Source organism: Paraburkholderia sp. SEWSISQ10-3 4, assembly GCF_030464785.1.
Classification (GTDB): domain Bacteria; phylum Pseudomonadota; class Gammaproteobacteria; order Burkholderiales; family Burkholderiaceae; genus Paraburkholderia; species Paraburkholderia aspalathi.
Map to the genome: position 1 here is coordinate 517381 of NZ_JALPRI010000001.1, position 56970 is coordinate 574350.

At 60.7% G+C, this 56970-nt stretch carries 54 protein-coding genes (2 of these 54 cut by a window edge); 34 read left to right on the plus strand and 20 right to left on the minus strand.

All coding sequences use genetic code 11. The annotated features are described in order from the left end of the window. Positions 1–112: the final stretch of a LysR substrate-binding domain-containing protein gene (locus tag M0D68_RS02325; RefSeq protein ID WP_266223670.1), read on the plus strand. The gene continues 806 nt to the left of window position 1, outside the view; only the last 112 of its 918 coding nucleotides appear in the window; its start codon lies off the left edge, out of view; its stop codon occupies positions 110–112. A 56-nt stretch (positions 113–168) separates the two neighbouring features. Here M0D68_RS02325 and M0D68_RS02330 read toward each other — a convergent pair whose 3' ends face one another. From M0D68_RS02330 to M0D68_RS02345, 4 genes are all read right to left on the minus strand, one after another. Further along, complete coding sequence (locus M0D68_RS02330; protein ID WP_143131731.1) at positions 169–522, minus strand: hypothetical protein; 354 nt, start codon at positions 520–522, stop codon at positions 169–171. 33 nt (positions 523–555) lie between these two features. After that, complete coding sequence (locus tag M0D68_RS02335; protein ID WP_200651775.1) at positions 556–2271, minus strand: methyl-accepting chemotaxis protein; 1716 nt, start codon at positions 2269–2271, stop codon at positions 556–558. Positions 2272–2485: 214 nt separating this feature from the next. Then, on the minus strand, positions 2486–3652 hold the full coding sequence (locus M0D68_RS02340) for a helix-turn-helix transcriptional regulator (protein WP_234487675.1): 1167 nt from the start codon (positions 3650–3652) through the stop codon (positions 2486–2488). A 139-nt stretch (positions 3653–3791) separates the two neighbouring features. Beyond that, positions 3792–4094 carry a flagellar transcriptional regulator FlhD gene (locus tag M0D68_RS02345; protein WP_200651776.1) on the minus strand — a complete coding sequence of 101 codons (303 nt, stop codon included), beginning with the start codon at positions 4092–4094 and terminating at the stop codon, positions 3792–3794. Positions 4095–4559: 465 nt separating this feature from the next. On the opposite strand from M0D68_RS02345, the gene M0D68_RS02350 reads away from it, so the two are divergent. The 17 genes from M0D68_RS02350 (at position 4560) to M0D68_RS02430 (ending at position 23559) form a co-directional block, all read left to right on the plus strand. Further along, positions 4560–5510: a nucleoside-specific channel-forming protein Tsx gene (locus M0D68_RS02350; RefSeq protein ID WP_244869535.1), complete on the plus strand. Its 951-nt coding sequence runs from the start codon at positions 4560–4562 to the stop codon at positions 5508–5510. A gap of 57 nt (positions 5511–5567) precedes the next feature. Beyond that, on the plus strand, positions 5568–6614 hold the full coding sequence (locus M0D68_RS02355; protein ID WP_266223671.1) for a purine nucleoside permease: 1047 nt from the start codon (positions 5568–5570) through the stop codon (positions 6612–6614). A 108-nt stretch (positions 6615–6722) separates the two neighbouring features. Continuing rightward, entirely contained in the window at positions 6723–7997 is a 1275-nt protein-coding gene (locus M0D68_RS02360) for a NupC/NupG family nucleoside CNT transporter (RefSeq protein WP_211708099.1), read from the plus strand. Between the two features lie 16 nt (positions 7998–8013). Continuing rightward, positions 8014–9333, plus strand: coding sequence for a thymidine phosphorylase (gene deoA, locus M0D68_RS02365; RefSeq protein ID WP_266223672.1), 1320 nt, complete (start codon positions 8014–8016; stop codon positions 9331–9333). A 196-nt stretch (positions 9334–9529) separates the two neighbouring features. Beyond that, positions 9530–10408: a DMT family transporter gene (locus M0D68_RS02370; protein ID WP_266223673.1), complete on the plus strand. Its 879-nt coding sequence runs from the start codon at positions 9530–9532 to the stop codon at positions 10406–10408. A gap of 81 nt (positions 10409–10489) precedes the next feature. After that, the gene (locus tag M0D68_RS02375) at positions 10490–12862 is read left to right on the plus strand and encodes a bifunctional salicylyl-CoA 5-hydroxylase/oxidoreductase (RefSeq protein WP_200651779.1); all 2373 of its coding nucleotides are present in this window, start codon (positions 10490–10492) and stop codon (positions 12860–12862) included. Then, the gene (locus tag M0D68_RS02380) at positions 12859–13632 is read left to right on the plus strand and encodes an SDR family NAD(P)-dependent oxidoreductase (RefSeq protein WP_200651780.1); all 774 of its coding nucleotides are present in this window, start codon (positions 12859–12861) and stop codon (positions 13630–13632) included. The genes M0D68_RS02375 and M0D68_RS02380 overlap by 4 nt, the downstream gene beginning before the upstream one ends. Beyond that, positions 13629–14186 carry a MarR family winged helix-turn-helix transcriptional regulator gene (locus tag M0D68_RS02385; RefSeq protein WP_054033708.1) on the plus strand — a complete coding sequence of 186 codons (558 nt, stop codon included), beginning with the start codon at positions 13629–13631 and terminating at the stop codon, positions 14184–14186. The genes M0D68_RS02380 and M0D68_RS02385 overlap by 4 nt, the downstream gene beginning before the upstream one ends. A 35-nt stretch (positions 14187–14221) precedes the next feature. After that, positions 14222–15073, plus strand: coding sequence for an enoyl-CoA hydratase family protein (locus M0D68_RS02390; protein ID WP_266223674.1), 852 nt, complete (start codon positions 14222–14224; stop codon positions 15071–15073). Between the two features lies 1 nt (position 15074). Beyond that, positions 15075–16283, plus strand: coding sequence for an acyl-CoA dehydrogenase family protein (locus M0D68_RS02395; protein WP_266223675.1), 1209 nt, complete (start codon positions 15075–15077; stop codon positions 16281–16283). Beyond that, entirely contained in the window at positions 16280–16723 is a 444-nt protein-coding gene (locus tag M0D68_RS02400) for a thioesterase family protein (protein ID WP_093636898.1), read from the plus strand. Before M0D68_RS02395 ends, M0D68_RS02400 begins: the two co-directional genes overlap by 4 nt. After that, the gene (locus M0D68_RS02405; protein WP_266223676.1) at positions 16720–17115 is read left to right on the plus strand and encodes a RidA family protein; all 396 of its coding nucleotides are present in this window, start codon (positions 16720–16722) and stop codon (positions 17113–17115) included. The genes M0D68_RS02400 and M0D68_RS02405 overlap by 4 nt, the downstream gene beginning before the upstream one ends. Positions 17116–17200: 85 nt before the next feature. Continuing rightward, on the plus strand, positions 17201–18841 hold the full coding sequence (locus M0D68_RS02410) for an AMP-binding protein (RefSeq protein ID WP_200619036.1): 1641 nt from the start codon (positions 17201–17203) through the stop codon (positions 18839–18841). A gap of 40 nt (positions 18842–18881) precedes the next feature. Then, a complete protein-coding gene (locus tag M0D68_RS02415) occupies positions 18882–20105 on the plus strand; it encodes a dienelactone hydrolase family protein (protein ID WP_266223677.1) in 1224 nt (407 codons plus the stop codon). A 112-nt stretch (positions 20106–20217) separates the two neighbouring features. Next, positions 20218–20895 carry a glutathione S-transferase family protein gene (locus M0D68_RS02420; RefSeq protein WP_093636887.1) on the plus strand — a complete coding sequence of 226 codons (678 nt, stop codon included), beginning with the start codon at positions 20218–20220 and terminating at the stop codon, positions 20893–20895. A 199-nt stretch (positions 20896–21094) separates the two neighbouring features. Beyond that, complete coding sequence (locus tag M0D68_RS02425) at positions 21095–22603, plus strand: DHA2 family efflux MFS transporter permease subunit (RefSeq protein WP_266223678.1); 1509 nt, start codon at positions 21095–21097, stop codon at positions 22601–22603. Between the two features lie 122 nt (positions 22604–22725). Next, complete coding sequence (locus M0D68_RS02430) at positions 22726–23559, plus strand: AraC family transcriptional regulator (protein ID WP_266208887.1); 834 nt, start codon at positions 22726–22728, stop codon at positions 23557–23559. A 29-nt stretch (positions 23560–23588) separates the two neighbouring features. Here the strand turns inward: M0D68_RS02430 and msrA are convergent, their stop codons facing one another. Continuing rightward, a complete protein-coding gene (msrA, locus tag M0D68_RS02435; RefSeq protein ID WP_266223679.1) occupies positions 23589–24326 on the minus strand; it encodes a peptide-methionine (S)-S-oxide reductase MsrA in 738 nt (245 codons plus the stop codon). Positions 24327–24373: 47 nt separating this feature from the next. After that, positions 24374–26236, minus strand: a complete 1863-nt coding sequence (locus M0D68_RS02440; RefSeq protein ID WP_266223680.1) for a cytochrome c biogenesis protein DipZ — start codon at positions 26234–26236, stop codon at positions 24374–24376. A gap of 253 nt (positions 26237–26489) precedes the next feature. On the opposite strand from M0D68_RS02440, the gene M0D68_RS02445 reads away from it, so the two are divergent. After that, positions 26490–27245: a response regulator transcription factor gene (locus M0D68_RS02445; RefSeq protein WP_093636872.1), complete on the plus strand. Its 756-nt coding sequence runs from the start codon at positions 26490–26492 to the stop codon at positions 27243–27245. Then, positions 27242–28735 carry a HAMP domain-containing sensor histidine kinase gene (locus M0D68_RS02450; protein ID WP_266223681.1) on the plus strand — a complete coding sequence of 498 codons (1494 nt, stop codon included), beginning with the start codon at positions 27242–27244 and terminating at the stop codon, positions 28733–28735. The genes M0D68_RS02445 and M0D68_RS02450 overlap by 4 nt, the downstream gene beginning before the upstream one ends. A gap of 34 nt (positions 28736–28769) precedes the next feature. On the opposite strand, the gene M0D68_RS02455 is transcribed toward M0D68_RS02450, so the two are convergent. Then, the gene (locus tag M0D68_RS02455) at positions 28770–29429 is read right to left on the minus strand and encodes a M24 family metallopeptidase (protein WP_266223682.1); all 660 of its coding nucleotides are present in this window, start codon (positions 29427–29429) and stop codon (positions 28770–28772) included. Positions 29430–29638: 209 nt separating this feature from the next. Between M0D68_RS02455 and M0D68_RS02460 the strand changes: the two genes are divergently transcribed. The 5 genes from M0D68_RS02460 to M0D68_RS02480 all read left to right on the plus strand — a co-directional run bounded on the left by M0D68_RS02460 (position 29639) and on the right by M0D68_RS02480 (position 34730). Continuing rightward, a complete protein-coding gene (locus tag M0D68_RS02460; protein ID WP_093636863.1) occupies positions 29639–30568 on the plus strand; it encodes a LysR family transcriptional regulator in 930 nt (309 codons plus the stop codon). Between the two features lie 157 nt (positions 30569–30725). Then, complete coding sequence (locus M0D68_RS02465) at positions 30726–31928, plus strand: NAD-dependent formate dehydrogenase (RefSeq protein WP_093636860.1); 1203 nt, start codon at positions 30726–30728, stop codon at positions 31926–31928. A 69-nt stretch (positions 31929–31997) separates the two neighbouring features. Further along, positions 31998–32501, plus strand: coding sequence for an HPP family protein (locus M0D68_RS02470; RefSeq protein ID WP_266223683.1), 504 nt, complete (start codon positions 31998–32000; stop codon positions 32499–32501). 306 nt (positions 32502–32807) lie between these two features. After that, positions 32808–33464 (plus strand): peroxiredoxin, encoded by a 657-nt coding sequence (locus tag M0D68_RS02475; protein ID WP_200619035.1) that lies wholly within the window; start codon positions 32808–32810, stop codon positions 33462–33464. Positions 33465–33659: 195 nt separating this feature from the next. Further along, entirely contained in the window at positions 33660–34730 is a 1071-nt protein-coding gene (locus tag M0D68_RS02480) for a rhodanese-like domain-containing protein (protein ID WP_211707929.1), read from the plus strand. A gap of 61 nt (positions 34731–34791) precedes the next feature. On the opposite strand, the gene M0D68_RS02485 is transcribed toward M0D68_RS02480, so the two are convergent. Then, entirely contained in the window at positions 34792–36027 is a 1236-nt protein-coding gene (locus tag M0D68_RS02485) for an NADH:flavin oxidoreductase/NADH oxidase family protein (protein WP_256457048.1), read from the minus strand. Positions 36028–36098: 71 nt separating this feature from the next. Between M0D68_RS02485 and M0D68_RS02490 the strand changes: the two genes are divergently transcribed. Further along, on the plus strand, positions 36099–36536 hold the full coding sequence (locus tag M0D68_RS02490) for a MerR family transcriptional regulator (protein WP_093636851.1): 438 nt from the start codon (positions 36099–36101) through the stop codon (positions 36534–36536). Between the two features lie 30 nt (positions 36537–36566). On the opposite strand, the gene M0D68_RS02495 is transcribed toward M0D68_RS02490, so the two are convergent. After that, the gene (locus M0D68_RS02495; RefSeq protein ID WP_200618985.1) at positions 36567–36806 is read right to left on the minus strand and encodes a hypothetical protein; all 240 of its coding nucleotides are present in this window, start codon (positions 36804–36806) and stop codon (positions 36567–36569) included. Positions 36807–37283: 477 nt separating this feature from the next. Between M0D68_RS02495 and M0D68_RS02500 the strand changes: the two genes are divergently transcribed. Further along, the gene (locus tag M0D68_RS02500) at positions 37284–38951 is read left to right on the plus strand and encodes an alkaline phosphatase family protein (RefSeq protein ID WP_266223684.1); all 1668 of its coding nucleotides are present in this window, start codon (positions 37284–37286) and stop codon (positions 38949–38951) included. A 327-nt stretch (positions 38952–39278) separates the two neighbouring features. Here the strand turns inward: M0D68_RS02500 and M0D68_RS02505 are convergent, their stop codons facing one another. After that, complete coding sequence (locus tag M0D68_RS02505) at positions 39279–39611, minus strand: hypothetical protein (RefSeq protein ID WP_093636838.1); 333 nt, start codon at positions 39609–39611, stop codon at positions 39279–39281. 362 nt (positions 39612–39973) lie between these two features. After that, positions 39974–40738, minus strand: coding sequence for an SDR family oxidoreductase (locus M0D68_RS02510; protein ID WP_200565100.1), 765 nt, complete (start codon positions 40736–40738; stop codon positions 39974–39976). A gap of 139 nt (positions 40739–40877) precedes the next feature. Between M0D68_RS02510 and M0D68_RS02515 the strand changes: the two genes are divergently transcribed. Next, a complete protein-coding gene (locus tag M0D68_RS02515) occupies positions 40878–41795 on the plus strand; it encodes a LysR family transcriptional regulator (protein WP_266223685.1) in 918 nt (305 codons plus the stop codon). 118 nt (positions 41796–41913) lie between these two features. Here the strand turns inward: M0D68_RS02515 and M0D68_RS02520 are convergent, their stop codons facing one another. After that, the gene (locus M0D68_RS02520; protein WP_211700102.1) at positions 41914–42669 is read right to left on the minus strand and encodes an SDR family oxidoreductase; all 756 of its coding nucleotides are present in this window, start codon (positions 42667–42669) and stop codon (positions 41914–41916) included. A 48-nt stretch (positions 42670–42717) separates the two neighbouring features. Beyond that, positions 42718–43119 (minus strand): nuclear transport factor 2 family protein, encoded by a 402-nt coding sequence (locus M0D68_RS02525; RefSeq protein WP_266223686.1) that lies wholly within the window; start codon positions 43117–43119, stop codon positions 42718–42720. A 227-nt stretch (positions 43120–43346) separates the two neighbouring features. On the opposite strand from M0D68_RS02525, the gene M0D68_RS02530 reads away from it, so the two are divergent. Beyond that, on the plus strand, positions 43347–43985 hold the full coding sequence (locus tag M0D68_RS02530) for a TetR/AcrR family transcriptional regulator (protein ID WP_266223687.1): 639 nt from the start codon (positions 43347–43349) through the stop codon (positions 43983–43985). A gap of 26 nt (positions 43986–44011) precedes the next feature. Here M0D68_RS02530 and M0D68_RS02535 read toward each other — a convergent pair whose 3' ends face one another. Next, a complete protein-coding gene (locus tag M0D68_RS02535; RefSeq protein ID WP_093636822.1) occupies positions 44012–44488 on the minus strand; it encodes an Lrp/AsnC family transcriptional regulator in 477 nt (158 codons plus the stop codon). Positions 44489–44658: 170 nt separating this feature from the next. Here M0D68_RS02535 and M0D68_RS02540 point away from each other — a divergent pair, with 170 nt between their 5' ends. Together M0D68_RS02540 and M0D68_RS02545 are read left to right on the plus strand one after the other, a co-directional pair. Beyond that, positions 44659–45888: a diaminopropionate ammonia-lyase gene (locus M0D68_RS02540; protein ID WP_266223688.1), complete on the plus strand. Its 1230-nt coding sequence runs from the start codon at positions 44659–44661 to the stop codon at positions 45886–45888. Between the two features lie 37 nt (positions 45889–45925). Continuing rightward, positions 45926–47089, plus strand: coding sequence for a M20 aminoacylase family protein (locus M0D68_RS02545; protein ID WP_266223689.1), 1164 nt, complete (start codon positions 45926–45928; stop codon positions 47087–47089). 60 nt (positions 47090–47149) lie between these two features. Here M0D68_RS02545 and M0D68_RS02550 read toward each other — a convergent pair whose 3' ends face one another. Beyond that, entirely contained in the window at positions 47150–47809 is a 660-nt protein-coding gene (locus tag M0D68_RS02550; protein ID WP_093636816.1) for an FMN-binding negative transcriptional regulator, read from the minus strand. A 140-nt stretch (positions 47810–47949) separates the two neighbouring features. Between M0D68_RS02550 and M0D68_RS02555 the strand changes: the two genes are divergently transcribed. Beyond that, a complete protein-coding gene (locus M0D68_RS02555) occupies positions 47950–49473 on the plus strand; it encodes a PLP-dependent aminotransferase family protein (protein ID WP_266223690.1) in 1524 nt (507 codons plus the stop codon). Positions 49474–49481: 8 nt separating this feature from the next. Here the strand turns inward: M0D68_RS02555 and M0D68_RS02560 are convergent, their stop codons facing one another. From M0D68_RS02560 to M0D68_RS02570, 3 genes are read right to left on the minus strand one after another with little or no spacing between them, the layout of a single operon-like run. Further along, entirely contained in the window at positions 49482–50936 is a 1455-nt protein-coding gene (locus M0D68_RS02560) for an efflux transporter outer membrane subunit (RefSeq protein ID WP_093637180.1), read from the minus strand. A 17-nt stretch (positions 50937–50953) separates the two neighbouring features. Continuing rightward, positions 50954–52552 (minus strand): MDR family MFS transporter, encoded by a 1599-nt coding sequence (locus M0D68_RS02565; RefSeq protein ID WP_266223691.1) that lies wholly within the window; start codon positions 52550–52552, stop codon positions 50954–50956. After that, positions 52545–53687 carry an HlyD family secretion protein gene (locus M0D68_RS02570; protein ID WP_266223692.1) on the minus strand — a complete coding sequence of 381 codons (1143 nt, stop codon included), beginning with the start codon at positions 53685–53687 and terminating at the stop codon, positions 52545–52547. The genes M0D68_RS02565 and M0D68_RS02570 overlap by 8 nt, the downstream gene beginning before the upstream one ends. A gap of 109 nt (positions 53688–53796) precedes the next feature. Between M0D68_RS02570 and M0D68_RS02575 the strand changes: the two genes are divergently transcribed. Together M0D68_RS02575 and M0D68_RS02580 are read left to right on the plus strand one after the other, a co-directional pair. Next, on the plus strand, positions 53797–54576 hold the full coding sequence (locus M0D68_RS02575; protein WP_266223693.1) for a CerR family C-terminal domain-containing protein: 780 nt from the start codon (positions 53797–53799) through the stop codon (positions 54574–54576). Between the two features lie 93 nt (positions 54577–54669). Beyond that, entirely contained in the window at positions 54670–55071 is a 402-nt protein-coding gene (locus M0D68_RS02580) for a hypothetical protein (RefSeq protein ID WP_266223694.1), read from the plus strand. A gap of 94 nt (positions 55072–55165) precedes the next feature. Here the strand turns inward: M0D68_RS02580 and M0D68_RS02585 are convergent, their stop codons facing one another. Both M0D68_RS02585 and dctA read right to left on the minus strand, forming a co-directional pair. Continuing rightward, positions 55166–55537 carry a hypothetical protein gene (locus M0D68_RS02585; RefSeq protein ID WP_054033757.1) on the minus strand — a complete coding sequence of 124 codons (372 nt, stop codon included), beginning with the start codon at positions 55535–55537 and terminating at the stop codon, positions 55166–55168. A 471-nt stretch (positions 55538–56008) separates the two neighbouring features. Continuing rightward, positions 56009–56970 carry the 3' portion of a C4-dicarboxylate transporter DctA gene (gene dctA / locus M0D68_RS02590; RefSeq protein ID WP_093636799.1) on the minus strand. 394 nt of this gene lie beyond the right edge of the window, so 962 of the gene's 1356 nt are visible here — the last part of the coding sequence; its start codon lies off the right edge, out of view; its stop codon occupies positions 56009–56011.

Consider the following 56970-nt stretch of genomic DNA (forward strand, 5'->3'; position numbering starts at 1 on the left):
CTCGCGGGAGGGACGATTGGCCGTGCTGTTTCCGACGCGCCGCGGCATGATGCCTGCGGTACGCGCCTTCGTCGATTTCCTGAAGGACGAATTGCCGCCGCTCCTGGGTTAGTACCAGCGTGGCTCCTTCACCCTCGAAGGCGAAGGCGTGGTCCACGGCCTCTCCTTCTATCGGAGTGCATTCAGATACCGATTGACCTCGGTTAAGAGCGACGAGTGATATTTTTCCGGTAAGCACCGGTCGTCGCTGAGGCTCATCAAATCTTCAATCCTGCCGCGGAACGAGGCGGCAATGTCGGACCGCATGGCGTTGGGCAAGTGCGTCAGCAAGGAAACCAGCAATTCGCCGATGACTGCAAGGCGCGCATCATGCTGAACAACAGTAAGGCCATTTACTTTCGATAGCGCAGTGAGGGCGTTGAGTAACGCGTGGTCACTCTCCTTGCGGATTTGAACTGCCAGGGCAAGTGGCGATTGTTCTGCCGACGCGGCGTCGGCTTGTTGTGCATCGTCGCTCTGCATTTTGGAGTCGTTATACATAGGTTTGGGTTCTGGTCAGAAGGTTTGCCAGTCCGAGCCGGCCGTATCCACGGCGACCATTGCCGGTTTGTCGGCAATAGTGACGGGCGCAATCCTCGGCTTCGTGGGCTGTGCGCGACGCGTCGTTTGAGCATTCGACGCAGGCAGTCGAGGCCTGCTCTGCGGCAGAACCACTCGCGGCTCAATGTGAGCTGCGCCGCCGGCCACCTCAAACACCGAGACTGCATCCTTCAATCTGCTTGCCTGTTCCTCAAGTGATTTTGCGCCGGCCGCTGCCTGCTCGACGAGCGCCGCGTTCTGTTGTGTGACTTCGTCCATCTGGCCGACCGCCTGATTCACCTGTTCAATGCCACGGCTTTGCTCTTCGGACGCTGCAGCGATCTCGCCGACAATATCGGAAACCTGCTTGATCGCCTGCTTGACCTGTCCCATGGTCGAACTGACTTCCACGGCTTGCATGGAGCCGTCCTGAATCGTTGCCACCGAGGAGCCGATCAATTCCTTGATTTCTTTCGCAGCGGCGGCAGAGCGCTGAGCCAGACTGCGAACTTCACTGGCGACGACAGCGAAACCACGTCCCTGTTCACCCGCACGCGCAGCCTCCACCGCTGCATTCAGCGCCAGAATGTTGGTCTGGAACGCGATGCCTTCAATGACACCGGTAATCTCCGAGATCTTGCTCGAACTCGCACTGATTTTCTCGATCGTTCCTACCATGCCTTGTACGGTTTCATTACCAGCGTCAGCTATGTCGGTAGCGCGCGTTGCCAGCGCATTAGCCTGGCGGGCATTGTCGGCATTCTGTTTTACCGTCTCGGTCAACTGCGTCATGCTCGCTGCCGTTTCCTCCAGCGATGCGGCCTGTTGCCCGGTACGGGCCGCCAAATCGGTGTTACCGCTAGCGATTTCCCGCGACGCCACCGTGACCGATTCTGCGGATGTCTTGATCCCGTGAATCGTATCGCTCAGCTGCTGATCCATTTTCTTGAGGGACGAGAGAAGTTGCCCGAACTCGTCTTGCGATTGGTTCGGGATGTCGTTCCCGAGCTTCCCAGTTGCGATCCGCTCGGCAATGCTAACTGACGTGTTCAACGGTATCAGGATTGCACGCAGCAAATAGATCAAGGCGCCAACAGCGAAAAGCACGGCACAGGCGATCACGCCAAAAGAAATGTAGCGAGTAGTCACAATAGCAACTTGCTGTGCAGCGAAACGCGCCTGAGCCGTCGTGCGCAAATCCTGTTTCATTTTGGCAAGAATGCCGAAAACGTGGTTCGCGTTATCCTTGACTTCCAGCCTGTTCACTTCGGCACCGCCTTTCACATCCCCGGCCTCAATACGCTCCACCTGATGCTTCATCCCAGCCTGCATTTTCTGGTAGGCGTCCTGTAGCCCCTTGACCACCTCCAGTTTTTCTCCATCGCGATGGCTTGCCAGTTCGCTTATCACTTTGTCGACCTGGCTAAACCGCTCTGTATTTTCCTGCTTCCATCCGGCAATAGAGGCAGGGTCCCCAATCGCGATCATCCGGAGAATGTTGATGTCGCTCCGAGTGAGTAGTCCATCGATCTCGCTAACGGACGCCGCATCAGAAAAATCCGCCCTGTACATCGATTCCAATTCATTTCCAGCGGCACTGAGACGCATGAGAAAGAAGGTGCTCAAGGCGAGCGTGATAAGCACGAGGCTCGTGACAATGGCGATGAGCCGGTTTCGAATGCTTAAGTTCACTGATTGTTCCTATCCGTGGTACGCGTAGCGCGAGTTGATGGCATTCCCGGCGCCAGCGGGAGCACATTGATCTCCACCAGGGCTTGCCGAATACCGCAACAAGACCTTCCGCTTGCTGACGCGAGTTGTATAGGAAGTAACGGCAACGTATACGGGGTCTGAATAGCTAATCCTAGCCATGCGGGACGTGTTTTATCGCATCGGGGTAACCGCCTTAGGACGGAAACACAATGGATGACGTGTCCGGTAGATACGCTTTGTCGGCCCTGGTGTTGTGGCTCGCCTTGAGCACGGCAAGCCCGATGCCGGCGCGAGAATCGATCGCCAGTTTTTCAAGTATTCGGCCGACATGAATGCGCACAGTCCAGTAGCTGATCTTCAGGATGGCTGCTATCTGTTTGTCGGCCAAACCCTTGAGTAGCAAGGGGCAAATTTCGCCTTCACGAAGAGTGAGGTCAAAGTGTTGCTGAAACCAGGACCCCGAACCGACCGTACGCGCCAACAGATAAACCATGTACGCACGTCCCTTCTTGCGTTCATCGGCAGCGTACTCGACGCAAAGGTCAAAACCGTTCCATTGCGCAGTCGCAGATGGGTCATACGGTATCCGGGATATCAGACGGCACAACGCCTCCCGTTCAGCCGGTTGCAAACCAGCCAGAAGCTTATGAGCCTTTTGATTGGGTTTCGGTTTTTCTGATTCCTGAACCAGGAAGCTCGCGTAATTTTCTATGGCTGTATCCGTCTGGTTGTTGGTGCGCGCTACGTGGCGTAATTGGTATTCGTTGATCAGGTAAGGACGCAGCATATTGAGCAAAGCAACTTCGCGCTCTCCGAAGCGCTTTTTCTGATTGCTAGTCCAAAACCGATAGTTAAACTGAACGTGCCCGACTTCGTGCGGGTACAGGTCGACGCCGGAATACACCCGGTAACGTGAAAGAAAGTCACTGAAATATTCTGTGTTACGGAAAGTTCGTCGATCGATCAAACTGTCGCTTAGAACCGCGTCCTCGCGCCCAATTAGCAAGGGGGAAATTGGATCAAGAAACTGAAAGTGCTGTTCGTATTCCACAGCCATGTGAGCGTCGCGGCCCCAGTGAGTGGCCTGTTCGAATTGACCATTGTCGCGACTCCAAATGGCGTGTCCGATAAAGTCTGCGTGGAATAGAGACGCAAGTTTCTGAATTACGTCTGGGCGATCGATAAGATTCTCGGGCGAGGGCCTGCCGAGTAGTTCGACCAGCTCCAGCACGAGACGAAGATCTTCGGCAGTAAAGTGCATCGTATGCAGAACGAGTGATTGATAACTCACCGATGGGACCGTACCCATGTGGTCCCAGACAGGAGAACGATCGGCGCTCACCGGCTTGAGCCAAGCCATCCGGCTCAAGGACCAAGACGGCTTCATGTAACAAGCGCGATTGATGTTCAACACTCTGGGCCGCTGCGGCACTTTCCTCCACCAATGCGGCGTTTTGCTGTGCGGTGGGGCGCGAAGACCGGGGAGAAATGGTTTCGGCTTAAGCGCGTTGCCCGACCGGCTGGCACACCGGCGAACGCGCCATGACAGCAACCTCAACCTGACTGTGTGTCAGCGCGGACAGCACGGTGTGGTCATGAAAGCGGAACGAGCAAAGTATCTGCGAAGTAGAGGCGAGCCTCTCGATCTCTTCAGGCGAAAGCGCCATCAGAACATCGGCCACCTCCGGCAGCACACCGAGACTGCTCATGCCCGAAGCTTTGTCTTCCACGAGTAGGCGCCGGGTCAGGAGAAGATAGGAAAGATTTATCTCGTGTATCAGACGGTGCGCGTCGTGTTCCATTTCAACTCCCCCCGCAATACCGACCGGATCGTCCCTGCTGCGAAGGCCCCGCGCAGCGCACAGACGCAACAAACGTCACCGTATGTAGATGGTAGATCCGCGGCGGGTGCCGCGCAGTCAGGACTCGCGGAAACTTCGCTAGGTTGATACGGAAATTTCCGTAGGGAACTCCCTACATGCACTGCGCCGCCCTGGCGCGAATCCAAATCCTGACCGATCAGACAACTTTGGCATGGTTCCTGCATTTACTCGCGGCCTGCGTGGGTATTGGCGTTTAAAGCTGACTGACCGGTCAACATTGGGGCATCAGTGCACGCAGAACATGCGGTCTGCAGTTTAGCGGTGCTCCTGCCAAGGTTTGGAGAGATTCACACAGCAGTGGCTCATCGAAAATATTAACGACAGTAAGGATTCGATCCGATGACTAACATTAGGTATCCAAAAGAAATGGACGGAAAGAAATGGATGGCTCGCGCAAGGCGCTGTGGCGCGCTTGCGACCTGGATCGGTGTGGCGATGTCGGTCAGCCTGCTGGTCGCGCAAACGGCCTGGGCCGACGGTTCCACTGACTCGACGCTTGCGGAAAGCGGCGCCGTCGTGACTAATCCGACGCCGCAAACGGCGGCTTCTCCTTATGTGTCGAGCTGGTTTCACCAGAGTCTGGGCGTGATTGGCTCGAAAGACATTCGCTTCGGTCCGTACAAGACCAACGACGTGTACCTGGAGTACGAATACTTCGGCCGCAAGGGTCCGTTCGACCTGTACGGTTACGTGGATGCGCCGAAGGTCTTCGGCGTGGGCAGTACGCATGACTCCGGCGTGTGGGATAGAGGGTCGCCTGTCTTCAGCGAGCAGGAGCCGCGCGTATCGATCGACGACCTCGTTGGCAAGCACCTTGGCTTTGGCCCATTCAAGGAATGGTATCTGGCGTTCGACTGGATCTACGACCAGGGCTATAACATCGGTGGCCGCCAGAACACCCTGTACAGCGGCATCGGCACGGATATCGACACACACACCCCACTGATTCTGTCCGCTAATTTGTATGTGAAGCGCCAATGGGAAAACTACGGCGCGGCGAACGAGAACTCGTGGGACGGCTATCGCGCCCAGATGAAATACATCTATCCGCTTGGCACATTCCACGGTGGCAATCTGACCTACGTCGGCTTCTTCAACTATGACTTCGGCTCCCGGCTGCGCGAAAAGACGGGTGACGACACCCGGACCGATACGGCCTTCGTCGCAACAAACGTGCTGATCTACTCGTTTACGCATTGGCGCTTCTGGACCGCTGCCCGCTACTTCCACAACGGCGGTCAATGGGCTGGCGGAGACCTCAACTTTGGCGATGGTCCGTTTGCAAACCGTTCGACCGGTTGGGGCTATTACGCCAGCGTCGGTTACCAGTTCTGATCGCATAGACAACACAAACCAGATCAAACCTCACAAACGATCAGGGACACCGATTTCATGTTAAAGCAAAAATTTTGGCGAATGCTTGCGGGATTGGGACTCGCGGTTTCGCTGGTGACCAGCGCCCATTCCGCGGGTGACGCCACACAACGTCCGCGGCCTGTGAAGGTCCTCATCATCAGCATGTTCGGGCCGGAAGGCAAAGTGTGGCTGGACCACCTGGGTCCGATGGAACACGTCAAGGTACCGGGTCTGTCCGCGGACTATCCCGACGTCCAGTGCAACCACGACAGCGTGTGTGTCCTGACGACCGGCATGGGCCACACGAACGCGGCGGCCTCGATGTCCGCTCTGGTGTATTCGAGAAAATTTGATTTACGCAAGACTTACTTCCTCGTATCGGGCATCGCCGGCATCGACCCCGCGCAGGGAACGCTTGGCTCAGCCGCCTGGGCGCGCTATCTGGTGGATTTCGGCATCCAGTGGGAACTGGATGCGCGTGAGATGCCGGCGGGATGGAAGTCCGGCTATCTCGGCATCAACACAAAGAGCGAAAACGAAAAACCGCCGCTGGATTACCGCACCGAAGTGTTTCAACTGAACGAGGCGCTGCTGCAAAAGGCCTACGGTCTTTCGCGCGACGTGACGCTGACCGACAGCCCGCAGGCAGTCGCCTATCGCGCGAAATATCAGAGCGCGCCGGCCAATCAGCGTCCGACCGTCATTCAGTGCGACACCCTCGCGGGCGATACGTGGTTCTCGGGCAATGCCTTAGGGCAGCGCGCCCGCGACTGGACCCGGCTTCTGACCGACGGCAAGGGCGTGTACTGCACGACGCAGCAGGAAGACAACGCGACTTTCGAGGTCATCAAGCGTGCGCAGGCGGCGGGCCTCGCCGATACGCAGCGCGTAGCGGTGTTGCGTGCCGGTTCGGACTTCGATCGCCCGCCACAAGGTGTCTCGAACGTCGACAACCTGCTCGATTACCAGAATCAAGGTGGCTTTGTCCCGGCGCTCAACAACCTCTATCTGACCGGCTCGCCGCTCGTGGCTGCGATCGTCAAAGACTGGAAGCACTGGAAAGACCGCGTACCGGCCAATTAAACACACCGTGTTGATTCTCACGACCGGTGGAAAAGATGTCCGCCTCCGGTCGTGCCGTCCGCCTCAATCCGGGGCGTTCTCATTTCCCTAACTTCGAAGGGGAACTACGTGGATATCGTGCGCAGCCTTTGCGGCATGTTGATACTGCTGTTGATTGCCTATTTGCTATCGAACAACCGTGGCGCGGTACGGCCACGAACCCTTTTCGCCGCGCTTGCGACGCAGTTGGCAATCGGCGCGCTCGTGCTGTTCGTCCCGTTCGGACGTAGCGCGCTCGCGGTCGTTGCCTCCGCTGTCAACCGTGTGCTCGAAATGGGCAACCACGGTGTGTCGTTTATCTTCGGCGGGCTCGTCGACAGCAAGATGTTCGAGCTTTTCGGTGCGGGCGGTTTTGTGTTCGGCCTGCGTGTGCTGCCTATGATCATCTTCGTGACCGCGCTGATCGCGGTACTCTATTACGTCGGCATCATGAAGTGGATCGTCACCATCGTCGGTATGGCGCTGGAAAAATTGCTGGCAGTAAGCCGCATTGAAGCGTGCTCGGCAGTCGCAACCATCTTCCTCGGTCAAAGCGAAATGCCGGCCCTCGTGAAACCGTTCGTGCGGCAAATGACCAGCGCGGAGATCTTTGCCGTGATGTCAAGCGGGATGGCTTCGGTAGCAGGGTCCGTGCTTGCTGCCTATGCCGGCCTTGGCGTGAAAATGGAGTATCTGCTGGCTGCATCGTTCATGGCCGTGCCGGGCGGCCTGCTGTTCGGCAAGCTGCTGTATCCGACTGTTGAGCCAACCCAGATGAATATCGACGGGCTGGATTTCGACGAGAAGGGTTCAGCCAATGTCATCGAGGCGGCCGCCTCGGGCGCGATGATCGGACTGAAGATCGCCATCAACGTCGGTGCGATGCTGATTGCCTTCATCGGTCTCATTGCGCTCGTCAATACGGGCGTGGGTGGCATTGCCGCATTGTTCGGCTTTGCGAACGTCACGCTGCAGGGGCTGCTGGGCGGCCTGTTGGCACCGCTTGCCTGGATGATAGGCGTGCCGTGGCACGATGCGTCGCTAGCCGGCAACTTCATCGGCGAGAAGCTGATTCTCAACGAGTTCGTCGCCTATGGAGACCTGTCGCCATACCTGAAGGACACCGCGCAGGTCGCCGCGGCGGGACTGCAGGTTCTTGATCCCAAGACGATTGCGATCGTATCGTTTGCGTTGTGCGGTTTCGCGAATTTTTCGTCGATCGCGATTCTGGCCGGCGGATTCAGTGCTGTAGCGCCGGAGCGTCGCTCGGAAGTGGCGCGCCACGGTCTGCGCGCGCTGACGGCCAGCACGCTGTCGAATCTGATGAGCGCGGCGATTGCCGGTCTCTTCTTTTCCTTGCATTGATATTGAAGGAGTCGTCATGTTCCTGCCCCAGGAATTCATTCGCAAGAAACGTGACCGGCAGCCACTCGACCGGGACGAAATTGCAGCGTTCGTTCGCGGCGTGGTGGATGGCAGCGTCACCGAGGGGCAGGTATCAGCATTCGCGATGGCAGTCTATTTCAACGACCTGAGCGTCGACGAACGCGTCGCGCTCACGCTTGCGCAACGCGACTCGGGGCAGGTGCTCGACTGGCATGCGTTGAACCTGAATGGACCGATCGTCGACAAACACTCGACCGGTGGCGTCGGCGATCTGACCTCGTTGTTGATCGGTCCGATGGTTGCCGCTTGCGGGGCTTATGTGCCGATGATTTCCGGACGCGGGCTCGGACATACGGGCGGCACGCTCGACAAGCTGAATTCGATCCCGGGCTACAACGTGACGCCCGATACGAACGAATTTCAGCGCGCAGTACGCGACGTCGGCGTGGCGATCATCGGCCAGACTGCGCAGCTCGTGCCCGCCGACAGGCGCATCTATGCGATCCGGGGCAACACCGCGACGATCGAATCCGTCGCGATGATCACTGCGTCGATCCTGTCGAAGAAGCTTGCAGCAGGGCTTGAAGGTCTGGTGATGGACGTTAAGGTGGGCTCGGGCGCGTTTATGCCGACTCCGGAAAAATCGCTCGAACTCGCGAGGAGCATCGTCAACGTCGGCAACGGCGCAGGCATGAAGACCACGGCGCTGCTGACCGACATGAACCAGTCGCTCGCGCCGTGCGCGGGCAATGCGCTGGAAGTGGCGTGCGCAATCGATTATTTGACGGGCAAGTCGCGTCCAGATCGTCTGCACGAGGTCACGATAGCGCTCGCCGCGCAGATGCTGATCAACAGCGGCATTGCTACCGACCACGCGCAGGCGCGAGTCAAGTTGCAGGCGGTGCTCGACTCCGGTGCGGCCGCGGAGCGCTTCGCGAAAATGGTGGCGGCGCTGGGTGGCCCCATCGACTTGATAGACGCGCCTGTCCGTTATCTGGCCAAAGCGCAGATCACGATTCCGGTTCCTGCACCGGGGGAGGGAAAGGTAGAGCGGATCGACTGCCGCGCGCTCGGCGTCGCCGTCGTGGAACTGGGTGGAGGCAGGGTGCGGGCGGAAGACTCGATCGACTACGCTGTCGGCCTATCGGAACTCGTACCGCTTGGACAACGCGTGGACGTCGGGCAGCCACTTGGCTTCGTGCACGCACGCAGCGCCCGGGAAGCGGCGCATGCGGTGGCGGAGGTGCAGCGCGCATACACGCTTTCCGCGGCAGGCGAAACGCTACCGCCAACCATCTATCGAATCGTTCAGTAGAGCCGACCGGGGAGTCAAGCACCGTGCGTGCCGTAGTTCTGGTTCCCGACACGGATGCGTAATCGGAAACGCACACGCGATGCGGCCGCCGAATCACGACCAATACGTCCTACGGCGATGCCGCTTTTGTTCTATCCGCAGATTTTCGGCCTTGATGTACTGACGATCAATCTCATTGGTTGGCGAGGCATGCACTATGAGGCTTACCAAGGCTGCCTTCGTCCTTCTTGGCTTCATCTGGGGATCGAACTTTATCTACATGAAGTGGGCGGTGACCCTGATCAGCCCAATGCAGATCGCGTTTTTACGGGTACTTTGCGGCTTCCTGCCGCTGGCACTCGCCGCCTGGCATCAGGGAGTGATCAACCGTAGCCAGGTGCGTCATCTGCCTCACTTCTTCGTCATGGCCTCTGTGGCGACAGCTTTCTACTATGTTGCCATCGTAAAAGGCACTGCGCTGCTTCCTTCGGGCACCGCAGGCGTTTTGGGCGGCTCCATTGCCATATTCACTGCTATCTCCTCACTATTGCTCCTGCGAACCGAGAAGGTGAACGGGTTGATGGTGGCAGGCGTGGTTCTGGGATTTGCCGGCATCGTTCTGATTGCTCGGCCTTGGGAAGGTGCAGACAACCCCATCGATCTTGCCGGCGTTTTCTGGATGTTGGCAGGTGCGATCACCCTCGGGCTGTCGTATGTTTACGTCCGCCGTTTTCTGTCGCCATTCAACCTCCCGCCCCTGGCGCTGGTCACGTGGCAGATGGGGCTGGCCCTGCTCATACTGACCTTGCTCACAGACTTCACCGGGATGCGGCACATACTGCAGGATTGGCGGGCGGCCACCGGTGTCGTGGTCGGACTTGGTGTCCTGGGAACCGGCATTGCCTTTCTGATCTACTACTTCCTGCTGCAAGAGCTCGGCGCAGTTGCCGCTTCGGGCTCAACCTACATTACACCTACCGTTGCGCTTCTGATTGGTTGGGTCGCCGGGGAAAGGGTTGGCGCATTGGAAGTGGCCGCCATCGCCCTGATTCTTGCCAGTATCGCGATGTTGCAGATTGGACGGCAACGGGCATAGACGCTCTCCGACAATTTACTTGACATCTAAACTATCGACGCCTAAATTACCCTCCAGAGCAGGTTCACATGGAGAGTCAACATGCGCATCGTATGTATCGGCGGCGGCCCGGCCGGCTTGTACTTCGGCCTGTTAATGAAGGGCCGGAACCCGGCATATGACGTCACGGTGGTGGAGCGCAACCGGCCCTATGACACCTTCGGCTGGGGCGTGGTGTTCTCCGACCAGACGCTCGGCAACCTGCGCACCGCCGACGCCCCCAGCGCAGATGCGATCCTCGACGCCTTCAACCACTGGGACGACATCGAGATCAATTTCCGCGGCAGGCAGGTTCGCTCGTCGGGCCATGGCTTCTGCGGCATCGGCCGCAAACGTCTGCTGAATATCCTGCAGGCGCGCTGCGAAGAACTGGGCGTCAAACTGGTTTTCGAAACCCAGGTTACGGACGACACCACCTACGAAGCCGACCTGATCATCGCCTGTGACGGCGCCAACAGCGCCATCCGTCAGAAGTACACCGCCACCTACAAGCCCGCGATCGACATGCGCGATTGCCGCTTCGTCTGGCTCGGCACCAAAAAACTCTTCGACGCCTTCACGTTTGCTTTCGAAGAAACTGAGTTCGGCTGGTTCCAGGCGCATGCCTACCGCTTCGACGATCAGACCTCGACGTTTATTGTGGAAACGCCGGAGCGCGTGTGGCGCGCCGCCGGTCTCGACGAAATGAGCAAGGAAGACAGCATCGCGTTCTGCGAGAAGCTGTTCACCAAGTATCTGGACGGCAACCCGTTGCTGTCGAACGCCGCGCATTTGCGTGGGTCGTCGCAGTGGATTCGTTTCCCGCGCGTCGTCAATGAGGAATGGGTGCATTGGCGCGGCAACGCCGACGGCTCGCAAACGCCGATCGTGCTGATGGGCGACGCGGCGCACACCGCACATTTCTCGATCGGCTCGGGCACCAAGCTCGCGCTCGAAGATTCGATCGAACTCGCCAACAGCATCGGCGCGCATCCGGGTGATTTGCCCGCTGCGTTGCAGCACTACACGGATGTCCGCAGTATCGACGTATTGCGTATCCAGAACGCCGCGCGCAATTCGACGGAGTGGTTCGAGCATGTCGATCGCTATACTTCGTTCGAGCCGGAACAGTTTGCGTATTCGCTGCTCACACGCTCGCAGCGCATCTCGCATGAGAACTTGCGGGAGCGTGACGCAACCTATCTCTCGACGTTCGAAGACTGGCTCGCACACCGCTCAGGCATTGACCGCGCGCCTGAGAAGCACTCCGTTCCGCCGATGTTCACGCCCTTCACGTTGCGTGGCGTCACGCTGAAAAACCGCGTAGTCGTCTCGCCGATGGCGCAATACTCAGCCGTCGACGGCATCGCCGGTGACTATCACCTGATGCATCTTGGTGCCCGCGCCATGGGCGGCGCCGGGCTGGTCATGACGGAAATGACTTGCGTGTCGCCCGAAGCGCGGATCACGCCCGCTTGTCCCGGCATGTACGCGCCCGAGCATCTCACGGCGTGGAAGCGCATCGTGGATCTCGTGCACGCTCAGTCGGACGCCAAGATCGGCATTCAGCTGGGGCACTCCGGCGCAAAAGGTTCGACGCGCGTTGCGTGGGAAGGCATCGACCAGCCGCTTGACGAAGGCAACTGGCCGCTGGTGTCCGCTTCACCGCAGCAATATTTAAGCGGCGTCAGTCAGACCTCGCATGAAGCCACACGAGACGAACTTAAAGAAATCGAAGCGCAGTTCGTACGCGCCACGCAAATGTCCGCCGAGGCAGGCTTCGATTGGCTCGAACTGCACTGCGCACACGGCTATTTCCTCTCGAGCTTCCTGTCGCCGCTGACCAACCAGCGCACGGACGAATATGGCGGTTCGCTCGAAAATCGTCTGCGCTACCCGTTGCAGGTCTTCAAGGCGATCCGCGCCGTCTGGCCGCAAGACAAACCGATTTCCGTGCGTATTTCCGCTAACGATTGGGTCGAAGGCGGCACCACGCCCGACGACGCCGTGGAAATCGCCCGCGCCTTCAAGGCGGCAGGCGCCGACATGATCGACGTCTCGTCGGGCCAGGTCAGCAAGCAGGAAAAGCCCGTGTTTGGCCGCATGTTCCAGACGCCATTCGCTGACCGCGTGCGCAACGAAGCCGGCATCGCAACCATCGCCGTTGGCGCGATCTCGGAAGCGGACCACGTGAACAGCATCATCGCGGCGGGCCGCGCCGATCTCTGTGCGATCGCGCGGCCGCATCTGGCCAATCCGTCGTGGACGTTGAATGAAGCCGCAAAAATCGGCTATCTGGACGTGACGTGGCCGAAACCGTACACGGCAGCCAAGTCGCAACTCGAGCGCAATCTCGAACGTGAACGTGCACAGGCCGCCGCAAACGCAGGCTTGTCGCCGCAAGAGCGCGCGCAACGCGCTGAAGGAACCACGTGAATACGCCCAACACGACCCTCGCAGGACAGCACGCTGTCGTCACAGGCGGCGGCAGCGGCATCGGCGCAGCCGTGGCCGAAGCGCTGCTGCGTGCCGGTGCGCGCGTCACCTTGATGGGACGCAACGCGCAACGTCTCGATGCGCAGCGGGAAAGTTTCAACGGACTCGGCGACGTCGCCTGCATCAGCGTCGACGTCACAAGCGAAGAATCGGTCGAGAAGGCATTCGCACAAGCCGGCGCAATCGATATCCTCGTCAACAACGCCGGCCAGGCGCAAGCTGCGCCCTTCACTCACACCGACATGGCGCTCTGGCAGCGCATGCTCGACGTGAACCTCACCGGCGTCTTCCTCGGCACGCGCGCCGTGTTGCCCGGCATGCTCGAGCGCGGCCACGGCCGCATCGTCAATGTCGCGAGCACGGCGGGGCAAATCGGCTACGCCTATGTCGCCGCTTACTGCGCCGCGAAACATGGCGTGATCGGCCTGACACGTTCGCTCGCACTGGAAGTCGCAACGAAAGGCGTCACCGTCAACGCCGTATGCCCCGGCTACACCGAAACCGAACTGCTGCACGCATCGCTCGAACAGATCACCAGCAAGACCTCCCGCACCGAACAGCAGGCGCGCGAAACCTTGCTGCGCACGAATCCGCAGCGTCGCTTCGTAAGCCCGGAACAGGTCGCTAACGCCGTGCTATGGCTCTGCCAACCCGGCTCGGATGCGATCACGGGGCAATCCATTTCCATCTCCGGTGGAGAAGTAATGTGACCAAGTTATCGAACCTTAAAAAGACTACGACGGCTGACGCAAAGCCGCCGCGCAAAGGCGTCGCCAAACCAGCGGAGAACGTCGTGGATCTGGAAATGAGTACCGGCGCCGATAGCCACATGGGCCTGCGTTTGTGGCTGCGCATGTTGACCACGACCAATCTCGTGCAGGCCGAACTGCGCAAGCGCCTGCGCAATGAATTCGACACCACGTTGCCGCGTTTCGACTTGATGGCGCAACTCGAACGTCATCCGGAAGGCCTGAAGATGACTGAGCTGTCGCGCCGTTTGATGGTGACGGGCGGCAACGTGACCGGCATTACCGATCAGCTCGAGAAAGAAGGTCTGGTTTCGCGCGGCACCGATCCCAACGATCGTCGCTCGATCAGCGTGTGCCTCACGCCCGCGGGCCGCAAGGCGTTCGACAAGATGGCCATTGCGCATGAGCAATGGGTGGTCGAACTGTTCGGCGGCTTGAGCCTCGACGAAAAATCGCGCACCCATCAGCGCCTCGGCAAACTCAAACAACATCTGCTCGACAGTCTGAAAGACTGATTTGCACGGAACCCAGCCTTGCACCGGAGACACTCATGACACGATCCAACGCCGACGCCCTACTGGCCGGCAACCGCCTGACGCTCGCCGGTTACGAGGCGCGGCACTTTGGCTGGTCGGTCGCCCACAAGGTCGCGACGATCACGCTGAACCGGCCCGAACGTAAAAACCCACTGACGTTCGAATCGTATGCGGAGTTGCGTGATCTGTTCCGGCAACTCACGTACGCGACCGACGTGAAGGCAATCGTGATTCACGGCGCAGGCGAGAACTTCTGCTCCGGCGGCGACGTGCACGACATCATCGCCCCGCTAATCGATCTGCCGATGCCGGAACTGCTGCTGTTCACGCGCATGACCGGCGATCTGGTCAAAGCGATGCGCCACTGCCCGCAACCCATCATCGCCGCGGTCGACGGCGTCTGCGCCGGCGCCGGTGCGATCCTGGCGATGTCGTCCGACATGCGGCTCGGCACCGCGCGCAGCAAGCTCGCGTTTCTGTTCTCTCGCGTCGGCCTCGCCGGTTGCGATATGGGCGCTTGCGCGATCCTGCCGCGCATCATCGGCCAAGGCCGCGCCGCCGAATTGCTGTTCACCGGCCGCTCAGCGAGTGGCGAGGAAGGCCACGCATGGGGCTTCTATAACCGCCTGTGCGAACCGGCCGCGCTCGTAGCAGACGCACAGAAGCTCGCCGCCGATCTCGTCGCCGGTCCGACCTTCGCGCACGGCATCACGAAGAAGATGCTGCACCAGGAATGGAGCATGAGCATCGACGAAGCTATCGAATCAGAAGCGCAAGCACAGGCGATCTGCATGAGCACACGCGATTTCGAACGTGCGTATAGCGCGTTTGCCGCGAAGTCGCGTCCTGTCTTCGAGGGAGATTGAATTGAGCACCAACAGCGATCTGGATCTGCACAGCGCACTGGCCTGGCCGTTTTTCGAACCGCGCCATCGCGAACTGGCCGCGGGTATCGAAGCATGGTGCCGCGCGAATCTCTCGCACGTGGAGCATGACGACATCGATGCAACCTGCCGCCGTCTGGTCCGCGAACTCGGTTCGGCGGGCTGGCTGAAATACGGTGTCGGCGGCGTTGCCTATGGCGGGAACGGCGAAACGATCGACACACGCGCCGTGTGCCTGCTGCGCGAGACGCTCGCCAAGCATTCCGGTCTCGCTGATTTCGCTTTGGCAATGCAAGGACTCGGTTCCGGCGCGATCTCGCTCGGCGGCACGCATGAGCAAAAGACGCGGTACTTGCCGCGTGTGGCGAACGGTACCGCTATCGCCGCGTTCGCGTTGTCGGAGCCGGAAGCAGGATCGGACGTGGCTGCGATGTCCCTCTCAGCGCGCGAAGACGGCGACTTCTACGTACTCGACGGCGACAAGACGTGGATCTCCAACGGCGGCATCGCCGACTTCTACGTGGTGTTCGCCCGAACCGGCGAAGCGCCAGGTGCACGCGGCATCACCGCCTTCATCGTCGATGCCGACACGCCGGGTCTGGAAATCGCCGAACGCATCGATGTGATCGCGCCGCATCCGCTGGCTCGCCTGCACTTTGCCGGCGCACGCGTGCCGCGCAGCCAGATGCTCGGCGCACCCGGCGAAGGTTTCAAACTCGCGATGCGTACGCTGGATATTTTCCGCACATCGGTGGCGGCAGCGTCGTTGGGCTTCGCACGGCATGCAATGGCCGAAGGTCTTTCACGCGCATCGTCGCGCAAGATGTTCGGACAGACGCTCGGCGATTTTCAGTTGACGCAAGCCAAGCTCGCACAGATGGCATTGACGATCGACAGCAGTGCATTGCTGGTCTATCGCGCAGCCTGGTTGCGCGATCAGGGTGAACAGGTCACGCGTGAAGCCGCGATGGCCAAGTGGCACGCAAGCGAAGGCGCGCAACAGGTGATCGACGCCGCCGTGCAACTCTATGGCGGTATGGGCGTGCAAAGCGGCACCGCCGTCGAGATGCTGTACCGCGAAATTCGTGCGTTGCGGATCTATGAAGGCGCGACTGAAGTGCAACAGCTGATTGTCGGCCGCGACCTTCTGAAGGCGCACGCAGCGGACGCCATCAAGGACGCAGCGAAATGAACGCGACCTTCGAACGACCTGTCCGCATCCGCTTCCAGCACTGCGATCCGGCCGGCATCGTGTTCTTTCCGCAATATCTGGTGATGACCAACGCGCTGGTCGAAGACTGGTTCAACGAAGGCATGCAAATCGACTATGCGCAGATGATCGCGCAACGCCGGGTCGGCTTGCCGATCGTCAAACTCGATTGCGAGTTTTCGCGGCCGAGCCAGATGGGCGAAACGATCATGCTGTCACTCAGCGTCACGAAGGTCGGGCGCCGCTCGATCAGCATCGAGATCGTCGGCCGGCACGGCGGCGAAATCCGCTTCAGCGCGAAACAGGTGCTCGTGACCACATCGCTCGAAAGCGGCACATCCATCGACATTCCCGCAGACATCGCGAGCGCGCTCGCGGCGTTTGTCCCACAGCCTGAATCCATCGAGGCGCATCGCTCATGAAAAAAGCTCTCCTTCCCGCCGGTTGGATCAAGCCGCGCGGCTACGCGAACGGCGTTGCAGCAACCGGCACGCAGGTGTTCATCGCCGGCCAGATCGGCTGGGACGAACAGGCACGTTTTCAGACCACCGACTTCGCACAGCAGGCGATTCAGGCGCTCAAGAACATTCTTGCCGTCCTGCACGAAGCGGGCGGCAAGCCCGAGCATCTGGTCCGCCTGACGTGGTACGTCACGGACAAACGCGAATATCTCGCCTCGCTGAAAGATATCGGCCGTGCGTTTCGAGAGCTGATCGGCGACTACGACATCGCGATGAGCGCGATCCAGGTCGTCGCGTTGATCGAAGACGAAGCGAAAGTCGAGATCGAAGCCACGGCCGTGGTTCCCCAGTAAGCGCACGAAATACGAAGCACGAAGCAACATAACCCACCAAGCCAACCGAAGCGCATTCAGCCGGCTCAACGCCCGGGAGACCATGATGGAACCGTCAGCACACGTCGATACCTTCGCGCGCGACAATCTTCCGCCGCAGGATCAATGGCCTGTCTTTCTGCTCGACAACCCGGACGTGGCTTACCCGGCGCGCTTCAATTGCGCGACGGAATTGCTCGACAGAACGATCGAAGCGGGACATCGCGACCGTCCGGCGATCTGGTCGGACGTGGATGGGAAACCGCGGGCGACCACGTACGGCGAGTTGCTGGCCTTGGTGAATCGCAGCGCGCATGTGCTGGTCGGCGAAATGGGTTTGCAGCCGGGCAACCGCGTGCTGCTGCGTGGACCGAACAGCCTGCACATGGCGGTGACGGCGCTCGCGGCGCTGAAGGCCGGCCTGGTCGTAGTGCCAACCATGCCGCTGCTGCGCGCGAAAGAACTCAAGCAGATCATCGAGAAGGCGCAAGTCAGCGCCGCGCTATGTGACTCGCGCCTGACTGCTGAACTCGCGCGCTGCAACGATCTCAAGGACGAGTTCTACTGCGCGGGTTTGAAACAAACGCGTCTGTTTCATGATGATTCCGCCGATTCGCTCGACAGCCTCGCGATCAACAAACCGGACCACTTCACCGCTTGCGACACCGCAGCTGACGACGTCTGCCTGATCGCCTTCACCAGTGGCACGACGGGCGCGCCGAAGGGTTGCATGCACTTTCATCGTGACGTCCTCGCGATGTGCGATCTGTTTCCGCGTCATGTTCTGAAACCTTCATCGAGCGATGTGTTTTGCGGCACACCGCCGCTCGCCTTCACATTCGGCCTCGGTGGTTTGCTGTGCTTTCCGCTGCGAGTGGGTGCGTCGACGGTATTGATCGAGAAGCTCACGCCCGAGACCTTGCTGCAAACCGTCGAGCGTTTTCACGCGACGATCATGTTCACCGCGCCGACGTTCTATCGGCAGATGGCTCCGCTCGTTGCGCATCACGACATTTCAAGCTTGAAGAAAACGGTCTCGGCGGGAGAAGCGTTGCCGGATTCGACGCGCCGCCTATGGCACGACGCGAGCGGCATCGAGATGATCGACGGCATCGGCGGTACAGAATTGATCCATATTTTCATCTCGGCGCAAGGCGATGCGATCCGCCCGCATGCCATCGGCCGCGCGGTGCCGGGTTACGTCGTACAGGCCGTGGACGATGCCATGCAACCGGTGCCGGCAGGCACAATCGGCAAACTCGCGGTGCGCGGGCCGACGGGCTGCCGCTATCTCGCCGACGAACGGCAAGCGAAATTCGTTCGCGACGGCTGGAACCTTCCCGGTGACTCGGTCTATCTCGACGAAGACGGCTACGTGTTCTATCAGGCCCGCGCCGACGACATGATCGTCTCCGCCGGCTACAACATCTCCGGCCCGGAAGTGGAAAGCGTGTTGATGCAACACGACGCGGTGGCCGAATGCGGCGTGATCGGCGTGCCCGACGAGACGCGCGGACAGATCGTCAAGGCCTTCGTGGTGCTGAACCCAGGTTATGCGCCTGACGACAAAATGGTCGCGCAACTGCAGGATTTCGTGAAAAATAGCGTGGCGCCGTATAAATACCCGCGCGTTATCGCGTTCATCGAGGCACTGCCGCGCACCGAAACCGGCAAGATCAAACGCTTCGAATTGCGCACGCTCGGGTAGCCCACTATGTAGTCCCTCTTTCCTGTTGGAGACACACCGTATGGCCGCCTCTTTCATCGAAGTCGTCGCCCAGGATGGCGGCCGTTTCAACGCCTACGTCGCGCGTCCGGCGCAAGGCTCGGGCCCGGGGCTCGTGCTCCTGCAGGAAATCTTCGGTATTAACGACTACATGAAGTCGATGGCCGACCGCTTCGCAGAAGAAGGTTATGTCGTGCTGGTGCCGGATCTGTTCTGGCGGATCAAGCCAGGCATCTCGCTCGGCTATGGCGAGGCGGATATGAAGCAGGCGCTCGACTATCTCGGGAGCTTCGACGTCGATCTCGCCGTCGACGATATCGCGGCAACGGTCGCCACATTGCGCACGTTGCCCGAACAGGCCGGCAAGGTAGGCACCGTCGGCTACTGTCTCGGCGGCAAACTCGCGTTCCTGAGCGCGGCACGCACCGACGTGGACTGCGCGATCAGCTACTACGGCGTTGGCCTCGAAGCGTATCTGGATGAAGTGCCGGCCGTGCGCTGCCCGATGGTGTTTCACTTCCCTGAAAACGACGCACACTGCCCACCCGAAACGCGCGAGCGAATCAGCGCCGCAATGCGCACGCGTCCGCAGATCGAGCAGTACGTGTACCCCGGTTGCGATCATGCATTCGCCGCACCATCACGTCCGCAATACGACAAACCCGCCGCGATGATGGCCTATTCGCGCACGCTCGCCCTGCTCCGTAAAGTGCTGGGTCCGGTTTACGATCTGAACGCATTGTGGGAAGCGCATTGCTATTACGAGTTCGCCACGCGCGACGTCGACGCCGTCATGCCGACCATGGTCGCGCAACCCTACGTCAACCACGTCCCGACCATGACCGGCGGCGTGGGCCATGACAAGCTCAAGCGTTTCTACACGCATCACTTCGTCAATTCGAATCCTGCCGATACGAAGCTGATTCCGATTTCGCGCACGATCGGCGCGGATCGCATCGTCGATGAATTCATTTTCAGTTGCACGCATAGCTGCGAGATCGATTGGCTGCTACCTGGCGTCGCGCCAACCGGTAAATACTTCGAAGTACCGATGCTGGCCGTGGTGTGCTTTCGCGGCGACAAGCTGTACAACGAGCACATCTATTGGGATCAGGCATCGGTGCTGGTGCAGGTCGGCTTGCTGAATCCCGAGGGACTGCCGGTGGCTGGCATAGAAAGCGCGCGCAAGCTGCTAGACGAGACCTTGCCTTCGAACCAGCTGATGGGCACGAAGTCGCGCGTGTGAGGTGTGGCCGGGGGCGCGCAGGAGGGGCGAACTCGGAGACAAGCAAATAGAGCCCCGCCTCGGCTCAACACCCCTATGATGTGACGCTTCACCGGCCAACCTCCCTCGACCCATGCTGACCGTCCATCATCTGAACAACTCCCGCTCGCAACGCGTGTTGTGGCTGCTCGAAGAACTCGGCGTGCCCTACGAGATCAAGCGCTACGAGCGCGATCCGAACACGATGCTGGCGCCGCCCGAGTTGCGCGCGGTTCATCCGCTCGGCAAGTCGCCCGTCATTACGGACGATGGCCAGACCCTCGCCGAATCCGGCGCAATCATCGAGTATCTGGTCGATAAGTACGGTCAAGGCCGCTTCGCGCCCGCAGCGGGCACACCGGAGCGGCTGCGCTACACGTACTGGATGCACTATGCGGAAGGCTCGGCCATGCCACCGCTGCTGCTGAAACTGATCGCCCTGCGCATCGCCAGCGCGCCGATGCCGTTCTTCGCCAAGCCCATCGCCCGCAAGATCGCATGGACGCTCCAATCGAGCTTCATCGATCCGCAGTTGAAGCTGCACCTCGGTTTCATCAACAAGGAATTGAGCGCGACTGGCTGGTTCGTCGGCAACGACTTCACGGCGGCCGACGTTCAGATGAGCTTTCCGCTCGAAGCCGCCACCGCACGCGGCGGCATGGAAGGGCAGATTCCCGCCGTCGTCGATTTCCTGAAACGCATTCACGCGCGGCCGGCCTATCAGCGGGCGCTGGAGCGCGGCGGCAAATACGAACTGCTGGGCGGCGATTGACGGCCAACCCCGCCCAGGAATTCGTAGTTGTGGCTTAAAACTCGCGGGTGCTAGACCAAAAATCCCCATTGCCATCAACGGGTTGCCGACCGGGCTTTGAATTCGTGCCGGGCGGCGGAACGTCCGGCATTCGCTTGCATCCGCTGGCGCCCGCTTGAGCCTGCTTGAGCTTGATAGACCACGGCAAAGGAGCCCCTGCATGACCCATTCCATCCACGGCAACAAACGCTGGCTGGCGCTGATCGTTCTGTGCCTCGGCGTGCTGATGATCGTGCTCGATACGACCATCGTGAACGTTGCCCTGCCGTCGATCGCCGCGGACCTCGGCTTTAGCGAAACCTCGCTGGTGTGGGTGGTCAATGCATACATGCTTACCTTCGGCGGCTGCCTGCTGCTCGGCGGACGGCTGGGCGATCTCTACGGCCATCGCAAGCTGTTCCTCGGCGGCATCACGCTGTTCACGTCGGCTTCGCTCGCGTGCGGCCTGGCGAATTCGCAAATCCTGCTGGTGTGCGCGCGTGCCGTGCAGGGTTTGGGCGGCGCAGTAGTCTCCGCTGTTTCGCTGTCGCTGATCATGAATCTGTTCACCGAGGCGGGCGAACGGGCGAAAGCGATGGGTATCTACGGTTTCGTCTGCGCAGGCGGTGGCAGCATCGGCGTGTTGCTCGGCGGTCTGCTGACCAACCTGCTGAGCTGGCACTGGATCTTTCTCGTCAACCTGCCGATTGGTATCGCTGTCTACGCGCTGTGCGTGGCGCTCCTACCGTCGGCACGCGGTCATGCTCATGGCGAACGGCTCGACGTGGCCGGTGCCGTAACGGTCACCGCTTCGCTGATGCTGGCCGTGTACGCGGTCGTGAACGGCAATGAAGCCGGCTGGACCTCGGCGCAGACGCTGGGCCTTCTGTTCGCGGCGCTCGCGCTGCTGGCCGTGTTTCTCGTGATCGAAGCGCGCGTGCAGCATCCGTTGATGCCGCTCGGTCTGTTCCGCTTGCGCAATGTCGCGACTGCCAATGTGGTCGGCGTACTGTGGGCGGCTGCGATGTTCGCGTGGTTCTTCATCTCCGCGTTGTATCTGCAGCGCGTACTCGGCTACCGGCCCTTGCAGGTCGGGCTCGCATTTTTGCCGGCGAATCTGATCATGGCGTTCTTTTCGTTGGGCCTGTCGGCGCGCGTGGTGATGCGCTTCGGCCTGCGCGCGCCGCTTGCCGCCGGGTTGCTGGTCGCGGCGATTGGCCTCGCGCTGTTTGCACGCGCGCCCGTCAACGGCAGCTTCGTGCTCGACGTGCTGCCCGGCATGATCCTGCTCGGCTTCGGCGCGGGCATCGCATTCAATCCCCTGCTGCTGGCCGCCATGAGCGACGTCGATCCAAGCGATTCGGGCCTTGCGTCCGGGATCGTCAATACGTCGTTCATGATGGGTGGAGCGCTCGGTCTCGCGGTGCTCGCAAGTCTGGCGGCAGCGCGCAGTGACGCAATGCAAGCGTCTGAAAACGCGGTAGCAGCGCTCAATAGCGGCTATCACGTGGCGTTCCTGTTCGGTGCGATCTTCGCGGCGGCGGCGGGTGTATTGGGTGGTTTGCTGCTGCGCCCGGGACAACCCGGCGGCGCGAACGCGAACGCGCACGAGGATGCACACGGTGACGGCGGGTCCACTGCAGCACAATCGCATGGCGCGGGTAACGCGGCAGCGACCGAAAACTACTGACCCATCCACCCTGAAACAAGCTCGATCGCGGTCAAGAAGGCGCCCACCGCAAAACCGCAAGCGCGATCAAATGCGCCGCATCGCGCCTGGCTATGCTGGCTTCATGCTGACTGAGAGCCAATATGAACCCCGTTGGAAAAGCGCTCTGGTTTATCGAAAGCCACTTTGCGCGCGAGTTGACGCTCGACGACATCGCCAACTGTGGATGCGTGTCGCGCTTTCACCTGGCGCGTGCTTTCGAAGCGGCCACGGGGCTTTCGGTCATGCGCTATGTTCGCGCGCGCCGCTTGAGCGAAGCGGCACGACGCCTCGCCGACGGTGCACCCGATATTCTGACCGTCGCCATCGAGGCCGGTTACGGTTCTCACGAAGCATTCACGCGCGCGTTTCGCGAGCAATTCGGACTGACGCCCGAAGCGCTGCGCACGCGTGGTCACCTCGACAACATTGCTATCGTGGAGCCGATCAAAATGGACGAAACCCTTCTCACGCATCTCGAACCGCCGCGTTTCGAAGACGGCAAACCGTTTCTCGTCGCGGGCCTGAGCGAGCGCTATACAAGCGAAACCTGCGCCGCGATTCCTTCGCAGTGGCAGCGCTTCGGCGAATACTTCGGCAGAGTGCCGGGCCAGCTCGGCAACGTGGCGTATGGCGTCTGCTACAACGCCGACGACACCGGCAATATCGACTATCTGTGCGGTGTCGAAGTCAGCGACTTTTCGGCATTGCCTGCCGAACTGAGCCGCTTGCGTATTTCCCCGCAACGCTACGCAGTGTTCAGCCACCGCGAGCACATCTCGACCATACGGCGCACCTGGAACACGATCTGGAATCAGTGGCTGCCGGCATCGGGACACATTCCCGCCGATGCGCCCAACTTCGAGCGCTACGACGAGAAGTTCGATCCGGTCAGCGGCATGGGTGGACTCGAAATCTGGCTACCGTTGAAGGCTTGATTCGCGCGTTGAGCGGCTCGCTCCGGAAACTAGCCGCTCACTTTGAGCAGCACCGGATCATTGCGATACAGATCGGGAAACATGCGCTTCAGTCCGCTCACCTTCGGCAGATCGTTAATCACGATGTACGGGTAGTCAGGATGCAGCGCGAGGAAATTCTGGTGATAGCTTTCCGCCGGATAGAAGCCCTTGAAATCCTCCACGCGAGTGACAATCGGCCCTGAAAACACGTGCGCCTTGTCGAGCTGCGCAATGTATGACTGCGCGACGCTACGCTGCTCAGGATTCGCCGGAAAAATCGCCGAGCGATATTGCGTGCCGTGGTCCGGGCCCTGGTAGTTCAGCTCGGTGGGGTCATGTGCGACCGAGAAGAAAATCTGCAGCAAACGTCCGTAGGTTATCTGCTTCGGGTCGTAGGTGACCTGCACCGATTCAGCATGCCCAGTATCGCCCTCGCTGACGGTTTCATATTGCGCGGTGCCCGCCGCGCCGCCCGTGTATCCCGAGGCGACCTGCTTCACGCCGCGCACGTGTTCGAACACGCCCTGAACGCCCCAGAAGCAACCGCCCGCGAACACAGCAGTTTCGCTATGCACGGCGCCGACGCTCTCGTCATGGGCAGGCGGCGGAATCTTCGTCATTGCTTCGGCTGAGTTCGCGATGCGCTGCGCGGCGAAGACGCCCGCCGCAATGGCGACGCAACCCGCGAGCCGGAAGAACGACGAACGCCTGCGTTGGGAAACCTTGCTAGTAGAGGTTGTTTGCATGATGTCAGTCTTTCAATGAGTGGTTGAGTCACGCCGTCAGGCTCGGCTTAGCCAAACGTAAAGGCATACGCTTGCACGCCCGGATCCAGAAACTCGATCGAGAACGTGTGATCCGCAACATCGCCGGTTTGCCGCACGAGTTGATAAAGACGCTGTTCGGTAACGGTGCCGGTACCGTCGGCGGCGACGTCTGTTCCGTGCGCTGCGCCCGGTACCGCGCCATCCACGCTGACACGGAAGCGAACCGGCTTGCCGTCCTTGCCTGGACCGAGCACCAGATGCAGATCACGCGCATGGAAGCGATAGATGATGCGTCCGGAGGCCGCCTCGAGCGTCGCGTGTTCGGCGCCCACATTCCACGCGCCGGCGAGCCCCCAATCGTTGACAGCGGGCTGTAACGGCGCCTTATAGGTATGAACCTTGTCCTCCGCTGCGCCGCCGGGCGACGTGAAATTCTCGGCACGCTCGTATCCGATATAGGTTTCCGGCGATTGCATGTCGGCGCTGTCGGCCGCTGCCTGCACGCCTTGCGCGCCCGTGCCGGTAATGCCGATTGCGACCTTCGACGCATTCGCATGCCCTGCCTCTGTCAGCAATTCCTGAATCACCTTTTCCGATTCCGCATAGTCGCCTTCGCCGAAGTGGTGATAGCGAATCTGTCCTTTACCATCGACGAAATAATGGGCCGGCCAGTACTGATTGTTCAGCGCACGCCAGATCGCGTAGTTGTTGTCGATCGCGACGGGATAGTCGACGCCGAGATCGTGGACAGCCTTCTTCACGTTGTCGACATTGCGTTCGAACGCGAATTCCGGTGCATGCACGCCGATGACGACGAGCCCCTGGTCCTTGTACTTCTGCGCCCATGCTTTCACGTAAGGCAGCGAACGCAGGCAGTTGATGCAGGAGTACGTCCAGAAATCGACCAGCACGACTTTGCCGCGCAGGTCCTGAACCGTCAGCGGCGGTGAATTCAGCCACTGAACAGCGCCGTTCAAGGTCGGCAGCACACCTTCGACGGGCAACGCAGCCGCGCCGCCTGACGCGCCTTGCGAAGCACGCATCATCGCGCCGGCGTTGCTTGCATCGGCGGCAGGGTTGGCCGTCATCACGGCGTCGCTGGCCGATGCGTTGGCTGGTGCGTTGGTCTTGTTATCCGCCGCCACCGGATTGGCCGGCGTCGCGCCGGGCGAGAGCTTGTCGACCAGTTTCTGTTCAAGGCCACCGGTAGCGATGGTCGATACACGTGCCAGCACGCCGGTGTCGAGCCCGAGCGAAATCGCCACCACGCCGCACAGCATCGCCGCGCCGATCCCGCGACGGATCCACTCGCCCGCGCCCAGCGAGCGCTTCATCGCCGTGAACACCCGGCCGCCGATCAGCAGCGCCACTGCGAGCGAAGTCGCCGCGCCGGCCGCGTAGGCAACCAGCAGTAGCGTGGTACCGACGCTCGCGCCCCGCAATGCCGCGCCGGTCAGCACCAGGCCGAGAATCGGACCGGCGCACGGCGCCCACAGCAAGCCGGTCGCGATGCCCAGCAGAAAGGACGATCCCGCGCGAACCTGCTGACCGTCGCCCTGCGCGAAATTCGACAGGCGATTGCCGGCGCTCACCAGCGGACGCATCAGATGATCGGCGAAACGCGGCAGCAACAGCGTCAGTCCGAAGATGGCGAGCAAGGCAACTGCAAGCCAGCGGCCATACTGGTTAGCCTGCGTGACCCAACCGCCGCCCACGGCGGCGAGGGTCGCGACGATGGCGAAAGTCAGCGCCATGCCGGCCAGCAATGGCAGCCCGCTGCGCACGAAAGGCTGATCGGCGCGCGCGAAGACAAAGGGCAGCACCGGCAGGATGCACGGACTGAGGATCGTCAGAGCGCCGCCAAGATAGGCAAGAACGATGAGTAGCATGTCGGTTCCGGGCGATGTTTTGTGTCGGTTAGGATGGTTACGCGGCTTGGGTACGCTGCAGATCAGCGGAAAGTGCCCACATCCTAGGGCGCGAGGGGTGTCAAAGTCCTCACGAAAAGTTAAATTAAATGTGATAACTCGCCGCCCGGAAATTTTGCACAATGGCGCAACGGCCCGTTTTTGCGGGCGCCCTGTCTTTCCACCGCCCTGAACCACACCCGAACCACACCCTTACCCGCGGCTCAAACCCTCCATGGACCCATTGAAGCGCATCCTGATCGTTGAAGACGACGTCGACATCGCCAACGTGCTGAGCCTTCATCTGCGCGACGAACGCTACGAAGTCGTGCATAGCGCCGACGGCAGCGAAGGGCTGCGCCTGCTGGAGCAAGGCGGCTGGGACGCGCTGATCCTCGACCTGATGCTGCCCGGCGTCGACGGCCTGGAAATCTGCCGGCGCGCCCGCGCGATGACGCGCTACACGCCGATCATCATCACCAGCGCGCGTTCGAGCGAAGTACACCGGATCCTCGGCCTCGAACTCGGCGCCGACGACTACCTGGCCAAGCCGTTCTCCGTGCTCGAGCTGGTTGCGCGCGTCAAAGCTTTGCTGCGGCGCGTCGAAGCCATGGCAAAAGACTCGCGCATCGACGCGGGCAGTCTGCAGCTCGCCGGGCTCACGATCGATCCGCTGACGCGCGAGGCGACAGTGGACGGCAAGCCGATTGAACTGACGCCGCGTGAATTCGACCTGCTGTATTACTTCGCGCAGCATCCCGGCAAAGTGTTCTCGCGGATGGATCTGCTCAACGCCGTGTGGGGCTATCAACACGAGGGTTACGAACACACGGTCAACACCCACATCAACCGCCTGCGCGCGAAGATCGAGACCGACCCCGCCCAGCCCGAGCGCATCCTGACCGTCTGGGGACGCGGCTACAAGCTGGCTATGCCTGGCAATCCAGGCGACGGGCCCACGCCCGCCAGCGCACCTCAGGACGCGCCGTGAACCTGACACTAACCCAGCGGCTCTCGATCGTCTTCTCAGCATTGCTGCTGGCGTGCTGCGGCGCGTCGGCGTGGCTGCAGATCCGTTCGAGCGACCTGCACGAAAAGGAAGTCGTGCAGCGCCTGTCAAAGGATCTCGCCAACCATATCGCGCATCGCACCACGCTGATGGACGCGAACGGCCTGCGGCCCGACGCGGTGCGCCAACTGTTCGGCCAGTTGATGATGGTGAATCCGAGCGTCGAGGTGTATCTGCTTGACAATCAGGGGCGCATCGAGGGCGACGACGCCCCCGTGGGCCACGTCAAGCGCGCTCAGGTAGATCTCGCGCCGATCCGGCAATTTATCGCCGGGGACGCGTTGCCGATTCTCGGCGACGACCCACGCAGCGTCGACGGGAAAAAAGTGTTTAGCGCCGCGCCGCTGCAACTGAACGGGCAGCCGCCCTCCGGTTATATCTACGTGGTCCTGCTCGGCGAGGAACACGACGCGCTCGCCGCGCGCGTAGCCGCCAGCTCGGTGCTGCGTACCACCCTCTGGTCGATGGCGCTGGTCGCGCTGCTGGGATTGCTTGCGGGGTTGACGGCATTCGGCCTGATCACGCGGCCGCTACGCCGCCTCACCGACGCCATGCGCCGTTTCGATGCCGATGGCGAGCCGGACACTCAGCCGGCGGTGCCACGCTCGTCGCCTGCCGGACGGCGCGACGAAATCGGCGTACTCGAAGCGACGTTCGCGCAGATGGCCAACCGCATCGGCGAGCAGTGGCGCGCGCTGACGCGCCAGGATCAGCAACGGCGCGAACTGATCGCCAATATTTCGCACGACCTGCGCACGCCGCTGACCTCGCTGCATGGATACCTCGAGACGCTGTCGCTCAAAGCCGAGACGCTCGGCGAAACCGAGCGCAAACGCTATCTGGCGATTGCGCTTGCGCAGAGCGTCAAGGTCGGGCGGCTCGCGCAGGCGCTATTCGAACTGGCCCGGCTCGAACACGGGAACGTACAACCCGCACTCGAGCCGTTCTCGCTGGTCGATCTGGTCCAGGACGTCTTCCAGAAATTCGAGTTGCCGGCCGAGGCGCGGCACATCCAGTTGCGCGCCGATTTTCCCCCTCGCCTGCCGGCGGTTTACGCCGACCTGGGGATGATCGAGCGCGTGCTGACGAACCTGCTCGACAACGCGATCCGCCACACGCCCGCCGGCGGGTCGATCGATGTCGATCTCGCGCACAAGGACGGCAAGGTATCGGTCACGGTGAGCGACACGGGTCCCGGCATTCCAGCGGAGCAGCGCGAAGGGCTGTTCGAACGTCCGTTCAGTTCAGGTGGCGCGCATCGCGGCGGCGGACTCGGTCTGCTGATCGTGCAACGCATGCTGCAGTTGCATCACAGCCAGATACGCCTGCTCGAACGCGAGGGAACGGGCACGGCATTCTGCTTCGAGCTGCCGACCACCGAAAAGCCGGCTGTCGCCGGCATCCCGCTCTGACCGATCGTACGGCGGCTTGCCGTATTCGGCGCGATCAGACCAGCAAGTCCTCATAGAACGACCCGAACGGCCGCGTCGGATGCGCGAGCTGGATTTCGAGAATCCACAGGCCGGCGTCCGGACAGTCCGCGAAATCGCCCAGATTGCCTGCTTTGTAGATCGCATGCGGAAAGTCGCTGACGCGGTGACCCTTGATGTCCAGATTCAGGCGCCATCCGAGTGCCGCTGCGCGCTCTGCTGCAAAGTCATATAGCGCTTTGCCACCGGCACGCGTCGAGCGCCAGTGATGCTCCACTTCGTCGAACACGGTCTTTGCGGCGTCGGCGCACGCCTTCATCTCCGCATCATGGCCGACCACGAAGGTCGCGCCCGCATCGCCTTCGTGCTGATCCCAAACCACGCCCAGGTCGACGAAGAAAATATCGTCGTCCTCGAGTCGCGGATCGCCATCCGATTGCTGCTTGAACGTCTTCAGCGTGTTCTCGCCGAAGCGCACCAACACCGGATGCCAGATGCGATCCATGCCCAGCTCGTTCAATACGTTCTTGCATTCGGCCGTCGCCTCCGACTCGAGCATGCCGGGCTGAATCCGCTGCGCCAACTGCTCCACCACGTCCCACGTCCGGCGCTGGGCATATTTCATCGACTCGAGCACGTATTTGCTTCCGACCGCCTGTTTCGCCGCTGCTTCCATCCATCTTCTCCGATTGTGTCCGTTCGAATATAACGATCGAATGCATCGGTGTCCACGTTCTGTTTCTGCCGGTTGCGTGTCGCGGAGACGGCCATGTCTCGCGAAACGGTGTGCGTCGATCCGTTCAGGGCAAGCGCAGTCGCTATATTCCATGTGATATAACGAGGCGGGCATGTGCAAACGGCACCTGCCGGTATTCGGGGAGCGCGATGTTCATCCGTCAACTTCATTATCTGGTCACGCTTGCGCAGGAACAGCATTTCGCCAAGGCTGCCGAGCTGAGCCATGTTTCGCAACCGGCGCTGTCCTCGGCGATTCGAAGCCTCGAGGCAGAATTGGGCCTGGTCATTGTCCGGCGCGGCAGGCGTTTCATCGGCTTCACCGAGGAAGGCGAGCGGGTGCTTGGCTGGGCCCGTCAGACACTCGCCACACTCGAACATATGCGCCAGGACGCGTCGGCCGCTCAGGTGCGCTTGACCGGTACGATCCGCATCGGCGTCATTCCGACGACGATGCCTATCGTCGGTTTGTTGCTGGGAGCGTGCCGGGCCGATCACGCCGCGATCCGATACTCCGCACGCTCGCTCAGCGCCGACACGATCCTGCGTCAGCTGGACGACTATGAACTCGATGTCGGGTTCACCTATCTGGACGATCGCGTTCAGGCTGGTTTTGCCGTGCTCCCGCTGTATCGCGAACGCTACTTTCTGCTGTCCCCTCCTGACTCGCCTGCTGACCCTGCTCTGAACCGTTGGGACGCGCTCGGCGAGCTGCCTTTCTGCCTGCTGGGCACCTCGATGCAGAACCGCCAGGTCATCAATGCTGCCTTTCGCCGCGCCGGTGTTCAACCGACCGTCGTGCTCGAAACAGATTCCTTGCTCGCGCTGTATTCGAACGTACAGCACGCCGGCTTATACAGCATCTTGCCGCACAGTCTTTTGAGCGTGCTCGACACCCGGACCAGCATCAGCGCAACGCCGCTGTTGCCCGAGCTGACACGCGAGATTGGCCTGATTACGCGCAATTCTCCATCGATGCCACCGCTGGCAGCCGCCATGTGGAGCGCGGCAGAACGACTCGATCTGCAGCAATCGTTCGATGCATTGCTACAGAAGACGGATATCGCAGCCCTGCAATAAACCAGGTTTGATAAGTACAGGTTATCAGCCAATCCGTCCAAACGATTGGACCGGGTCCACTTCCCTCACAGACACTGTGCCGGTCGATGTCACGCATCGATCCACCCGGCAGCTGCATGACGCCGGATCACAATTGCACTGAGTGGAGTGAGACAAGATGGCCAAGGTTCTTTGTGTACTGTATGACGACCCGGTCGGCGGCATGCCGAAAAAGTATGCGCGCGACGACATTCCGGCAATCACCCGCTATCACGATGGTCAGACAGCGCCCACGCCCGAGGCGATCGATTTCACGCCGGGACAGTTGCTCGGCAGCGTCTCCGGCGAACTGGGGCTGCGTCGTTTTCTCGAATCGCAAGGACATACGCTGGTCGTCACGTCCGACAAGGACGGCCCGAACTCAGTGTTCGAACGTGAACTGCACGATGCAGAGGTCGTCATTTCGCAGCCGTTCTGGCCGGCCTATCTGACGGCGGAACGCATTGCCAAAGCACCCAAGCTCAAGCTCGCCTTGACCGCCGGCATCGGCTCCGATCACGTCGATTTGCAAGCGGCGATTGAACGCGGCATCACGGTCGCCGAGGTGACGTACTGCAACAGCATCAGCGTCGCGGAACACGTGGTGATGATGATCCTCTCCCAGGTCCGCAACTATCTCCCTTCGCATGAGTGGGTGAAGCAAGGCGGCTGGAATATCGCCGATTGCGTCGAGCGGGCATATGACCTCGAAGGCATGCACGTCGGCACGGTTGCAGCCGGGCGCATCGGCGCTGCGGTGCTGCGCAGGCTCAAGGCTTTCGACGTCAAACTTCACTACACGGACCGGCATCGTCTGCCGGCGGATGTGGAACGCGAACTGGGTGCGACCTGGCATCCGGATGTCGAATCGATGGTGAAGGTATGCGATGTCGTGACGATCAACTGTCCGCTGCATCCAGAAACCGAGCACCTGTTCGACGAAAAAATGATCGCGAAGATGAAGCGCGGCGCGTACATCATCAACACGGCGCGCGGCAAGATCTGCGACCGCGACGCGATTGTTCGCGCGCTCGAAAGCGGACAACTGGCAGGCTATGCGGGCGATGTGTGGTTCCCGCAACCGGCGCCGCGCGATCATCCGTGGCGCACGATGCCGCATCAAGGGATGACGCCGCACACGTCGGGTACGACCTTGTCCGCCCAGACGCGATACGCGGCCGGCACACGCGAAATTCTTGAGTGCTGGTTCGAAAAACGGCCGATTCGTGACGAGTATCTGATTGTCGACGGCGGACAACTCGCGGGCGTGGGCGCCCATTCGTACTCGGCGGGCAACGCGACGAAGGGTTCCGAAGAAGCCAGCCGCTTCAAGGCTGCCTGATCCTGTTGCCGCATGCCGTCAGGCGCGGACCCATCGTGCGGACGGCATGCGGCCCATGCCGGAGTATCCATGCAACAAAGTGTTCCTGGGTCGGCGGCGGTCGGCTCACGCCCCACGTTTCGTCATGTCGCCATGCCGGCTGTACTAGGTTTTCTAGGCGGCACCGTTGCAATCGCCGTGCTCGGCACGCTCGGCAAACTCACCGGCTTGCCGCTGTTGATCGCACCATTCGGTGCATCGAGCGTACTGTTGTTTGTGGCCCCTGATAGCGCCTTTGCCCAACCGAGAAACCTCGTGTTCGGGCATCTGATCGCCTCGACAGTCGGGCTGGCGGTTTTCTGGATCGCAGGCGCAGGAATCTGGCAGGCTGCGTTGGCCGTCGGCGCCGCGATTGCCGCCATGCAACTGACCAGGACGGTGCATCCCCCCGCAGGCGCCGATCCGCTCGTGATCATGCTGGCGGGTGGGATGTCTCCACGCTTTCTGATTTTGCCCATCCTGGCCGGTGTGCTGGTGTTGCAGGTGATCGCGCTGCTGTTCAACAACATTGTCCGCAAGCGTGTCGCACGGTAATTAGTCGCAGCGCAGCGGCGGATTCCCCCTAGAACCTGCCTACAGGGATAGCCTTTTTTGTTATACGCTATAGGAGCGACCCGCAGCGCGTCCCGATGTCTTTCCTGCATCCCGGCTATTTGGGAGCGTCTCTGAATCTGCTGCGCCCGCAGACGGCCCTTCGGCGCGATATGGTGCAATACGGTGTAAGCGGCCGAAGGGTAGTCTCTAGTCAGACCAATTGCCACTCAACACCCAGGCAGCCCAGGGGACGTCACGCCGACCGCGGCACGGGTACCTCGGTGCACTCACCTATGGAGACTGATGATGTCGATTCGACTAGGAGAAAACGCTCCCGATTTCACTGCTGAAACCACCGAAGGGACGATCCATTTTCACGAATGGATCGGAGACCATTGGGCGATCCTGTTTTCGCATCCGAAGGATTTCACCCCGGTTTGTACGACGGAACTCGGCTACCTGGCGGGTCTCAAGCCAGAATTCGATAAGCGCAACACAAAAATTATCGGGCTCAGCATCGATCCCGTCGGCGATCACAAGGAGTGGGTCAAGGATATCGCGGAGACGCAGGGCCACGCGGTCAACTACCCGTTGATCGGCGACTCGGACCTGACGGTCGCGAAGCTCTACGACATGATTCATCCCGAAGCGAGCGGCGGCGGCCCGCGCACCGCGGTGGACAACGCGACCGTTCGCTCCGTGTTTATCATCGGGCCGGACAAGAAGGTCAAAGCCATGCTCGTCTATCCGATGAGTGCAGGCCGCAATTTCGACGAAGTGCTGCGGTTGCTCGACGCCCTGCAACTCAACGCGAAACATACGGTGGCGACGCCGGTAAACTGGAAGCCGGGTGAAGACGTGATCATTCCAACGTCCGTTTCCAACGATGCCGCAATGCAAAAATATCCTGAGGGTTTCAAAACCGTGAAGCCTTATCTGCGATACGTTACGCAACCGAAGTAAAAGCGCTCATTGATTGGAGCGACGAGCGCCAGATAGTGTCGAAGTGCGGCGGCCGATGCGAGTCCGGGTGCATCCACGCGCCCGGCCCGCCGAACGGGGTGCGTCCAAATCGACTGCCTGCGGTACGGTTTGGCGACACTCCATGAGCCGCGATCCTTAACCGCTCGCAAAAGCGGGCCGCGGGGTGAAATCGTGTTGATCTTCCGGCAGCTATTCGATCAGCAATCCTCAACCTACACGTATCTTCTTGCCGATAGCGCAACGCGAGAGGCCGTGCTGGTCGATCCGGTATTCGAACAGGTGCGCCGGGACGCTGCCCTGATCGAAGAACTTGGATTGCATCTGCTTTACACCATCGACACTCACGTCCACGCCGATCACGTGACCGGTGCATGGATGTTGAATCGCCGCACAGGTAGCCGGATTGCGATCTCGGCCGCAAGCGGCGCCGAAGGTGCGGACCGCTATCTGAGCCATGGCGACAAGGTCGAGTTCGGCGCAAGGTACTTGTCCATACGCGCCACGCCGGGTCATACCGATGGATGCATCACACTCGTACTCGACAACGAGACCATGGCGTTTACCGGCGACTGCCTGTTGATCAGAGGCACGGGTCGAACGGATTTCCAGCGCGGTGACGCGCACGCCATGTTTCGCGCGGTCCACAACAACATCTTTACGCTGCCCGCCGCGTGCCTGCTCTACCCGGCCCACGACTATCGCGGTTTAACGGTCACCAGCGTGGATGAGGAGCGACGCTTCAATCCGCGTCTTGGCGGTGAATTGTGTGAAGACGATTTCGCCGGATACATGACGAACCTGCGCCTGCCGCATCCGAAGCAGATCGACGTGGCGGTACCCGCAAACCTGAAATGCGGCCTGGCGGCAAGCTACCCCGCGCAGATGGCGGAGCCCGATTGGGCGCCACTGACATGCAGCTTTGCGGGCATCTGGGAAATCAACGCCCAGTGGCTCGAGGAAAATCTGCGGGCAGTCGAGGTCGTCGACGTGCGCGAGCCCGACGAGTTCAGCGGGCCACTGGGGCGCATCCCGGTTGCGAAGCTCATTCCATTGGGTGAGCTCGCCGGGCGTATCGCCGAACTCACGAAGGAACGCCCGATCGTGACCGTCTGCCGGGCCGGCGGACGGTCGGCACAAGCCACGATCATGCTGCGGCAAGCCGGATTCGAGCAGGTTGCCAACCTGCCCGGCGGCATGCTCCGCTGGCGCGCGGAAGGCCGCGTCGTTGAAAACGCCAGCATGTGACGGAATCGTCAATCGTCGGCTGATGGCGATCCATCGGCCACGCCGCGTCTGATTTAACGCTTCACGCGTGCTCCTGCTTCCATTGCCGATAACGCCGCGTCAGGCGGCGCGTGCGCAGTTGATCCATGATCAACGTTAAGACCGCGGAATACTGAGCGGGCGCAGTACGTCCCGTGCCGAGCGAACGCAGACGGCGTTTGACGAGCGCCATGCGCGCGATTGCCGCAAGTGCCCGGTCGCGCCACTCGACCGGCTGCATGTGCGCCCCCAGATCGGCGCCTGCCTGCCAGCGTGCCGGCAGATCGGGCATCACGGCAAGCGCCGTGGCCATGCCGACGACGGCGACACCACTGTTCAGCACCTGCTCGGCCACAGCGCGGCGCCGGATGCCACCGGTGGTCATGACAGGCATCGTGGCGACACCGGCCAGATCCTTGGCGAATTCGAGGAAATAGGCTTCGCGCGCGAGGGTGCGCCCGTCGGCAGTGTCGCCCTGCATCGCAGGGCTTTCGTAGCTGCCGCCCGATAGCTCGACCAGGTCGACCGACAGGTCATTCAGCCACAGCACGACTTGCCGGGCGTCCTCTTCCGAAAAACCACCGCGCTGAAAATCAGCGGAGTTCAGTTTGACCGCCACGCAAAAACCCGGCGAAACCCTTGCGCGTACCGCACGCACCACGTCCAGCAACAGACGGGCACGGTTGGCAAGATTGCCGCCCCAACGGTCGGCGCGGCGATTGGTCAGCGGCGAAAGGAATTGCGAAATCAAATAGCCATGTGCGGCGTGAATTTCCACGCCCGTAAACCCCGCCTGCTCGGCAGCGTGCGCCGTCGCCGCAAAGCGGCCGATGGTCTCGCTTATCTCAGCCTCGCTCATGGCGCTCGGCTGCGCGAACAGCTTGCTGTGTTTGCCGAGCGCCATCGGTACAGCCGAAGGCGCCCACGCCGTGCCGCCCATTGCCGCGAGCACCTGTCGGCCTGGATGATTGATTTGCATCCACACCTGGGCACCACGGCTGCGGGCCGCCTGTGACCACTGCGTGAAGGGTGCGAGAGGCGTATTGGCCTCAAGCACGATCCCGCCTGGCCCGGTTAGCGCCCGGCCGTCGATCATCACGTTGCCCGTGACGATAAGACCTGCGCCACCTTCGGCCCACGAACGGTATAGGCGATGGATCGTCTCGCCAGGCAGTTGCCCCGCGTCGGCAAGATTCTCTTCCATCGCCGCTTTGGCGAGGCGGTTGGGCAGCCAGCTGCCGTTGGGCAACTGCACGGGTGTGAACAGCGAAGTAGTCATGGCGGAGTCAGCATACAAAAGGAGCGATGCCGCTATACTAAGATTCAAGTCAACTTGAAGGTCAAGCGATTATGAGAATCGGCGAACTCGCGGAAAAAACCGGCCTCGCACCGTCCGCCATCCGCTTTTACGAGCAGAGCGGTTTGCTGCCCGAGCCGGAGCGCAGTCCCAACGGTTATCGCGTCTACTCTGAGCAGGCCATTGGGCGCCTGCGCGTGGTGCAGTTGGCGCAGAACCTGGGCTTTCCGCTCGACAGGCTGCGCGAGGCCTTCTCTGGTGACGAGCTTTATCCGAAAGAGGATTTGCTGCACAAACTCGATACGCGGCTCGAGGAGATCGAGCAACTCATGACCGCCCTGCGTCTGCAGCGAAAGACTCTACGCACGCTTCGCACCACGCTCAGCGAAGCGTGGGCTCAAGGAAAGTGTGTCGATGGCGAGGAATTGGCCAATCAGCTCCTGGCACAACAGCAGGAACCGTCGCGCCGGTCAAAGACCCGACACGAATGAAGCAGGCCGCGCGCGCACCACGATCAAAGCTTATTTGTTGAACGGCGCCTTTTCCGGTTCAGCTGCGTACTTGTCGCGGATGGCGTTCACGCAGTGCGTGAAGCGCGTGCGGAAACCCACGGGGTCGGTGCTCGGCGGTGTGAGTCCGTCCGAAGTCACGCTCCATCCGTCGGACGTACGGATGACATCAAGATCGAAGGACGGACCCGGCTCGTTCTCGAGAATCACCGTTTCGCGCACATCCCGGCCCCCCGCGCGGATGATCGCCATGCATCCCTGGCGGAGCCCGCCCGCAGCATGCGTGTTGCCACTACCCGGAGCGGGGTTATCCGGCGCTGCGCCGTACATCCGCATTGATTCGAATTGGGGCGGCGTCCCGGTGGTAACGAATGCGGCATCGGCCTCGGATATCCCGTCACTACAGCCGGTTACCAAGGTAGAGATCGCAGCCAACATGACGCCGGCGGAAGCGCGTCGGAGACTCGATGTGGCGTAGCGTGGCATGGTTGGTCTTGGAATTTATAGTACGTAGCGGTAAGCGGCATTTTAGGGCAAGTCGGCGTTCGCCGGACCATGCAATGCTTAAGGAAACCTTATGCAATACAAACTATTACGTGATTTTCTCACCGTTGCATAAATCGTCAGTGCGTTATGGAATCGAAAGCGTCGGTTCATCCAGGCGACTCAATTCCACTGCACATTCATCTCCGCTTACCAAATGTTTCGCAACAACCAAAAGGACGAGAGATGAAGACGATCAGGAGATGGAAGCGTACACAAAGCGCCATTGGCGCGAGCGTTGCCTTGCTTGCTGCACTGTACTCGCTGGGTGCAGCGGCAAGCGATGAACACGATCACGAGCATGAGTCAGTGAAACACGTGCTGCTGATTAGCTTCGACGGCTTGCATGAGCAGGACGTCGCACGCTGTATCGGTTCGAATGCATGCCCCAATCTTGCGTTGCTGGCCAAGTCGGGCACGACTTACACCAACGCGCACACGCCACATCTTTCGGATTCGTTCCCGGGCCTCGCGGCGCTCGTCACCGGTGGCTCGCCCAAATCCGCGGGCCTCTTCTACGACGTATCGTATGACCGCACGCTCTACGCGCCGTCCGATAGCAGTTGCACCGGCAAGCAAGGCTGGAACGTCGTATTCGACGAGACCACTGGCATCGACGGTGAGAACGGCGGCGCTCTGACCCATCTCAACGGTGGCGGCGCGTTCAATCCGCAAGCCATCCCGCATGCGTTGGTCAATGGCGTCTGTACGCCCGTCTATCCGCACAATTATGTGAAGACCAACACGATCTTCGAAGTGGTCAAACAAAACGTGAAAGGCGCTCGCACCGCATGGGCGGACAAACATGCGTGGGGCTACGACTGGCTCAATGGACCGTCCGGCACAGGCGTCGACGATCTTTCGCGCACCGAGATCAACTCGATTGATCCGGCTACCAATACGAACTACATCGACATCTACACGCACACGGAAAAGTTCGACAATCTGCACGTGCAGTCGCTGATCAATGAAATTCACGGTAAGGATTCGACCGGCCAATCCAGCGCCGACATACCGACGGTGTTCGGCACCAACTTCCAGACACTGAGCGTCGCCCAGAAGGCAACGGTCGCAAATGGCGGCGGCTATCTGGATGCGAGCTTCACGCCGGGCCCGCAGGTAAGCGGCGCGATTGCTTATCTGGACAACGCCTTGGGTCGCATCGTGTCCGAACTCAAGCAGCACAACCTTTATTCGTCGACGGCGATCATCGTCACGGCGAAGCATGGGCAGTCGCCGACCGATCATTCGAAGCTGGTCAAGAACGGCGACACGCTTTCGAAACTGCTTGAAGCAAACAACTATCTGGATCCGAACGGCAACTTCGGGCAGAACAGTACGAAAAGCGGCAACCTCAATGACGGAACGGGGCTCGTCGATACGGGTTTCGTGCAGACCGACGACGTCGGCCTGATCTGGTTGCGAGATCAAAGCCAATTGCCGGCAGTCGTGAAGACCCTGAAAGACAACCTGAGCTGCAACGCGCCCGGCATCTGTGCGGACGGTCCGCAGGCGTACATTCTGTACGGTCCGCAGTTGAACGGGTGGTTTGGCGATCCGGCACGCGGACGCACGCCTGACATCGTCGTCCAGCCGAACCCGGGGGTCATCTATACCTCGAGTACGGCCAAAGACGAAGAGCACGGCGGCAACGCGCCCGACGACAGCCATCTTGGTCTCGTGGTCTACGTGCCTCACGCCCATCACGCTGGCCGGACCAACGACGAGCGTGTATCGACCACGCAGGTCGCACCGACGATCCTGCGTTTGCTCGACCTGGAACCTGAACTGCTGCACTCGGTCGCTGTTGAAGGAACGCGTGCGCTACCGGGCTACGATCGCGAGCGCTTCTAGGCGATTGGAAGCGAGTGCGCGGCTAGTACCGCGCACTCGCTTCACCGACGATGCCGTTTTTAACTACTCGAAGTCGTTTCTGACGACGTCGTTGGAGACGTAGACAGCACCTTGATCGACTCCCAACGCGGATGCAGGAGCCGCAACATAGCGAGAATCGCGCTCTTGGTATCTTCTGACACGGTTAGCACGTCACTTCCTGTCTGAACCGCTTTCTTGCCATGCTGGCAATACTGATACTCCACGCGAACCGTTACTGACATGATTACGATTTCCTTCCTGTTAAGACTGATATCTGGTGAGTGATCGACGGTTGATCGCTATCAGTCATTCCCGGTTCGACTCGATTCGATTGACGAATCCGCAATCCAGCAAGATCTGACACAAGTCTTCGGGCGAGCAGGATGATCCCGCCACTTCGCTCATCCGCGCGAGAACATCAGAGAACGAAGCAAGTACGCGCCAACTGTCATAGTAAGCATGCAGTTGCGGCACGACCTCGTTGCCCAGTTTTTCCCAGCGGACGGAAAGCATGCCGACCGTTCCGCCGCCCTCCACCCGGTAGAGACCGAAGGTGACGGCCGAGACTACGGACATCACCCGGCAATAGGAAGCCGGGTTCACATAGAATTCACGCCTGAGACGCTCATCGTTGCTCATCGCCGTTCTCCCCCGAGTTTTTACGGTTGTAACCCGTATAACGGCGCGCAGATGTCGAAGCTTGAGTCTTGCAGGCGTCATTTGCCTCGCAACGTGAACACACTCAATAATCAGACGAGAAGCCACACCGGGATGACCAGTGCGGCTACCATTCTCTATCGCCAGCGTTCAATGTCGTTGCACTGCGGCACGAAGCTTTGTTCATGCAAGATCGCGTCCCAACTACGCCCTGCTTTGGAGCAAAAGTAAATGCGAAGCCGCGCAATCAGCATTGCTCGTCAATTCAACGCCCGATATCGGCTCTTTAATTGCCTGGATCTCTTCAAAGAAGGCATCCCGAACATCAGATGCCATCAAGAGATTTACGTCCGCGTAATCGATGCGCCGCCATCGACGAGCGAAGCAGTACCGGTCACGAAGGACGAGTCATCCGACGCGAGATACAGTACCGAACGGGCGAGTTCTTCCGGCCGTGCGACGCGCTTGAGCGCATGCAAGCCGGTCACGAAGGCTTGCGACTCGGCGGTGTCGTTCATGTCGCGATACATCGGCGTGTCCACGGCACCAGGCAGAATGGCGTTGACGCGCACACCTTGCGGGCCATACTCGGCAGCCAGCGCTTGCGTCAGCCCAATCAAACCGGCCTTGCTCGCGGCGTATGCCGCGGTGCCCGGGAAAGCGAATGAGTAGCCAACGAACGTCGACGTGAAGATAACCGACCCGCCACCGTGCTTCACCATCTCGGGGATCTGGTGCTTCGCACCCAAAAAGGCGCTCGTCAGATTGGTCGCCAAAGCAGCCGACCAGCCCGCTTCCGACACGCCCGAAGTCGGGCCCATTTCGCCCAGCGTGCCGGCGTTGTTATAGGCAATGTCGAGCCGGCCGAAGCGGCTCACGGCGAGCGCGACCAGCGCTTTCGCGTAGTCCTCTGACTGCACGTCGCCCGCCAGAAACGCGGCCTCGCCGCCTTCGCTGGCAATTTCGGCTGCGAGCGTTTCAAGTTCAGCTTCGCGGCGCGCCGCGATCACCACTTTTGCGCCTTCCGCGGCGAACAGTTTTGCGGTGGCACGGCCAATTCCCGCGCTGGCGCCGGTCACGATCGCGACTTTTCCTGATAAGCGTTGCATGTTCAATCTCCTGCTGCAGTGTGTTGACCAGTGCCCAGTGCCTTGGTCCGTGAGAAGCAATATAGGCTTCAGTCACTATCGCAGGAAGGCTCAAAACATGGGTATATCATTCAGCATTTGTGAATGATCGGGGAAAGACATGGACCGGCTGCGTGCTTATGAAGTCTTCGTGACCGTGGTGAGCCGCGGCAGCTTCACGCGCGCCGCCGATGCGCTCGAGACGTCGCCCGCCAACGTGACCCGCTACGTGAATGAGCTGGAAGCGCACCTGGGCACACGTCTGCTGAATCGCACCTCGCGCAGGCTTTCGCTGACCGAGGGCGGCGAGACGCTTTACGCTCGCTGCAAATCGATTCTCGACGACGTCGCCGAGACTGAGGGGCTTGTATCATCGGCATCGGTCGAACCGCGCGGCCGATTGCGCATCAATGCGCCTGTGAGCTTCGGCATTTTGCATCTGGCGCCGCTATGGCCCGAGTTCATGCGGAAATATCCCGGCGTGGAACTCGATGTCGCGCTGATTGACCGCGTCGTCGATATCGTCGAGGAAGGCTACGACCTCGCCATTCGCATCTCACGCGCCGGTTCGACCAGCCACGCAGCACGCAAGCTGGCGACATCGAGAAACATTCTGTGTGCGTCGCCGGAGTACCTGGCGCGTTGCGGATACCCTGCTGAGCCAGCCGACTTGATCGAGCATCAATGCATCGGCTACTCGTACGCCGCCACCGGTGACGAGTGGCAACTGATGGACAGTGAGCGCAAAGCGCACACCGTGAAGGTCAACTGCCACATGCATACCAACAACGGCGATACCGCACGTGCGGCTGCGCTCGCCGGGCAAGGCGTGATCTGGCAACCCACCTTTCTTATCGGTAATGACCTGCGCACCGGCAAGCTGGTTCAGGTATTGCCTGACTATCGCTTGCCTGACATCGACGTACTTGCGTTGTATCCGAGCCGTCGGCATCTGAGTGCAAAGATACGCGCGGTGGTCGATTTTCTGGTCGAGGCGTTCGGCGGCGTGCCGCCGTGGGATCGGGATGACGGAGGTTGAACGAAGGTCACGTCGCCTCCGCTCACGATTTGCCACTACCCGGCGCGGCTGAAGCTCGATACTGCTGCCACCGGATACGCGCCGATTTGCCTGCGACGCGTATCCGGCAAGCAGTCACTCACCCACCGAACACTTCCATCATCTGCGCATTGAAGTTATTGACGAAGGCGTGCTCTCCGGGTCCCGGGTTCGCGCGGAACGCCTTCGCCCCTTCGACCAGAACCTCATCCGCGTCCGTTCCGAGGACAGCGATCGTTTCGTCGATGAAGGCGTCAAGCGGCATTGCCTGTTCGGCCTCGCGGCTATTCATGAGGTCCGTGCGCACCCAGGGCGGTGCGATTTCGAGCACGCGAACCTTCGTGTCCCGCAACATGAAGCGTTGCGAGAGGACGTACGAATGCAGCGCCGCCTTGGTCGACGAATACACCGACGTCACGGCCAACGGAACGAAAGCGAGGACCGAACTTGTATAGGCGACGACGGCGTCGTTCCGGGTCTTGAGATGATCGAGCAGCGCCGACGTCATGCGGATCGGCCCGATGAGATTGGTCGTGACGGTGGACACCAGCAGCGCGTCGTCGATGTGGCCGCCCGCTTGGTCGGGCTCCATGATCCCAGCGTTGTTGATCAGCACGTTGAGGTCGGGATAGTCCGCAATCAGTTGCGCCGCTACCTTCTCGATGCTGGCCGGATCGGCAATGTCGAGCTCGATTGCAGACATGCCGGGATTCGCTGCCACTACCTCGTCGAGATGTCCGCGCCGGCGGCCGCTGATGATGACCTTGTTGCCGCGCTTGTGGAGTGCTTCGGCAAGCCCGCGGCCAATGCCAGAACCGCCGCCCGTAATGAAGATCGTGTTTCCGGTGAGTTTCATGATCGTATTCCTGATGAAGTTGATTTGCTGTAGATGAGGTGGGCGTGGTCAGGCAGGGAAGCTGTCGCCGAACATCGGCAGACCGCTCGCTGATTCGGCCCGGGTCGCTTCGTCCTGAAGCACGTCCCAGTGCTCGGCGAGCTTGCCGTTTTCAAAGCGGACGACGTCGGCTGCTATCCACGCAGCGGGCCGGCCGTGTCCCGAGAAGCGCCCATGTGCAATGACGTAGTCGCCTTCGGCCAGAATCAGTTGGTTCTCATAGCGCAAGGTGTCGGGCAGCGTGCGAATCAGGTCGAACAGGCCATCCCGTCCTGGCGCGATATGAGCGCTATGTTGGATGTAGCGATCGGACCAGAAGCGCTCAGCGGCTGCGTAGTCGCGCTTGTTGAACAGGGTGTCGAATGCTTCCAGCACGAGCGCCTTGTTCTGTTCAGGGGTTGTCTTCGTCATGGTGATGCCCTCTTTCAAGAGTGAGGTGACGACGCACTCAGGCGTCGAATAACCGTGGCGCCTCCTGTTGCCTGGACACTCAGGTAAAGAAGGCTATACTTAAGACAATGGTGAATGACATTGTCATTGAAGCGGATTGTGGGCGGCCGCCCTGACGATGTCAATGGTGATCACCATTGTATTTTTCGATCGGTCTTATTAGGTCGCTATCGACCAAAGGGGGGAAAGTGGGTGTTTCCAGACAGCAAGCGATGGAAAACCGGCACGCAATCGTGGCCGCGGCTGAAAAGCTGTTTCGCGAGCGTGGCGTCGATGCGGTCGGTCTCGCCGAGTTGATGAAGGCGGCGGGCTTTACGCAGGGCGGTTTCTACAACCACTTCAAATCAAAAGACGCGCTGGTCGCCGCGGTGATGGAAAAGGCGATGGAAGAAGGGGGAGAGGCTTATGCCGCCCTGATCGACGGCGCGAAGTCATCTGGCGCTGACCCGGTCAAGTACAACATTGAGTGGTACCTGTCTCCCGAGCATCGCGCGAATATTGAGGCGGGGTGCCCGTGGTCGGGATTTGTAGGCGACGCCCGCCGATTCGACGACGTCGCGCGCGGCGCTTACGCAGAGGGACTCACGGTGAACCTCGACCGATTCGCCAAGGTCATCGAAGAGACCGAGGGGATCAGCGAAGGCGGTCGCAGCAAGGCGATCACTTTGTTTAGTCAGATGGTCGGCGCGCTGCTGCTTTCGCGTGCTGTTGCAGATGTTGATCCGGCGCTCGCGGATGAAATTCTTGACGAGGGTCGCCGGCATCTTCTCGCTGCGGTGGAGACGCAGGCTGAAACTCAATCGCGCGGACACTCGCGGCGGCGGTAAGCCAATGTGTCGTTCGGCGGTGTGCCTCAGTCATCGATATCGACAGGCACGCCCAATCCAACCTTCACGCGGCTCATGCTCACGAGCGTCTTGAAGCGCTTCACATTGTTATTGGAAAAGAACAACTGCCGGGTCAGGTCGTTGTATTGCTCCATGTCCCGCACTGTGAAGATCAAGACGAAATCCCATTCCCCCGCGACGTAGTAGCACTGCTGGATCTGCGGGCATTGCTCAAAGGTTCGCTTCATGGAATCGAGCAGGTCGATCTGTTCGCTCTCGACTTCCACCATTGAAACGATGGTGAGAGGACAACCCACCTTTTCGGGCGCGACGATCGCTGTGTACCGGTCAATCACGCCGTCTTCGGCGAGGCGGCGCAAACGGCGGTTCACCGCGGCAGTTGAGAGGTTAACCCGGGCGCCAAGTTCGTTTTGCGGGAGTTGAGCGTCCTGCTGGACCTCGGCTAACAGCTTGCGATCGAAAGCGTCGAGAGTGATAGCCATGAGGCGGGTCCTTGTAGGAAAGCGAGAAATTATTGCGCCGGGACCCCAGATTTAGGGATTAATTTGAGCACGTCAAGCAATATTATTTTGGCATTGGCTGACGTATCGATTCCCAGCGGCGGGGAATCTGATGGTCCTGCCCGACATTCATTCACAGGAGCCACACCGCAATGCTGATCGCGAACGAGCGCGCGTCGCACACCGACTACCCGAACGAGCTGAAGGTAGTTCTCAACGTGGAGGCCGCCGAACAGAGCCGCGCATGGCTAAAGAACTGGGCGCTTCTCGGTTCCTCCGCTACCCCGCTATGGAATCTTCCCGATGCGGCGGCGCGACTTGGCATAGCGCGTCTGTGCGTCAAGGACGAATCCGTCCGTTCACCGCTCGGTAGCTTCAAGGCGCTGGGCGCACCTATTGCGCTCGTGCGCCTGATTTTGCGTTTGTGGCCCGAGCACAATCTCGATCCGAAGGGTTTGATCGAGGGACGCTACAAGGACATGCTCACGAACTTCGTCGTGATCAGCGCGACCGACGGCAACCATGGCAAAGCCCTGGCCGCAGCGGCACAAACACTCGGATGCAATTGCGTGATCGTCCTGCACGCCAACGTGAGCGCTGAACGCGAGCGGGCCATCGCCGCATACGGTGCGCAGATCATTCGTATCAAGGGCAACTACGACGAGTCGGTGGAAGAAGCTGCGCGCCTTGCAAAAGACAACGCTTGGCATGTGGTCTCAGACACATCCTATGAAGGATATGAAGCCATTCCTCGCGACGTCATGCAGGGCTACGGCGCGATCGCTGCCGAGATCATCGAGCAATCCGAAAGTCATGCTGACGAATGCGCCTTCACCCATGTATTTCTGCAAGGCGGTGTCGGCGGTCTTGCTGCCGGGGTCGCCAGCTATCTTTGGGAAGTTCACGGCAGCAAACGCCCGCGCTTCGTTGTCGTCGAGCCACAGCAGGCAGACTGCCTGTATCAAAGTGCGCGCGAAGGCCGGGCGGCGAAAGCAACCGGCTCCGTCGATTCAATCATGGCCGGCCTTGCATGCGGCGAAGCTTCACCGCTCGCGTGGAAAATCCTCGAGTCGTGCGTCGACGATTTCATGACGATCAGCGACGAAGACGCGATTACCGCGATGCGCACGCTCGCAGTTGGAACGGGTGCGGACGTTCCGCTGGTAGTCGGTGAATCCGGCGCAGCGGGTTACGCGGGCCTCGAAGTCCTCATGCAGGATTCGCAACTGGCACGCGCCGCCGGCCTGGACAAAGATTCGCGCGTTCTCGTGATCAGCACCGAGGGAGCAACGGCGCCGTCGGTCTACCGCGAATGCGTGGGCGAAACGGCCGACTCGGTGCTTTCACGTCAGACTCAATGGCTCGAAGCCGCGGTTCGATAAGACAAGCCGAATGGTCACCGAAAAAGAGGTAGACGTTATGGAAATCGCCTTGCAATCGCAGTTGAAGAGTTGGCGTCAGCATCTGCACCAGAACCCGGAAACCGGCTTCGAGGAAGTCGCGACTTCTGACTATGTCGCGCGCGCCTTGAAGGCACTCGGCCTCGACGTGCACCGAGGAATCGGCGGCACCGGACTCGTCGCCAATCTCACCGTCGGCAATGGCCGTGGCGTGATTGGTCTGCGCGCCGACATGGATGCACTCAATATTGCGGAGAACGCACCGGACCGCCCGTATGCCTCGCGAACGCAAGGCAAGATGCACGCCTGCGGACACGACGGACATATGTCGATGATTCTCGGCGCGGCGCGCCTGCTTGCCGAAAAGAAGAATTTCAACGGCACCGTACGATTCATTTTTCAACCGGCCGAAGAACATGGCCGCGGTGCGAAAGCAATGATGAACGACGGGCTTTTCGAACGATATCCTGTCGACGCGATCTTTGGCGCGCACAACATGCCCGGTATGGCCGCCGGAACCTTCGCGACACGCGCGGGCGGCATTATGGCCAGCGAAGACAATTTCGTCATCCATATCAAGGCTCGCGGCACGCATGCAGCGAGGCCGCACATGGGCGTCGATCCGATTGTGATCGCGTCGCAAATCGTGCTGGCATTGCAGACAATCGTGTCCCGCAATCTCGATCCGGGCCTGCAGGCGGTGATCTCCTGCACGGAGTTCATTACGGATGGCATCCGCAATGTCATCCCGTCGAACGTAACGATCAAGGGCGACACGCGCAGCTACATGCCCGAAGTTCAGACCATGCTGGCAAACCGCATGCGAGAAATCAGCGAAGGGATCTGCCACGCGCACGGGGCTGAATGTGCGTTCGAATACACGCACGAATTCGCGCCTACGGTGAATTCACCGGAATATGTGGACCTTGCCGTTTCGGCCGCGCGCAATATCGTAGGCGCAGATAACGTCGACGCCGGCGTGCAACCCATGATGATCTCCGAAGATTTCGGCGCGTTCCTTCAGGCAGTGCCGGGCAATTTCATTTTCATCGGCAATGGCGAGACGGGGAAGGAAGGGAGTACGCCACTCCACAACGCCACCTACGATTTCAACGACGAGATATTGCTCACCGGTGCGCGATATTTTGCTGAAATCGCGCGGCTCGCGCTCCCTTCTGCCTGAGCTACGTCCCCTTGCTGCCCGGCATCAGAGACCGGCGCTGGCCGCGGTTTTTGATGAGCGTCAGGCGGGGGAATCACCCGCCTTCGCAGCCTTTATGGCGGCGCACTCAAGCATGGCTTCGCCGATCACGTTTTCTCCCCGCTCGTTGAGAGCAGCGCCGGCCCCTTCGATATCCCGCACTTCCTTGTTCTGGCCGAGCTTGATCTTCCCGACCAGGCGCGTGATTTCGATCTCAACGCCGACGATCGCCTTGAGCATCATATCGATGTAGTCGGCGGTGCTGTCCGTCATCTTCCACGGACGAGTCTGGGAGGCTTCATGAGTCCGTGTGAGGCGAGCGACCAGCCCGCGAACATAGCGTTCGTCATCGCGGATGGTCACCCGGCCGTGCGCGTGGACCACCCTGTAGTTCCATGTCGGCACCTGCTTGTGCAACTCGTGCTTGCTCGGATACCAGTTGGGCGAGATGTAAGCGTCGCCCGCGCGAAACACGACTAGTACCTCGTCCCCGTTGGCCACGTCCTGCCAGACCGGATTGGCGCGAGCCACGTGAGCATGAAGGACGCCGTACGCGCCCTCGCCGGCTTTCAGATCAAACGGAATGTGGTTGGCGTCCAGACCACTTTTGCCATGCGTGATCAGCGTGCCGAACGGATTCTCTGTGATCAGCGAGTGCAGCACCTCGGTGCGCGGTTCATCAAAATGAGTGGGTACGTACATAGGGGCTCCGTGATGAGTGCAGCGATGCGCTAACCCTCATTGCAGGCAACGCCGGTGCGGCAGGCCTGGAAAGAATTGTGGCGGCAAACTGGTTTATATTGTAGAACCAGTTTGGATCATTTTCTTTGGACCAGAAAGCCATGGCTCGCAAACCGAAAGCGGTGGAAGTTCCGGCGATCGGCATGCTGGATCGAGCTGCGGGCCATTTGGGCCGCCAGCTCGCCCAGGCACTCCGCGAGGCCGTCCGCCGTGGCGACCTCAAACCCGGTGAAGTGCTCCCCTCCACGCGCACCTTAGCTGCGTCCTTGCATGTTGCACGGGGAACCGTCGTCGAGGCATTCGAGCAACTGATCGCCGAAGGCTTTCTGCAATCGCAGCCTGGCTCCGACACGCGCGTGGCGCAATCGTTGACGCTCCCTGCCGATGTCCGAGGGCGGTCCTCATCCGTTGAAACTGCCCCGCTTCCAGAACGCGCCCATCTTTTCGCACAGGTTGCACGTCAATTTTCTGCCGTGCCGCAAGCGCCTTTTGCAGTTTCAGTACCCATTGGCCCTGCCGCTCCGGACGATATCTGGCGCCGGCTCGGCAACCGGCTGCGCGCCCGCGGACCCGGCGCGCCGGCGGGGTATGGCGACCCACAAGGAGCGTTGGCGCTGCGCGAAGCAGTGGCCGACTACGTCAGGAAATCGCGCTCGGTTCGTTGCGAGGCGGAACAGGTGATCATCACGAGCGGCACACAGCAAGGCCTTTACCTGTCATGCCAGGTGCTGCTCGATGGCGATGCCTCGGCGTGGGTAGAGGACCCGGCGTATCGGGGCATTACGGCTATTCTGGAAAGCACCGGTCGCCCGGAACGCATGATCCGGGTACCCGTCGATGCGGAGGGCCTCAACGTCGATGAGGGTATCAAGCTGGCACCACACGCACGGGCGGCATTCGTCACGTCGTCGCACCAATATCCTCTCGGAATGCCATTGAGCATGGCGCGGCGCAACGCGCTGTTGGCGTGGGCCCGCGCGAACAACGCCTGGGTGGTCGAAGACGACTACGACAGCGAGCTGCGTTATGCGGGACACCCGTTTCCGTCGCTGCAGGGACTCGACCCTAACCGGGTGGTCTATCTCGGCACCTTTAGCAAGATCCTGTTTCCGTCATTGCGGCTCGGCTATGCCGTCGTCCCGCAGAACCTCGTGGAGGCATTCTGCGGCGCGCGCGTGCTCATGGATCGCAATCCCCCGAACGCGGATCAGCATGTACTGGCGGCTTTCATCGCTGAAGGCCATCTGGATCGTCACATCCGGCGTATTCGCGGCGTCTATGCGGATCGCCGCGCGTGCATCATCGAGACGCTCGAGCGACTGCTGCCGAAAGAGGTCGCCTGGTTGCAGCCGAGCGATCAGGGCATGCACCTTGTGCTTTGGCTCGGAGGGAATGTCGACGACAGGTTGGTCGCGTCGTTAGCGGGCGAACGCGGCGTTGCTGTACGAGCGGTGTCGCCCATGTATTCAGGTGGAAAAGGTCCAATGGGTTTGATACTGGGTCTCGGCGGTTTCAGCGACGCCGAAATTGAAACTGCTACTCAACGTCTCGCCGCGTGTATCGCGGCTGCGGCAAAAGCGGCGCGCCGTGCGAATCCGCAGGGCGCCGCTACCGTTAAAGCGTAACCTGCGCACTAGCCTTGCTGCGCTTGCCAGCCGATGCCAAGACTCTTCTGCAGTGACACAAAGTCCTTGAGCAATTCGGCCTGTCCCGCGACCACATTCTGCTGCGCGGTGAATTCTTCGCGTTGCGTGTCGAGCAGATCGATCAGCGTGGCGACACCGGCGGAATAGCGCTGCCGCATCAGCGTGGCCGAGTGGCTTGCTGAGGTTTCCACCTTTTGCAGTGTGACGACATGATCGCGCTGATGCCCATAGCGCGAGAGCGACGAGTTCGCGTCCTGCAACGCGCCGAGCACGGCCTTCGTATAACGCGCCTCGGCTTCGTCACGCGATGCCTCGGCTGCGTGCACGCTACCCAATGTGCGGCCAAAATCGAACGCGTTCCATTGCAGATACGGCGCGGTGATCCAACTGAAATTGTTCTTGCGCACGAGATGCCCCGGATCGCCCGCGCTGAAGCCGATATCGCCGAGCAACGTCACCTTCGGGAAAAAATCCGCGATGTGTTCGCCGATCTGCGCATTGCTCGACGCAAGCCGCCGCTCCGCTGCGCGAATGTCGGGACGCTGCTGCAACATCGCCGACGGATCGCCGATCGCCACTGTCCCGGGCAACGCCGGCAGCGGCCGTGTACCTGCGAGTTGCTGGTCTAGCGCGCCGGGCTCACGGCCGGTCAGTACGGCGAGACGATCGAGCGAATCGGTGAGTTGCGCGTCAAGCGGAATCAGCGTTGCGCGTGTGTTTTCAACCTGCGTGCTCAGGCGTTCCACATCGAGGTCTGCTGCCGTGCCGCGCTCCCGGCGCTGCTGCGTGAGCGTCAACATCTTCTGTTCGGTCTCTGCCTGACGCCGCGCGAGTTCAAGCCGCGTCTGCTGGTCGCGCAGTTCGATGTAGACCTGCGCAACCTCAGCCGCGAGCGACACCTGGGTGTCCGCGAGATCGGCGTCGACGGCTTCCGCATCCGCGGACGCCGCTTCGATAGCGCGCCGCGTGCCGCCAAACAGATCGATTTCCCACGTGGCGTCGAAGCCTGCGGTGTAGAGCTGCAACGGGCCGCGACCCGACGATGTGCTACTGCCTGAGCTGAGCGAACTCAGATCAGGCGAGCGCATGCGCAGCGCTGCAGCATCGCCGGAGATTTTCGGCAATTCGTTCGCACGTTGCTTCTGCAGTTGTGAACGCGATTCCCGCAAGCGGGCCTGCGCAATATGCACGTCGGGACTATGCGCAAAGGCCGCGGCAATGAGATCGTTCAGCTGCGGATCGTTGAATGCGAGCCACCACTGGTTCGGCGCGGGCGTCGCGGTCGTACCGGCAGCCGGCGCACGCACGAAGGTCGCGCTGCTGCGGGCGTCCTGCGCAACCGGCGGCGCGCCGTGATAATCCGGGCCGACCGTGCAACCCGACAAGGCGGACAAAAGCACGGCGGCGGCCAGTGCGATAGACGAGGGACGGTTGAACATCATGGTGTGATGAAAAAACATTAGTGTCCGGCGGAAGAAGGCGGCGGTGCGTTCCGGCTGGGTGTTTTCAGAAGCAGCGCAAGCGGAATGCAGGCGATCAGCGCGATGCCGAGCAGATAGAAGGTCTCCGAATAGGTCATCACGATGGCCTGCTGCTGGATTTGCGCGCCGAGTTGCCCAAGCGCGCGCACCTGCGAGTACGCCATGTCGCCCGTATGGGCGAACCAGTTCGCCGCGTTCGCCGTCAGGCTCTCCTGCCCAATCAGCGAATTGGCACTGACCGACTCGCGGATCATCGCGGTATGAAAGGTCGTGCGCCGGTCGATTACGGTACCGATGATCGCAAGGCCGATCGACCCGCCGAGATTGCGCGCCATGTTGTAGAGACCGGCGGCGTCGCCGGAATCTTCGCGCGACACGGCCGCCATCGACGCTTGATTGAGCGGCATCATCGCGAGCATCTGGGCGGTGCCGCGTATCAGTTGCGACCAGATGAAATCGTGCCCGACGCTCTGCGCCGTCAACTCAATGTCGATCATGCAGCTGATTGCGTACAACACCAGCCCGGTAATCACCAGCACGCGGAAATCGACCTTGCCGAGCAGCCGCGGCAGGATCGGCATGATCATGAAGGCGGGCAGCCCGGAAAGCAGCATGATCGCGCCAGACTGTTCCGCGTTGTAGCCCGCGACCACCCCGAGAAACTGCGGCAGCAGATACGACACACCATAAAGCGCTGCGCCGACCGCGGACACAATCACGATCACGCTCGCGTAATTCGGGTTGCGCATCAGACCCAGGCGCACGATCGGCTTCTTTGCGGTCATTTGCGAGGCGGCGATCAGGATCATGCCGAAGACCGACACGCAGGTAAGCGCCACGATCATCGACGATTCGAACCAGCGCTCGCGCTGGCCTTCTTCGAGCACGACCGTGAGCGAACTGAGGCCGATCGCGAGACCGACGATGCCAAGCCAATCCGCCTTGAAAAACGCCTCCCAGTGCGGCCGGTCTGACGGCAGGCCGACGATCAACAGCGTCATCAGCGCAAGGCAGATCGGCAGATTCATGAAGAAGCACCAGCTCCAGCTGATGTTCTCCGCAAGCCAGCCACCCACAACCGGTCCCAGCAGCGGCCCGAGCAACACGATCAAGCCGAACATGGTCATGCCGACCGGCATCTGCGATAGCGGCAAGCGTGTGCGGATGATGGTCTGCGCCGTCGGGATCAGCGCGCCGCCCGTGAAGCCCTGGCCGATGCGGCCTGCGATCATCATGGGTAAGGTGTGTGACCAGCCGCACATCATCGAAAAGGCAATGAAAAGCGCCGAATTGGCGAGCAGAAAATTGCGCAGGCCGAACACGCGCGTAAGCCATGCCGCCAGCGGAATCATCACGATTTCCGACATCAGATAGCCGGTCGAAATCCAGGTGCCTTCCGTACCGGTGGCGCCGATTTCGCCCTGGATCTGCGGCAGCGCGGAGTTCGTGATCGAGATGTCGAGCGTCGCCATCAGGGCGCCGAGCGCGCCCGCGGCGACGGCGATCCAGTCGCCGACGCTGGCTCGCTCTTCACCACGCGGTGCAGCGGCGGGAGTTGTGGTTCCCGATTCAGCCACGATGGTTCTCGCTGTCGATGCGTGCGTCACGATCGCGCGCGGAACGTGTGTCGACATCCACGGTTACCGACAGCCCCGGCAAGAGCACGCTGCGCGTCTCAGCCCCCGTGTCGATCCGAATCCGCACGGGCACCCGCTGCACGATTTTCGTAAAGTTGCCGGTAGCGTTTTCCGGCGGCAGCAGCGCGAATTGCGAGCCCGTACCAGGCGAGAAACTATCGATCACGCCGTGCAGCGTATGACCGGGCAACGCGTCGACATGCATTTCCACCGGCTGACCCACGCGCATCCCGCCCACCTGCGTTTCCTTGAAATTCGCCAGCAAATAGGTGCTTTGGACCGGCACGACCGTCAGCATCCGCGTGCCGGGTTGCACGTACTGACCCACGCGCACGGTGCGATCGCCGACCTTGCCGCCAAGGACACTGCGCACCACAGTGTTGTCGAGATCGAGTTGCGATTGCTGTGCGCTGGCCTGGGTCGCTTCGAGTTGCGCACGCGCCTGAGCGAGCTGCGCGGTAGCCGAACCAATCTGCGAGCGTGCGGCCTCGACCGCCGCCGCATTCGCGGCAAGCGTGGCATTCGCCTGATCGCGGCTGCTGGTCAATTCCGCCAACCGTTCGCTGCTTTCAGCGCCGGTGGCGACGAGCGGCGCGTAGCGCCGCACTTCGTCGCTCGCATGCTGCGCACTAACGCGCGCCACCTGCTGCTGCGCCTGGGCCTGCGCAATGTTGGACTGCTGCTGTTTGATGTCGGCCTGCGCGCGTTCGATGTCGGCCTTGCGGGCATCGATCGTGGCCCGCGCCTGGTCGAGCGCGACCTGATACTGGCGGGCGTCGAGATGAACAAGCGGATCGCCAGGCTTCACGACCTGGTTGTCCGCGACGTAAACTTCCGTAACGTAACCGGCAATCTTGGGCGCCACGGTGACGCTGTCGGCCTGCAGATAGGCGTCGTCGGTGCTTTCGATGAAGCGGCCCACGGTCCACCAGCGGGCGAGCCAGACGGCGCCGACGATCAGCGCGACCACGCCGAGCGCGATCAGCACCGTGCGCCGGCTGGGACGCCTCGCGCCTGCTGCGGGCGAATCTTCGGCGGGTATCGGGCGGGAGGGAGAGCCTGCAGTCGCTGACATCGTATCGGTCCAATTGTTTCCACGTGGCACAATTATTCCAGTTGATCAAATTGTGTCAAGTGATATATTTCTTACGAATTCCCGCACTACGCGTAATGGAGAAAGATGCATGAGCACCGCAAAGAAGCTGCGCCGCTCGCCGGAAGGCGGCTATGCACGCGGCGACGAAACGCGGCACCGGATCATCGAGGCGGCGATCGAACTGTTTGGCGAACACGGTTTCGAGGGCGCGTCGACACGCGACATCGCGGCCCGCGCCGGCGTCAACGCGCCCGCGCTGCAGTACTACTTCGAGAATAAGGAAGGGGTGTATCGCGCCTGCGTCGAGATGCTCGCTGACGACGCATGGGAGACATTCGGCCCGGCCATCGAACATGCGCAGGAAGCGCTGCGTGAAAACGCCGACACGCCGGCGTTGATCGACGCCTTCATCGGCATTCAGACAGCGATCGCGCACGGCGCTTTCGTCAAGGCAAGCAAGCCCGGCCGGCGGATGTTCTTCGCACGCGAGCAGGCGGGACATGAACCTCAGAGCGCCATGCAGATTTTCGGCTGCCGGATCCGCCAGCCGCTCAACGACGTCAGCGTGGCGCTAGTGGCGCGAATTTCCGGGCGCGCTGTCGACGATCCGGTCATCTTGATCCGCACCTTCAGCCTGCATGGGCAACTGGTGATTTTTCACCTCGCGCATCCGTCCAAACTGTCGATGCTCGGCTGGAAGAGCATCGACGCGGAGAAGGCGGCACTGCTCACGGCGACCGTCCGCGATCAGAGTCGCACGCTGCTCGAGCATTGGAGCCGGGAACGTGACGAGGCGCACACGCCTCCCGCGCAAACCACGCAAACCACGCAAACGACGAGCAAAGGAAAGCCGCGCAAGCAGCAGTGATCTCAGGCCGGCGCACGGATCAACGCTTCCGGACCCGTTGGGCAAGATGCCATTACAATCCAGCACTTCGAACCGACAACGGTGATTTGCGCCATGAGATATCCCCTTGCATTGACACTCGCCGCGGTCATTGCAACCGCCAGCACGATCGCGACCGCCCAAACCTCCGGGGGCGGCGATACACCCAAACTGCAGTGCGCCATCGGGTATGTCACCGGCGTCGGCGGATCGGCGCAGAGTTTTCGTGAATATCTTGCGACCCCCGACCGGGACAAGTACCGCTACGTTGCTGATAACCCGATTCAATGCAAAATCTCAGACGAAGGTCGCGCGTCAGCCTGTACCGGCGTGACAAACCTTCGGAATGAAAAAGTCAGTGTGTACGACGACGTCGACAATGCGACGATGGCCGTGGTCGCGCGCGTGGAACTCGAGCACGGGACTTACCCGGTGATCATCGTCGTGCGACGGCAGGATGTGAAGTGCGAGGAGTGAGCGCTGTCTGGCGCGTCATTGACAATCGCCGGTTGGGTTCGAGCAGCAACCCAGCCGGCGAAGAGACGATTACGACTCGAAGACGCCGTTGTGATCAACGGCGTTTCATTTTAATCACGCGCGAAATCTGACCCAGCGTAAATCCGGTGTTCTGCACATATTTGGCGTAGTCGAGCGGCGCAGTGAACGATTCATCGGTGACGTACTCGCCCATGTAACGGAATCGGTCGGTTGCTGTTCGGACAAAAACAGGAAGCGGCTCTGTCTGTCGCGCGAGCGTGCGGCCGGCCGCACGTGCAGCAGCGCTGCTATCGCAGACGATCACATCCGGGGCATACGGGTTGAGGTCCTGACGCAATCGCGCAGCGACGACCTTGCCGCCCTTCGTAGGCAAGAATGCCTGCTTGCATCCGCCCGTCACCCTGTGAATGTCTTCCCGGGAATACTCTTTTCCAATTTCAAACATGATTTTTCTCCGAAGAATGACGCCTGGCTATGAAGCAGCGGCGTCAAGCGGAGCGATGATATCGAGCTGTGTCTAAAGCCGTTGTATAAAGAGCGAGCTTCTTGATAAAGAAGGTATGTGGGTCGAGCACAATAGCGAAACGTGCGCTTGGATATGCTGAATTTACGGCACACACCCCTCGGTTTTATAAATTCGTTATACCGTTGATGACAGAATTTCGAGGTCGCAGAGCGAAGGGCTAAATGATTCGGCCGGAATCCCCCTCTCTGTCTCCGCAGTCATACCGTTCGCGTTTTTTCGTAGACGGTTGCCGCAAGCGCTTGTAGGAACACGCCGAGGTGTTTGGGGGCGAAAATCGCACGACGTGCATGGATCGGCCATACGCCAAGGATCTGTTTCTACGAGTGCTTGCGACAGCGTTGCGCTACTCGCGACGAAGGAATCTGCCCAGTATCAAGTTGCCCCGACGATTCAATGCATGTGGGACCGAACAACGGCGTCTTTCGGAGGTGTCCGATCCACCGGCACCTCGTCGGCGGACTCCAACGCATCGATGCTCGAGTCAGTGCGGTTGAGCATCGCGCGGGCCTTGTTCATATCGAGCGCCCCTTCCCATCGAGCGACCACAATCGTCGCCACCCCGTTGCCGATCAGGTTCGTGACGGCACGAGCTTCGTTGAGGAAGCGATCGACGCCTAGCAGCAGCACCAGTCCAGACACAGGGATTTTGTGCATCGAGGCCAGCGTGGCAGCCAGCGCGACGAATCCGGCTCCGGCCACACCCGCAGACCCTTTGGATGTCAGCAGCAATACACCAAGGAGCAGCAACTGATCCCCGATCGTCAAGTGGATATTCATCGCTTGCGCAACGAACATCGAGGCCATGGTCAGGTAGATGGCCGTGCCGTCGGCGTTAAAGGTATAGCCCGTGGGCAGCACCATCCCGACCACGGGGCGTGAACACCCCAACTTTTCCATTTTGATGAGCATCTGCGGGAGCACCGCTTCAGTCGACGCTGTACCGAGGGTAATGAAGATCTCGTCCTTGATGTAGCGAAGATACTTCCACAGCGACAGTCCGCTCATCCGCATGACAGCACCAAGTACAACGACCACGAAGAAGATCGAGGTCAGGTAGAGGCACAGCATCAGTTGGCCGAACGATGCCAGCGTGCCAATTCCGTACTTCGCAATGGTAAATGCCATGCCGCCAAAGGCGCCGATGGGCGCGACATACATCACGATTCGCACGACACCGAACATGCCCTGAAGGAACATGTCGAGCATATCGACGAACGGCGCGGTGCGGGGACCAAGCCTGGCGAGGGAGATGGCGAGCAGGAGTGAAAAGAAGATGATGGGCAGGATATCCCCATTTGCGAACGCTCCGACAATGCTGTTCGGAACGATGCTCATGAAGAAATCGAGCATGC

What these genes read in the sequence shown, in the direction of transcription:
- M0D68_RS02405 (WP_266223676.1), top strand. Translation starts at nt 16,720, where the DNA reads ATGAAAAAAGCTCTCCTTCCCGCCGGTTGGATCAAGCCGCGCGGCTAC.
- M0D68_RS02330 (WP_143131731.1), bottom strand. Translation starts at nt 522, where the DNA reads ATGCAGAGCGACGATGCACAACAAGCCGACGCCGCGTCGGCAGAACAA.
- M0D68_RS02520 (WP_211700102.1), bottom strand. Translation starts at nt 42,669, where the DNA reads ATGAAACTCACCGGAAACACGATCTTCATTACGGGCGGCGGTTCTGGC.
- M0D68_RS02580 (WP_266223694.1), top strand. Translation starts at nt 54,670, where the DNA reads ATGAGATATCCCCTTGCATTGACACTCGCCGCGGTCATTGCAACCGCC.
- M0D68_RS02465 (WP_093636860.1), top strand. Translation starts at nt 30,726, where the DNA reads ATGGCCAAGGTTCTTTGTGTACTGTATGACGACCCGGTCGGCGGCATG.
- M0D68_RS02415 (WP_266223677.1), top strand. Translation starts at nt 18,882, where the DNA reads ATGGCCGCCTCTTTCATCGAAGTCGTCGCCCAGGATGGCGGCCGTTTC.
- M0D68_RS02495 (WP_200618985.1), bottom strand. Translation starts at nt 36,806, where the DNA reads ATGGCGATCATCCGCGCGGGGGGCCGGGATGTGCGCGAAACGGTGATT.
- M0D68_RS02340 (WP_234487675.1), bottom strand. Translation starts at nt 3,652, where the DNA reads ATGGCTTGGCTCAAGCCGGTGAGCGCCGATCGTTCTCCTGTCTGGGAC.
- M0D68_RS02560 (WP_093637180.1), bottom strand. Translation starts at nt 50,936, where the DNA reads ATGATGTTCAACCGTCCCTCGTCTATCGCACTGGCCGCCGCCGTGCTT.
- M0D68_RS02400 (WP_093636898.1), top strand. Translation starts at nt 16,280, where the DNA reads ATGAACGCGACCTTCGAACGACCTGTCCGCATCCGCTTCCAGCACTGC.
- M0D68_RS02445 (WP_093636872.1), top strand. Translation starts at nt 26,490, where the DNA reads ATGGACCCATTGAAGCGCATCCTGATCGTTGAAGACGACGTCGACATC.
- M0D68_RS02350 (WP_244869535.1), top strand. Translation starts at nt 4,560, where the DNA reads ATGGCTCGCGCAAGGCGCTGTGGCGCGCTTGCGACCTGGATCGGTGTG.
- M0D68_RS02460 (WP_093636863.1), top strand. Translation starts at nt 29,639, where the DNA reads ATGTTCATCCGTCAACTTCATTATCTGGTCACGCTTGCGCAGGAACAG.
- M0D68_RS02390 (WP_266223674.1), top strand. Translation starts at nt 14,222, where the DNA reads ATGACACGATCCAACGCCGACGCCCTACTGGCCGGCAACCGCCTGACG.
- M0D68_RS02420 (WP_093636887.1), top strand. Translation starts at nt 20,218, where the DNA reads ATGCTGACCGTCCATCATCTGAACAACTCCCGCTCGCAACGCGTGTTG.
- M0D68_RS02370 (WP_266223673.1), top strand. Translation starts at nt 9,530, where the DNA reads ATGAGGCTTACCAAGGCTGCCTTCGTCCTTCTTGGCTTCATCTGGGGA.
- msrA (WP_266223679.1), bottom strand. Translation starts at nt 24,326, where the DNA reads ATGCAAACAACCTCTACTAGCAAGGTTTCCCAACGCAGGCGTTCGTCG.
- M0D68_RS02440 (WP_266223680.1), bottom strand. Translation starts at nt 26,236, where the DNA reads ATGCTACTCATCGTTCTTGCCTATCTTGGCGGCGCTCTGACGATCCTC.
- M0D68_RS02375 (WP_200651779.1), top strand. Translation starts at nt 10,490, where the DNA reads ATGCGCATCGTATGTATCGGCGGCGGCCCGGCCGGCTTGTACTTCGGC.
- deoA (WP_266223672.1), top strand. Translation starts at nt 8,014, where the DNA reads ATGTTCCTGCCCCAGGAATTCATTCGCAAGAAACGTGACCGGCAGCCA.
- M0D68_RS02500 (WP_266223684.1), top strand. Translation starts at nt 37,284, where the DNA reads ATGAAGACGATCAGGAGATGGAAGCGTACACAAAGCGCCATTGGCGCG.
- M0D68_RS02425 (WP_266223678.1), top strand. Translation starts at nt 21,095, where the DNA reads ATGACCCATTCCATCCACGGCAACAAACGCTGGCTGGCGCTGATCGTT.
- M0D68_RS02430 (WP_266208887.1), top strand. Translation starts at nt 22,726, where the DNA reads ATGAACCCCGTTGGAAAAGCGCTCTGGTTTATCGAAAGCCACTTTGCG.
- M0D68_RS02535 (WP_093636822.1), bottom strand. Translation starts at nt 44,488, where the DNA reads ATGGCTATCACTCTCGACGCTTTCGATCGCAAGCTGTTAGCCGAGGTC.
- M0D68_RS02510 (WP_200565100.1), bottom strand. Translation starts at nt 40,738, where the DNA reads ATGCAACGCTTATCAGGAAAAGTCGCGATCGTGACCGGCGCCAGCGCG.
- M0D68_RS02485 (WP_256457048.1), bottom strand. Translation starts at nt 36,027, where the DNA reads ATGACTACTTCGCTGTTCACACCCGTGCAGTTGCCCAACGGCAGCTGG.
- M0D68_RS02455 (WP_266223682.1), bottom strand. Translation starts at nt 29,429, where the DNA reads ATGGAAGCAGCGGCGAAACAGGCGGTCGGAAGCAAATACGTGCTCGAG.
- M0D68_RS02575 (WP_266223693.1), top strand. Translation starts at nt 53,797, where the DNA reads ATGAGCACCGCAAAGAAGCTGCGCCGCTCGCCGGAAGGCGGCTATGCA.
- M0D68_RS02525 (WP_266223686.1), bottom strand. Translation starts at nt 43,119, where the DNA reads ATGACGAAGACAACCCCTGAACAGAACAAGGCGCTCGTGCTGGAAGCA.
- M0D68_RS02545 (WP_266223689.1), top strand. Translation starts at nt 45,926, where the DNA reads ATGGAAATCGCCTTGCAATCGCAGTTGAAGAGTTGGCGTCAGCATCTG.
- M0D68_RS02475 (WP_200619035.1), top strand. Translation starts at nt 32,808, where the DNA reads ATGTCGATTCGACTAGGAGAAAACGCTCCCGATTTCACTGCTGAAACC.
- M0D68_RS02550 (WP_093636816.1), bottom strand. Translation starts at nt 47,809, where the DNA reads ATGTACGTACCCACTCATTTTGATGAACCGCGCACCGAGGTGCTGCAC.
- M0D68_RS02410 (WP_200619036.1), top strand. Translation starts at nt 17,201, where the DNA reads ATGGAACCGTCAGCACACGTCGATACCTTCGCGCGCGACAATCTTCCG.
- M0D68_RS02540 (WP_266223688.1), top strand. Translation starts at nt 44,659, where the DNA reads ATGCTGATCGCGAACGAGCGCGCGTCGCACACCGACTACCCGAACGAG.
- M0D68_RS02555 (WP_266223690.1), top strand. Translation starts at nt 47,950, where the DNA reads ATGGCTCGCAAACCGAAAGCGGTGGAAGTTCCGGCGATCGGCATGCTG.
- M0D68_RS02490 (WP_093636851.1), top strand. Translation starts at nt 36,099, where the DNA reads ATGAGAATCGGCGAACTCGCGGAAAAAACCGGCCTCGCACCGTCCGCC.
- M0D68_RS02345 (WP_200651776.1), bottom strand. Translation starts at nt 4,094, where the DNA reads ATGGAACACGACGCGCACCGTCTGATACACGAGATAAATCTTTCCTAT.
- M0D68_RS02505 (WP_093636838.1), bottom strand. Translation starts at nt 39,611, where the DNA reads ATGAGCAACGATGAGCGTCTCAGGCGTGAATTCTATGTGAACCCGGCT.
- M0D68_RS02470 (WP_266223683.1), top strand. Translation starts at nt 31,998, where the DNA reads ATGCAACAAAGTGTTCCTGGGTCGGCGGCGGTCGGCTCACGCCCCACG.
- M0D68_RS02570 (WP_266223692.1), bottom strand. Translation starts at nt 53,687, where the DNA reads ATGTCAGCGACTGCAGGCTCTCCCTCCCGCCCGATACCCGCCGAAGAT.
- M0D68_RS02515 (WP_266223685.1), top strand. Translation starts at nt 40,878, where the DNA reads ATGGACCGGCTGCGTGCTTATGAAGTCTTCGTGACCGTGGTGAGCCGC.
- M0D68_RS02585 (WP_054033757.1), bottom strand. Translation starts at nt 55,537, where the DNA reads ATGTTTGAAATTGGAAAAGAGTATTCCCGGGAAGACATTCACAGGGTG.
- M0D68_RS02355 (WP_266223671.1), top strand. Translation starts at nt 5,568, where the DNA reads ATGTTAAAGCAAAAATTTTGGCGAATGCTTGCGGGATTGGGACTCGCG.